Origin of the sequence: Mycobacteroides sp. H001 (assembly GCF_001440005.1) — a bacterium.
GTDB lineage: Bacteria > Actinomycetota > Actinomycetes > Mycobacteriales > Mycobacteriaceae > Mycobacterium > Mycobacterium gwanakae.
On the sequence record NZ_LJYH01000033.1, the window covers coordinates 222843 to 269173 of the forward strand.

The 46331-nt window shown below is 64.6% G+C and carries 40 protein-coding genes (1 of these 40 only partly in view); 18 read left to right on the top strand and 22 right to left on the bottom strand.

What is annotated here, in order from left to right; all coding sequences use genetic code 11:
- Nucleotides 1-193, top strand: partial view of a DUF3159 domain-containing protein gene (locus AOT83_RS16330; RefSeq protein WP_057966082.1) — the end only. Its footprint begins 545 nt before the window's first position; the window shows 193 of its 738 coding nt (coding positions 546-738); its start codon lies off the left edge, out of view; the stop codon is at nt 191-193.
- Here the strand turns inward: AOT83_RS16330 and AOT83_RS16335 are convergent.
- The gene (locus tag AOT83_RS16335; protein ID WP_030093772.1) at nt 190-846 is read right to left on the bottom strand and encodes a TrkA family potassium uptake protein; all 657 of its coding nucleotides are present in this window, start codon (nt 844-846) and stop codon (nt 190-192) included. The genes AOT83_RS16330 and AOT83_RS16335 overlap by 4 nt on opposite strands.
- A complete protein-coding gene (locus tag AOT83_RS16340; protein WP_030093771.1) occupies nt 843-1532 on the bottom strand; it encodes a TrkA family potassium uptake protein in 690 nt (229 codons plus the stop codon). Before AOT83_RS16340 ends, AOT83_RS16335 begins: the two co-directional genes overlap by 4 nt.
- Nucleotides 1533-1663: 131 nt before the next feature.
- Between AOT83_RS16340 and AOT83_RS16345 the strand changes: the two genes are divergently transcribed.
- The 4 genes from AOT83_RS16345 (at nt 1664) to dxs (ending at nt 8172) form a co-directional block, all read left to right on the top strand.
- Nucleotides 1664-3658, top strand: a complete 1995-nt coding sequence (locus tag AOT83_RS16345) for an APC family permease (RefSeq protein ID WP_234797663.1) — start codon at nt 1664-1666, stop codon at nt 3656-3658.
- Nucleotides 3659-4825, top strand: coding sequence for a TRAM domain-containing protein (locus AOT83_RS16350; RefSeq protein WP_057966080.1), 1167 nt, complete (start codon nt 3659-3661; stop codon nt 4823-4825).
- Nucleotides 4826-4926: 101 nt separating this feature from the next.
- The gene (gene nhaA / locus AOT83_RS16355) at nt 4927-6225 is read left to right on the top strand and encodes a Na+/H+ antiporter NhaA (protein WP_057966079.1); all 1299 of its coding nucleotides are present in this window, start codon (nt 4927-4929) and stop codon (nt 6223-6225) included.
- A gap of 21 nt (nt 6226-6246) precedes the next feature.
- Entirely contained in the window at nt 6247-8172 is a 1926-nt protein-coding gene (gene dxs, locus AOT83_RS16360; RefSeq protein ID WP_030093767.1) for a 1-deoxy-D-xylulose-5-phosphate synthase, read from the top strand.
- A gap of 25 nt (nt 8173-8197) precedes the next feature.
- Here dxs and AOT83_RS16365 read toward each other — a convergent pair whose 3' ends face one another.
- Both AOT83_RS16365 and AOT83_RS16370 read right to left on the bottom strand, forming a co-directional pair.
- Nucleotides 8198-9400, bottom strand: coding sequence for a ribonuclease D (locus AOT83_RS16365; protein WP_057966078.1), 1203 nt, complete (start codon nt 9398-9400; stop codon nt 8198-8200).
- Between the two features lie 22 nt (nt 9401-9422).
- Nucleotides 9423-9959, bottom strand: a complete 537-nt coding sequence (locus AOT83_RS16370; RefSeq protein WP_030093765.1) for a DUF3000 domain-containing protein — start codon at nt 9957-9959, stop codon at nt 9423-9425.
- 106 nt (nt 9960-10065) lie between these two features.
- Between AOT83_RS16370 and hemE the strand changes: the two genes are divergently transcribed.
- Genes hemE through hemQ form a run of 3 tightly spaced genes read left to right on the top strand, consistent with a single transcriptional unit; the run spans nt 10066 to nt 13227 of the window.
- A complete protein-coding gene (gene hemE / locus AOT83_RS16375; protein ID WP_165592885.1) occupies nt 10066-11166 on the top strand; it encodes a uroporphyrinogen decarboxylase in 1101 nt (366 codons plus the stop codon).
- Nucleotides 11163-12539, top strand: a complete 1377-nt coding sequence (locus AOT83_RS16380; RefSeq protein WP_057966077.1) for a protoporphyrinogen oxidase — start codon at nt 11163-11165, stop codon at nt 12537-12539. The genes hemE and AOT83_RS16380 overlap by 4 nt, the downstream gene beginning before the upstream one ends.
- Nucleotides 12532-13227, top strand: a complete 696-nt coding sequence (gene hemQ, locus AOT83_RS16385) for a hydrogen peroxide-dependent heme synthase (RefSeq protein WP_030093762.1) — start codon at nt 12532-12534, stop codon at nt 13225-13227. The genes AOT83_RS16380 and hemQ overlap by 8 nt, the downstream gene beginning before the upstream one ends.
- A 57-nt stretch (nt 13228-13284) precedes the next feature.
- Here the strand turns inward: hemQ and msrB are convergent, their stop codons facing one another.
- Genes msrB through AOT83_RS16405 form a run of 4 tightly spaced genes read right to left on the bottom strand, consistent with a single transcriptional unit; the run spans nt 13285 to nt 17400 of the window.
- Nucleotides 13285-13680 carry a peptide-methionine (R)-S-oxide reductase MsrB gene (gene msrB / locus AOT83_RS16390; protein ID WP_081343753.1) on the bottom strand — a complete coding sequence of 132 codons (396 nt, stop codon included), beginning with the start codon at nt 13678-13680 and terminating at the stop codon, nt 13285-13287.
- Complete coding sequence (locus AOT83_RS16395) at nt 13637-15001, bottom strand: glycosyltransferase family 87 protein (RefSeq protein ID WP_030093760.1); 1365 nt, start codon at nt 14999-15001, stop codon at nt 13637-13639. Before AOT83_RS16395 ends, msrB begins: the two co-directional genes overlap by 44 nt.
- 46 nt (nt 15002-15047) lie before the next feature.
- Nucleotides 15048-16589, bottom strand: coding sequence for an alpha/beta hydrolase (locus AOT83_RS16400; RefSeq protein ID WP_057966075.1), 1542 nt, complete (start codon nt 16587-16589; stop codon nt 15048-15050).
- A gap of 28 nt (nt 16590-16617) precedes the next feature.
- The gene (locus AOT83_RS16405; RefSeq protein ID WP_057966074.1) at nt 16618-17400 is read right to left on the bottom strand and encodes a pyrimidine reductase family protein; all 783 of its coding nucleotides are present in this window, start codon (nt 17398-17400) and stop codon (nt 16618-16620) included.
- Between the two features lie 33 nt (nt 17401-17433).
- On the opposite strand from AOT83_RS16405, the gene zapE reads away from it, so the two are divergent.
- Nucleotides 17434-18480 (top strand): cell division protein ZapE, encoded by a 1047-nt coding sequence (gene zapE / locus AOT83_RS16410; protein WP_030093757.1) that lies wholly within the window; start codon nt 17434-17436, stop codon nt 18478-18480.
- On the opposite strand, the gene AOT83_RS16415 is transcribed toward zapE, so the two are convergent.
- Nucleotides 18449-18997, bottom strand: a complete 549-nt coding sequence (locus AOT83_RS16415; RefSeq protein WP_057966073.1) for a GNAT family N-acetyltransferase — start codon at nt 18995-18997, stop codon at nt 18449-18451. The two genes, zapE and AOT83_RS16415, sit on opposite strands and share 32 nt — an antisense overlap.
- A 76-nt stretch (nt 18998-19073) precedes the next feature.
- Here AOT83_RS16415 and AOT83_RS16420 point away from each other — a divergent pair, with 76 nt between their 5' ends.
- Nucleotides 19074-19829, top strand: a complete 756-nt coding sequence (locus AOT83_RS16420) for an FkbM family methyltransferase (protein WP_030093755.1) — start codon at nt 19074-19076, stop codon at nt 19827-19829.
- A 17-nt stretch (nt 19830-19846) separates the two neighbouring features.
- Here the strand turns inward: AOT83_RS16420 and AOT83_RS16425 are convergent, their stop codons facing one another.
- The gene (locus tag AOT83_RS16425; RefSeq protein WP_030093754.1) at nt 19847-20341 is read right to left on the bottom strand and encodes a DUF1942 domain-containing protein; all 495 of its coding nucleotides are present in this window, start codon (nt 20339-20341) and stop codon (nt 19847-19849) included.
- Nucleotides 20342-20472: 131 nt separating this feature from the next.
- Between AOT83_RS16425 and AOT83_RS16430 the strand changes: the two genes are divergently transcribed.
- Together AOT83_RS16430 and AOT83_RS16435 are read left to right on the top strand one after the other, a co-directional pair.
- The gene (locus AOT83_RS16430; RefSeq protein ID WP_057966072.1) at nt 20473-21495 is read left to right on the top strand and encodes an SDR family NAD(P)-dependent oxidoreductase; all 1023 of its coding nucleotides are present in this window, start codon (nt 20473-20475) and stop codon (nt 21493-21495) included.
- Nucleotides 21477-21908, top strand: a complete 432-nt coding sequence (locus tag AOT83_RS16435; RefSeq protein ID WP_057966071.1) for an Immediate-early protein 2 — start codon at nt 21477-21479, stop codon at nt 21906-21908. Before AOT83_RS16430 ends, AOT83_RS16435 begins: the two co-directional genes overlap by 19 nt.
- Here the strand turns inward: AOT83_RS16435 and AOT83_RS16440 are convergent.
- Complete coding sequence (locus AOT83_RS16440; protein WP_057966070.1) at nt 21905-23275, bottom strand: AarF/ABC1/UbiB kinase family protein; 1371 nt, start codon at nt 23273-23275, stop codon at nt 21905-21907. The two genes, AOT83_RS16435 and AOT83_RS16440, sit on opposite strands and share 4 nt — an antisense overlap.
- Nucleotides 23272-24000 carry a TetR/AcrR family transcriptional regulator gene (locus AOT83_RS16445; RefSeq protein ID WP_057966069.1) on the bottom strand — a complete coding sequence of 243 codons (729 nt, stop codon included), beginning with the start codon at nt 23998-24000 and terminating at the stop codon, nt 23272-23274. Before AOT83_RS16445 ends, AOT83_RS16440 begins: the two co-directional genes overlap by 4 nt.
- Before the next feature lie 180 nt (nt 24001-24180).
- On the opposite strand from AOT83_RS16445, the gene AOT83_RS16450 reads away from it, so the two are divergent.
- The 3 genes from AOT83_RS16450 (at nt 24181) to AOT83_RS16460 (ending at nt 27254) form a co-directional block, all read left to right on the top strand.
- On the top strand, nt 24181-25089 hold the full coding sequence (locus tag AOT83_RS16450; RefSeq protein WP_030093747.1) for a metal-dependent hydrolase: 909 nt from the start codon (nt 24181-24183) through the stop codon (nt 25087-25089).
- Entirely contained in the window at nt 25086-25406 is a 321-nt protein-coding gene (locus tag AOT83_RS16455; RefSeq protein ID WP_057966068.1) for a 2Fe-2S iron-sulfur cluster binding domain-containing protein, read from the top strand. Before AOT83_RS16450 ends, AOT83_RS16455 begins: the two co-directional genes overlap by 4 nt.
- A 105-nt stretch (nt 25407-25511) precedes the next feature.
- Nucleotides 25512-27254 carry an amidohydrolase family protein gene (locus AOT83_RS16460; protein WP_057966067.1) on the top strand — a complete coding sequence of 581 codons (1743 nt, stop codon included), beginning with the start codon at nt 25512-25514 and terminating at the stop codon, nt 27252-27254.
- On the opposite strand, the gene AOT83_RS16465 is transcribed toward AOT83_RS16460, so the two are convergent.
- From AOT83_RS16465 to AOT83_RS16495, 7 genes are all read right to left on the bottom strand, one after another.
- Complete coding sequence (locus AOT83_RS16465) at nt 27251-27751, bottom strand: nuclear transport factor 2 family protein (protein ID WP_057966066.1); 501 nt, start codon at nt 27749-27751, stop codon at nt 27251-27253. The genes AOT83_RS16460 and AOT83_RS16465 overlap by 4 nt on opposite strands.
- A 90-nt stretch (nt 27752-27841) precedes the next feature.
- A complete protein-coding gene (car, locus tag AOT83_RS16470; protein ID WP_057966065.1) occupies nt 27842-31399 on the bottom strand; it encodes a carboxylic acid reductase in 3558 nt (1185 codons plus the stop codon).
- Nucleotides 31400-31452: 53 nt separating this feature from the next.
- Nucleotides 31453-35016, bottom strand: coding sequence for a carboxylic acid reductase (gene car / locus AOT83_RS16475; protein ID WP_057966064.1), 3564 nt, complete (start codon nt 35014-35016; stop codon nt 31453-31455).
- A gap of 247 nt (nt 35017-35263) precedes the next feature.
- Entirely contained in the window at nt 35264-35851 is a 588-nt protein-coding gene (locus tag AOT83_RS16480) for a class I SAM-dependent methyltransferase (protein ID WP_057966063.1), read from the bottom strand.
- Between the two features lie 56 nt (nt 35852-35907).
- On the bottom strand, nt 35908-37998 hold the full coding sequence (locus AOT83_RS16485) for a hypothetical protein (RefSeq protein ID WP_057966062.1): 2091 nt from the start codon (nt 37996-37998) through the stop codon (nt 35908-35910).
- A 160-nt stretch (nt 37999-38158) separates the two neighbouring features.
- Nucleotides 38159-38728 (bottom strand): GNAT family N-acetyltransferase, encoded by a 570-nt coding sequence (locus tag AOT83_RS16490; RefSeq protein WP_030093739.1) that lies wholly within the window; start codon nt 38726-38728, stop codon nt 38159-38161.
- A gap of 37 nt (nt 38729-38765) precedes the next feature.
- Nucleotides 38766-40268 carry an MFS transporter gene (locus tag AOT83_RS16495; protein ID WP_057966061.1) on the bottom strand — a complete coding sequence of 501 codons (1503 nt, stop codon included), beginning with the start codon at nt 40266-40268 and terminating at the stop codon, nt 38766-38768.
- A 107-nt stretch (nt 40269-40375) separates the two neighbouring features.
- Here AOT83_RS16495 and AOT83_RS16500 point away from each other — a divergent pair, with 107 nt between their 5' ends.
- Nucleotides 40376-41059: a TetR/AcrR family transcriptional regulator gene (locus AOT83_RS16500; protein WP_030093737.1), complete on the top strand. Its 684-nt coding sequence runs from the start codon at nt 40376-40378 to the stop codon at nt 41057-41059.
- Here the strand turns inward: AOT83_RS16500 and AOT83_RS16505 are convergent.
- The 3 genes from AOT83_RS16505 to AOT83_RS16515 all read right to left on the bottom strand — a co-directional run bounded on the left by AOT83_RS16505 (nt 41040) and on the right by AOT83_RS16515 (nt 43254).
- Nucleotides 41040-41408 carry a hypothetical protein gene (locus AOT83_RS16505; protein WP_057966060.1) on the bottom strand — a complete coding sequence of 123 codons (369 nt, stop codon included), beginning with the start codon at nt 41406-41408 and terminating at the stop codon, nt 41040-41042. The two genes, AOT83_RS16500 and AOT83_RS16505, sit on opposite strands and share 20 nt — an antisense overlap.
- Before the next feature lie 83 nt (nt 41409-41491).
- On the bottom strand, nt 41492-42571 hold the full coding sequence (locus tag AOT83_RS16510) for a M48 family metallopeptidase (RefSeq protein ID WP_057966059.1): 1080 nt from the start codon (nt 42569-42571) through the stop codon (nt 41492-41494).
- Nucleotides 42572-42744: 173 nt separating this feature from the next.
- Nucleotides 42745-43254, bottom strand: a complete 510-nt coding sequence (locus AOT83_RS16515; RefSeq protein ID WP_196325570.1) for an SMI1/KNR4 family protein — start codon at nt 43252-43254, stop codon at nt 42745-42747.
- Between the two features lie 284 nt (nt 43255-43538).
- Here AOT83_RS16515 and AOT83_RS16520 point away from each other — a divergent pair, with 284 nt between their 5' ends.
- Nucleotides 43539-44453, top strand: coding sequence for an SDR family NAD(P)-dependent oxidoreductase (locus AOT83_RS16520; RefSeq protein ID WP_057966184.1), 915 nt, complete (start codon nt 43539-43541; stop codon nt 44451-44453).
- A 29-nt stretch (nt 44454-44482) separates the two neighbouring features.
- Nucleotides 44483-46063: a DHA2 family efflux MFS transporter permease subunit gene (locus AOT83_RS16525; protein WP_057966057.1), complete on the top strand. Its 1581-nt coding sequence runs from the start codon at nt 44483-44485 to the stop codon at nt 46061-46063.
- Nucleotides 46064-46331 lie beyond the last annotated feature (268 nt).

Consider the following 46331-nt stretch of genomic DNA (forward strand, 5'->3'; position numbering starts at 1 on the left):
CGTGTTGTTCGCCACCCGATTTGTGGTGCAGCAGTGGCTGTACCTGGCGGGTAACACGGCCTGGCTGGGCGGCACCAAGATCGCGATGGGCTGGCCACTGACGGCCGTCGGCGCATTGATCACGCTGCTGGTGATCCGTTATGTGCGCCGTCACACCGACAACGCGCTCGAGGAATCCCCGAGCAGCCCCTAACCGAGTACGACGCGGTGGAGCTCGTCCTCGATATCCGCGGTGGCGACCAGGATCAGCTCATCGCCGCCTTCGAGGGGCTCGTCGGGCTGTACCGGAATGACCCGTGATCCGCGCAGAATCGCCACCAGCACCGCGTCGCGGGGGAGTTCCAGTTTTCGCACCGGCTTACCGGCCCACGGGGTGTCATCGGGGAGGGTGATCTCCACCAGATTGGCCTGTCCGCGCCGGAACTCCATGAGGCGCACCACGTCGCCCACGGCGACGGCCTCCTCGACGAGGGAGGCCAGCATGCGCGGGGTGGATACCGCGACATCGACGCCCCAGGCATCGTCGAAGAGCCACTCGTTGCGTGGATCGTTCACGCGGGCGACGACGCGCGGTACCGCGAACTCGGTCTTGGCGAGCAGGCTCAGCACCAGGTTGGCCTTGTCGTCACCGGTCGCGGCGATCACCACATCAAAGGTGTGCAGCTCTTCGGCTTCCAGCAGACTGATCTCGCAGGCGTCACCGAGCCGCCAATGGGCCTCGGGTACCGCCTCGGGGTCGATGTGCTCGGGGTTACGTTCCAGCAGGGTGACCTCGTGCCGGCTCTCGATGAGCTCGCGCGCGATGGAGCGACCGACGGCCCCTGCGCCTCCGATAGCGACCTTCATCGGGCACCCCCGTGGTCGTCGTCGGCATCCTCGCCGGGTGGCTGCGCCGCGATCGCCATCGCCTCGGCAGCACGTCCCGACACCGCGGAGACGTACACCTCGTCGCTGTCCTGGATGACCGTCTTGGCGTCGGGAAGCAGGCCCGTGCCAAACCGGATGATGAAGGCCGCGCGCGCACCGGTGGCAGTCTCCAGTGCCGTGATGCGCTTACCGATCCATTCTTCGTGCAGAGCCAGTTCGGTGACCACGACCGAACCGGACGGATCACGCCACTTGGTGGTGTCGCTTTCCCTGGTGAGGGCGTGCAGCAGACGATCGGTCGTCCACGGCACGGTGGCGACGGTGGGGATACCCAGCCGCTCGTAGACGGCGGCACGCTTGGCGTCGTAGATACGGGCCACCACACGCTCGACACCGAAGGTCTCACGGGCCGCCCGGGCCGAGATGATGTTCGAGTTGTCACCGGAGGAGACCGCGGCGAAGGCCTGTGCCCGCTCGATCCCTGCCCGTAATAGAACGTCGCGATCAAAACCCATGCCGACGATGCGTTCGCCGGTGAATTCGGGGCTGAGCCGGTTGAAGGCGGAGGCTTCCTTGTCGATGATCGCCACCTCGTGGCCGATTCTGGCCAGGCCTCCGGCCAGCGCGGCGCCTACGCGCCCGCAGCCCATCACCACTACTCGCACCGGAAGACCTTTCTGGGTAGGCGTTCGTCTTAGTACCAGTCGCAATACTGAACGCCGCGTCACGGCACCCGACACAGCGATGTCAAGTGAGACCGTACCGCGATTGCTCGCGTGGCCTAATGTTGGCGTTCGTGTCTACGCTTTCCAAGCTGTCGACGGCGGCTCGGCGCCTGGTAATCGGCCGACCGTTTCGTAGCGACAGCCTTGGCCATACCCTGCTGCCGAAGCGCATCGCGCTGCCGGTTTTCGCCTCCGACGCGCTGTCCTCGGTGGCGTACGCGCCCGAGGAAATCTTCTTGGTGCTGTCGGTCGCGGGGATGTCCGCCTATGCGATGACGCCGTGGATCGGGCTCGCGGTCGCCGCCGTCATGATGGTGGTGGTGGCGAGTTACCGGCAGAACGTGCACGCCTACCCGTCCGGTGGTGGTGACTATGAGGTGGTCACCACCAATCTCGGGCCTACCGCGGGCCTGACAGTCGGCAGCGCCCTGCTGGTGGATTACGTGTTGACCGTTGCCGTTTCCATGTCCTCGGCGATGTCGAACATCGGATCGGCCATTCCGCTTGTCGCGCAGCACAAGGTCACTTTCGCGGTGGTCGCCATCGTGATCCTGATGTCGATGAATCTGCGCGGAGTCCGCGAATCAGGGGCCGCGTTCGCAATTCCCACGTACGCGTTCATGATCGGCATGTATCTCATGCTCGGCTGGGGCCTTTTCCAGATCTATGTGCTAGGCACCCCGCTGAGAGCGGAGTCGGCCTCGTTCGAGATGCACGGCGAAGGCAGCGGCATCCTGGGCTTCGCGCTGGTGTTCCTTGTCGCACGGGCCTTCTCATCCGGCTGTGCGGCATTGACAGGTGTGGAGGCGATCAGCAATGGCGTGCCCGCCTTCCGGAAACCCAAGTCACGCAACGCGGCCACGACGCTGTTGCTCCTCGGCGGCATCGCCATCACCCTGTTTATGGGCATCATCCTGCTGGCCGAGCGCACCGGAGCCAAGATCGCCGAGGACCCCGCCACGCAATTAGTAGGTGCGCCCGCCAACTACCACCAGAAGACCCTAGTTGCCCAGCTGGCCGAGGCGGTGTTCGGCGACTTCCGGATCGGTTTCCTGTTCATCACCGTGGTGACGGCGCTCATCTTGGTGCTGGCCGCCAACACCGCATTCAATGGTTTCCCGGTGCTCGGATCGATTCTGGCGCAGGACCGTTACCTGCCGCGCCAGCTGCACACGCGCGGTGACCGGCTGGCGTTCTCCAACGGCATCATCTTCTTGTCGGCCGTCGCCATCCTGTTCGTGGTGGCGTTCAAGGCCGAGGTGACCGCCCTCATTCAGCTCTACATCGTCGGTGTCTTCGTGTCCTTCACGCTCAGCCAAATTGGCATGGTGCGGCACTGGACCCGATTGCTCAAGACCGAGACCGACCCGGCGGTGCGCGGCAAGATGATCCGCTCGCGCATCATCAACACCATCGGTTTCATCATGACCGGGGCGGTGCTGCTGGTTGTCCTGGTCACCAAATTCCTTGCCGGAGCATGGATCGCCATCCTGGCGATGGGTCTGCTGTTCGTGCTCATGAAGATGATCCACAAGCACTACAACACGGTGGCGCGCGAGCTGGACAATCACGAGGGTGAGGTGGTGCTGCCCAGCCGCACCCATGCCGTCGTCCTCGTCTCCAAGGTGCATCAGCCGACGCTGCGCGCCCTGGCCTACGCGCGGGCCACTCGTCCCGACGCACTGGAAGCGGTCACCGTCAGCGTCGATGACCGGGACACCCGGGAGCTTGTCAGGGATTGGGAGACAAGCGATATCAGCACCCCGCTGAAAGTGATCGCGTCCCCGTACCGCGAAATCACCCGGCCGATCCTGGACTACGTCAAGCGCATCAGCAAGGAAGCGCCGCGCACGGTTGTCTGCATCTTCATCCCCGAGTATGTGGTGGGGCACTGGTGGGAGCAGGTGCTGCATAACCAAAGTGCGCTGCGACTCAAGGGCCGCTTGCTGTTCGTCCCCAATGTCATGGTGACATCCGTTCCGTGGCAGCTTGACTCGTCCGAACGTCGCCGCGAACTCGACAGGCAGTCCGCACCCGGCGACTCGCGGCGAGGGTTCGACTCCTAGATGGCAATCGGCGAAATTCTCGAAGTCCAGACCGGCGGGCCTGCTAACGGGGGCAGCGTGGTGGCCCGGCACGACGGGCGCGTCATCTTCGTCAGATACGCGTTACCGGGCGAGCGGGTACGTGTCCAGATCACCGATGATCGGCAAGCCAGCTTCTGGCATGGCGCCGCCATTGAGGTCCTCGACCCGTCACCGCACCGCATCGGCCCGATATGTCCCATCGCGCACGGCAGTGGCGAATCTGGTTGCTGTGACCTGTCTTTCGTCGACCCGGCCTATCTGCGTGAACTCAAGGGCGATGTGGTGAGCCAGCAGCTGGCGCGCCTGGGCAAGTACGAGTGGCAAGGCGTGGCCGAACAGCTGGGAGATGGAGATTCCACCGGGTGGCGGACTCGGGTGCGTTTGGATGTGAATGCCCTGGGCCAGCCCGGTTTTCACCGGTATCACAGCGACGAGCTGGTGACCGACCTGCGCTGTGCCCAGGTTGTGCCGGGGTTGCTCGATGGGCTCGATGAACCGGCTCTCGGCGCGGAGGGGCCGCTGCATGCGGTGATGGACGATCAGGGGCGCCGGCATGTTCTGCGTGCGCGTTCGGTGGTCGAGGGTGAAGACGTCGCGGTTCAGAAGGTGGGGGACCGGCACTGGTTGGTGCCGGTGACGGCTTTCTGGCAGGCGCACCGCGACGCGGCGAACACCTACAGCCAGCTGGTCTCGGAATGGGCCGAGCTTGAACCGGGCATGAGCGCTTGGGATTTGTACGGTGGTGTCGGGGTTTTCGCCGCAGCACTGGGAGAAGCAGTGGGAACCAAGGGGCGTGTGGTCAGCGTCGACACCTCCCGGCCGGCATTCCGCAGCGCCAAGAACGCTTTGGGAGATCTGCGACAGGTCAGCATGATCTGCGGATCGGTACGCCACGCCCTGCGTGACCTGGGTAAGGCCGATGTCGCGGTGCTGGACCCGCCCCGGGCGGGCGCCGGTCGTGACGTCATCGGGCGAATCGCCGAGACGGGCGTACCCAGGGTTATCCATATCGGTTGTGAGGCAGCGGCATTCGCCCGCGATGTGGGCTTGTACCTGGAGCGTGGATATCAGGTGCGTGAGTTGCGGCTGTTCGATGCGTTCCCGCTGACGCACCACATCGAAAGCTTTGCGCTGCTCACCCGATGAGACAGCGGCAGGTGTAAAGATCTTATAAAGTAGGTCGCTAGGTGTGCCGGGAAGTCTGGTCGGCGGAACTTTGCCCTGCCACAAGGAACGGACACCGAGCCATGCGCCTGCGCCAACGCGTCTTCACCCGCGGATCGTGGGCGGAGTCCTCTCGGGCCGCAGAGATCCTGCGCAAGGAAACCGTCGGCGGTGTGCTGCTGGTGGTGGCCGCGGTGACCGCACTGCTGTGGGCCAACTCGCCGTGGAGCTCCTGGTACTACCGGCTGGGGGCCATCACGGTCGGGCCGGAGCGCTTGCACCTGAATCTCACCCTGGCGGGCTGGGCGACCGACGGGCTGTTGGCCATTTTCTTCTTCGTTGTGGGGGTCGAACTCAAACGCGAGTTCGTGGCGGGCGATCTGCGCGACCCGGGACGAGCGGCCTTGCCGATCGTCGCGGCGGTCGGCGGCATGCTCGTTCCGGCCGCCATCTACCTGGCGGTCAACGCACCGGGCGGTGGAGAGGCCATACGTGGCTGGGCGATACCGACCGCCACCGATATCGCCTTCGCGCTCGCTGTGCTCGCCGTGATTTCTACCCATCTGCCCTCGGCGCTGCGCACCTTCTTGCTCACCCTGGCGGTGGTTGACGACCTGCTGGCCGTCATCGTGATCGCGGTGTTCTACACCGATGAGCTGCATTGGGCGCCGCTGGGCTTGGCGCTCATCCCGCTCGCGCTGTTCGCGGTGGCGGTGCAGCGCCGCCGCCGGGAATGGTGGCTGCTGGTACCGCTGGCGCTGGCGACCTGGGCGCTGGTACACGCCTCGGGGGTGCACGCGACGGTGGCGGGTGTGCTCTTGGGATTCACCGTTCCTGTCCTCAGGCGGGATGGCCGTACCGATGTACATGGGATGGCCGAGCGATTCGAGCATCGGATGCGACCGGTGTCCGCGGGTGTGGCGGTGCCGGTGTTCGCATTCTTTGCCGCGGGTGTCACGCTGGGCGGCTTCGCCGGGCTGTGGCAGGCGGTGCGGGATCCGGTGGCGCTGGGCGTGGTGCTGGGCCTGGTGGTGGGTAAACCTATTGGCATCTTCCTCACCACCTACCTGCTGGCGCGGTTCACGCGCGCGAGTCTCGACGACGACCTCAGCTGGCTCGACATCGCCGGCGTGGCGCTGCTCGCGGGCATCGGATTCACGGTGTCCCTGCTCATCGGCGAACTGGCGTTCGGCACCGGTTCGGCTGCCGAGCACGTCAAGGTCGGTGTATTAGCCGGATCGTTGACCTCGGCGGCAGTCGCCTCCGTGGTGCTGCGGCTGCGTAACCGCGCGTATCGGCGGATCGAGGTCAAGGAGACCCTTGACGCAGATCACGATGGAGTACCCGATGTTTTTGGCTCCGCTCCAAGCGACCGAATCTGAATCGCTGCGTAGACTGACCTGATGCTTGACGACATCAGAGGACCGGGTGACCTGCAGGGTCTCTCGAAGCGAGAGCTGGACTTACTCGCCGACGAGATCCGTGAGTTCCTGATCCATAAGGTCGCCGCGACCGGCGGCCACCTTGGACCCAACCTGGGCGTCGTCGAGCTGACTCTGGCCCTGCATCGTGTCTTCGAGTCCCCGTATGACCCGATTGTCTTCGACACCGGTCATCAGGCGTACGTGCACAAGATCCTCACCGGGCGTTCTGGCGACTTCGACACGCTGCGGCAGAAGGACGGCTTGTCCGGATATCCATCGCGTGCCGAAAGCGAGCACGACTGGGTGGAATCCAGCCATGCCTCGACCGCGCTGTCATACGCCGATGGACTCGCGAAGGCATTCGAACTGACCGGCCAACGCCGCCGACATGTGGTCGCTGTGGTCGGCGACGGCGCGCTCACCGGCGGCATGTGCTGGGAGGCCCTGAACAACATTGCCGCCGCCGCGCATCGGCGCATCATCATCGTCGTCAACGACAACGGGCGCAGCTATGCGCCGACCATCGGTGGGCTCGCTTCGCACCTGGCGGGGCTGCGGCTCACCCCCTCGTACGAGAAGGTGCTCGACGAGAGCAAGAAGCTGCTGCGCGGCATGCCGGTGGTCGGACCGCTGGCGTATGCGTTGATGCACAGCCTCAAGGTCGGGGTCAAGGACGCGGTGTCACCGCAGGTGATGTTCACCGATCTGGGCATCAAATACGTTGGGCCCGTTGATGGCCACGACGAGCAGGCGGTGGAGGACGCGCTGCGCCGCGCCCGTGGATACGGTGGCCCGGTCATCGTGCACGTGATCACCCGCAAGGGGATGGGGTATGCGCCGGCCGAGGACGACGAGGCCGAGCAGATGCACTCCACCGGCATCATCGACCCGAAAACCGGCCGCTCCATCAAGGCGTCGGCGCCAGGCTGGACATCGGTGTTCTCCGACTCACTCATCGAGGTGGCGAGCGAACACCGCAACATCGTGGCGATCACCGCGGCCATGCCGGGCCCGACGGGGCTCAGCAAGTTCGGTGAGCGTTTTCCCGATCGGCTGTTCGACGTCGGTATCGCCGAGCAGCACGCCGTCACCTCCGCGGCCGGGCTCGCGATGGGTGGCCTGCACCCCGTGGTCGCGATCTACTCCACCTTCCTGAACCGTGCGTTCGATCAGGTGATGATGGACGTTGCGCTGCACAAGCTTCCGGTGACGTTCGTACTGGACCGGGCCGGTATCACGGGAAGCGACGGGGCCAGCCACAACGGCATGTGGGACCTGTCGATCCTGAACGTGGTGCCCGGCATGCGGGTCGCGGCGCCGCGTGATGCGTCGCGGCTGCGTGAGGAGCTGACCGAGGCGCTGGCGGTCGATGACGGACCGACCGCACTGCGGTTCCCGAAAGGCGAAGTCGGGGAGGATATCCCGGCGGTCGAGCGGCGCGATGGTGTCGACATATTGGCGCGGCCGCTCAGCGGATTGCACGCCGATGTGCTGTTGGTGGCGGTCGGCTCGTTCGCCTCGACAGCGTTGGCGACGGCCGAGAGGCTCGGCAAGCAGGGAATCGGCGTGACCGTCGTCGATCCGCGCTGGGTGCTTCCGGTGCCCGGCCATGTGATCGAGCTGGCTCGCCAGCACCGGTTGGTGGTGACGCTGGAAGACAGTGGCGTGCACGGCGGAGCGGGTAGCGCGGTGACCGCGGCGATGCAGGATGCCGATGTGGATATTCCGGCCCGCAATATTGGTGTGCCGCAACAGTTCCTGGATCACGCATCGCGCGGGCAGGTCCTTGAGCAACTCGGCTTGACCGATCAGCATATCGCCCGCAAGATCACCGGTTGGGTGGCCGCGATGAGCCGCGAGATCGGGGAGAGCACCGTGAACCCGGCCACGCAGCAGGTCGACTAACTCTGAGTCCCGCCTTTCGGCGCGTTCAGCCGGTCAGCGCTTCGGTCAGTATCGGCACGGTCAGTGCCCGCTGCCATGGGCGGGCGCCGTGGCCGGCGAGTAGTTCCTCGACGTCTCCGTTGCCTTCCCAATCCCAGCAGAGCCGCCGCACGATTTCCGGGGTGACGATGTTCTCCACGGGTACCGAGATCTGCTCGGAGAGCGCCGACAGGGCCGTGCGCGCGGCTTCCAGGCGGGCGTAGGCCTCGGGCTTGCGTCGCGACCACCGCGATACCGGCGGTGGCCCGGTGGTGGGTTCATTGACCGGCGGCGGGGCGTCTGCGTTGCGAGCCTTCGCCAGTGCTGCGAGCCATCGGTCGGCCTGCTGTTTCTGCCGGGGGCCGCCGAAGACCGGGAGAGCGATCAGTTCGTTGCGTGTCTTCGGATCTGCCATGGCCGCTTCCACGATTGCCGAATCGGGCAGTGTACGTCCGGGGGCCACATCGCGTGCCCGGGCCAGTTCGTCACGGCTGAGCCATAATTCGCGTACCGCCGCCAACTGTCCGGGCTTGCGAACCTTGTGGATTCCGGAGGTGCGACGCCAGTTGTCCCGTCGGGTCGCCGAGGCCGGTGTGTGCGCCAGGTACTCGAATTCCTGCCGGGCCCACTCGGTCTTGTCTTGTTCGGCCAGAACTTCGGCGATCTTCTCGCGTAGCTCGACGAGCACCTCGACGTCCAGCGCCGCGTAGTTGAGCCAATCGTCCGGTAGCGGACGCTTCGACCAGTCGGCGGCGCCATGGCCCTTGGCCAGACCCAGTCCCAGCAGTCGATGGACCATCGCGGCCAGGTTCACCTTCTCGAAACCGGCCAGCCGCCCGGCTAATTCGGTGTCATAGAGCGACGGCGGTCTCATTTCCAGTTCGGCCAGGCAGGGCAGATCCTGGTCGGCGGCGTGCAAGATCCACTCGTCGGCACCCAGCACGTCGACGATTGGCCCGAGTGCGTCTGGAACGTTGGTCGGATCCAGCAGCACGGTTCCGGCTCCGCGGCGGCGAATCTGGATCAGGTAGGCCCGGTTGGAGTACCGGAATCCCGAGGCCCGCTCCGCATCGACCGCAAATGCGCCCGTCCCGGATGCTAAACGTTTAGCCGCCATACGGATCTCATCCGTTGACGCGGTGATTGGCGGCACCCCTTCGGCGGGGCGAAGCAGTGGTGTCGGTTCGGGAAGCTCGGAGTCGTTGTCCATATCTGAGTCAGCAGCGTAGGCGCTAAGCGCGGTGGCGCGACCCCAGGTCAGTCACACCTACCGGTGGCAGGCCCGCCGCATGCTCCAGCACCTCGCAGAATGCCTCAACGTGGGTTTCGATATCGGTACCGGTGGCGGTCCAGGACGCCCGCAGCTCCAACTGGTGAGCGCGCCCCGGGCCGGCGATATCGCCGTAACGGACCGAGGTGGTTGCGGTCACGGTTCCGCCCAACGCCGTCAGATCCGTGGTGCGGGTGTTCAGGGCATCCACGAGCCAGCTCCACGCAACTTCCGGTAGCAACGGGTCCACGGCCTCGGTGGCGTCCAGATCGGCCTGGATGTAGGCGACCAGCCGCATCGTGCCGTTCCACGCCTCATCACCCTCCGGGTCGTGCAGCAGGATTAGCCTGCCAAACGCATCACCTTCGGATTGTTCGGGCACGTTATCGGTGTCGAGGTGCTTGATTTCCGCGCCGAGCGCATAGCTGAACGGAGCCAATCGTTGCGGGGGACGAATAGTGCCCAGCTCGATCTCCGGACGCACGGTCACGGAGTTCATCGCGTCGACCGCCGCGCGGAACGGGGCTGGTTCGGCAGACGTCACAGCAATGGACGGTAGCGCGCTGGGCCGACATGCTCCCGCAGGCGCGCCGTGCAAGGTTGCCATGGCAGCATGGGCAGTGATGACCGGATTGAATGAAGATCGCGCGACGGAGGCAAAAACCCGTCGTGAGCTGCCGCTTTCTCCCTATCTGGCGGCTGCCGCCGGAAGAGCCCCCAGCCGCCCCCCGGTGTGGTTCATGCGGCAGGCCGGGCGTTCGCTGCCCGAGTACCGCGCGGTGCGCGCCGACCACGCCATGCTGGACGCTTGTTTTAATCCTGAACTGGTTTGCGAGATCACGCTCCAGCCGATCCGCCGGCACCAGGTTGATGCCGCCATCTTGTTCTCCGACATCGTGGTCCCGCTCAAGGCGGCCGGTATCGATCTGGACATCGTTCCGGATGTGGGGCCCGTGATCGCCAACCCGGTGCGCACCTCCGCCGATGTGGCGAAGCTGCCGCGCCTGGAGCCCGGACAGGTCGAGGCCGTCAGTGATGCCGTGCGACTGCTGGTCGCCGAACTGGGCGCGACGCCACTGATCGGTTTTGCCGGTGCCCCCTTCACGCTGGCCTCCTACCTGGTTGAGGGCGGCCCGAGTCGTCACCATCAGCGCACCAAGGCGCTGCTGCAGGGCGACCCGCAGACCTGGCATGCGCTGATGACCGCGTTGACCGATGTCACCATCGCCTTCCTGCGTGCACAGCTCGACGCCGGTGTGGACGCGCTGCAACTGTTCGACTCGTGGGCCGGTGCGTTATCGCTGGCCGACTACCGTTCAGCTGTGTTGCCGCACAGCACAAGGATTTTCGATGAATTCGCGCATGAGGGCGTACCCATGACGCACTTCGGAGTGGGCACCGCCGAGCTATTGGGCGCCATGGGAGAGGCGGGCGCTACCGTGGTCGGTGTGGACTGGCGCACCCCGCTGGATGTGGCGGCGGGTCGGGTCGGCGCTGGAAAAGCCTTGCAGGGCAACCTTGATCCAGCGGTACTGCTGGCCGGGTGGCCCGTGGTGGAGCGCGAGGTGCGCCGGATTGTCGCCGAGGGCCGCCAGGCAGTGGCTGACGGTGCCGCGGGACATATCTTCAATCTGGGACACGGCGTGCTGCCGGATACCGATCCGGTAGTCCTCACCGATGCGGTGGCGCTGGTGCATTCGTTGTGACCTCAGCGGCACGGTCGTCCTCACCCTCCATTGCCGTTGTGGGGGGCGGTATTTCGGGGTTGACGGCGGCATATCGGCTGCGGTGCGAACTCGGCGATGGTCCGCGCATCACCGTGTACGACCCCGCCGAGCAGCTGGGTGGAATTCTTCGCACCATCACCCTGGGTGAGCATCGGGTCGACATCGGCGCCGAGGCATTTATCACCCGGCGCCCCGAGGTACTGGATCTCCTGGATGAACTGGGACTGGCCGACCGCCGGATCGACACCACCGGTGCGCGACCGCTCATCTACGCCGGCGGCAGTCTGCACCCGCTGCCCGCGCGAACGGTGAACGGCATCCCGGCCTCGGGGTCTTCGGTGGTGGGCCTCGTCGACGAGGAGACCGTGGCGCGCATCGACAGCGAGCCTGAGCGCGAGATGCACTGGACCGTGGGCGCCGATCCCACCGTTGCCGACCTGGTCTCGCTGCGATTCGGGCCGCAGGTGGTCGCGCGGCTCGTCGACCCCCTGCTCGGTGGGGTGTACGCGGGTTCGGCCGCGACGACCGGCCTGCGGACCGCCGCGCCCGGGATAGCCCGGGCCCTCGACGAGGGGGCCGGCAGCCTGCTGGTCGCCGCCCGGCAAGCATTGCCGCCGATATCGGCCACCGGCATCTTCGGTGCCATCGACGGCGGCTACGCGGTGCTGGTGGAAGAACTCTGGCGCCGCGCCCGCGCCGAACACCGGCGGCTCGCGGTGACCGGCATCGCGCGTGACGGTGAGAGTTGGGCGGTCACCGGCGACGGCGCATCTGAGCACGCGGACGTGGTCGTTGTCGCGGTCCCCGCGCCTCGCGCCGCGGACATCCTCGATGCGGTGGCACCCGAATCGGCGGAGGCTGCGCGCGCCGTCCCGGTGGCGTCCTCGGTGGTCGTGGCACTGACGTTGCCCGGCGACGCCCCCATTCCGGCCAACTCCGGCGTGCTCGTCGCATCCGGAGAAGCCTTACACACCAAGGCCTTGACGTTCTCGACCGGCAAGTGGGGGATGCGCGGACGAAGCACCCAGGTGGTGCGTTTGTCCTACGGGCGTTTCGGCGACACCGTGGCGCGAGCCACCACCGACGAGCAGCTGCTGCACTGGGCCGCCGCCGACCTCGAAACCGTGCTGGGCGCGTCGGTGACGCCCATCGATACGGCGCTGGCCCGCTGGATCGACGCCATGCCGCAGTACGGACCCGGCCACGCCGACGTCGCCGACGCCATCCGCGGCGGGTTGCCGCCGGGCATCGCCGTGGCTGGCTCGTACCTGGACGGCATTGGAGTACCGGCTTGTGTGTCCTCCGCCTCTCGAGCGGCACAGGACAGCGTGGCACGATGGGGGCATGGCTAGCCTCGATTTCGACACCCTCAACTCGACCATTCGCTACCTGATGTTCTCGGTGTTCCAGGTGCGCGAAGGAGGGTTGGGCGAGGACCGCGACGGTGCCGCCGACGAGGTGGCCACCCTGATCAAACGGCATGAGGACGATGGTGTCGTGGTTCGCGGCATCTACGACGTGGCAGGCCTGCGCGCCGACGCCGACTTCATGATCTGGTCGCACGCCGAGTCCATCGAGAAGCTGCAGGCGCTGTACAGCGATTTCCGTCGCACCACCGCCCTGGGCCGGGCCAGCACCCCGGTATGGAGCAATGCGGCCCTGCACCGGCCGGCCGAGTTCAACAAGAGCCACATCCCGGCGTTTCTCGCGGGGGAGGAGCCCGGCGCCTACATCTGCGTGTATCCCTTTGTGCGGTCCTACGATTGGTACCTGCTGCCCGATGAGGAGCGGCGCAAGATGCTCGCCGATCACGGTATCGCCGCGCGTGCCTACAAGGATGTGCGTGCCAATACCGTGCCCGCCTTCGCGCTCGGCGACTACGAATGGCTGCTGGCCTTCGAGGCACCCGAGCTGTATCGCATCGTCGACCTGATGCGCGATTTGCGTGCCACCGAGGCCCGGTTGCACGTGCGCGAGGAGACGCCGTTCTTCACCGGCCCGCGGGTCTCCGCCGAGGAACTTGTCGCCCGGCTTCCCTAGGCCATGTCGCCGAGACCGAGGTTATGGCGAATTTGTGCGAGACGAAACCGCCATAACCTACGTTTCGGCGGTCTGCAGGCGCAGGGAGATCGAGTTAATGCAGTAGCGCTGATCGGTAGGCGTGGGATAGCCCTCGCCCTCGAACACGTGCCCTAGGTGGCTGTGGCAGTTGGCGCACAGCACCTCGACCCGGCGCATGCCCAGCGACTTGTCCGGCTTCAGGATCACCGCATCCGAGTTGGCCGGGTCGAAGAACGACGGCCAGCCGCAATGGGATTCGAACTTGTCGGTGCTGCGGAACAGTTCGGCCCCGCATGCTCGGCAGGCGTACACGCCCTCGGTCTTGGTGTCGGTGTACTCACCGACGAAAGGGCGTTCGGTGCCGGCGCGGCGCAGCACCGCGAACTCGTCAGGAGTCAGCCGCTCCCGCCACTGCTCGTCGGTCAGATTCACCTTCGGGTCGTTCGATGTCGTCATCGTCCGCTGACTCCTTAGTGCCTATCGCCGCGCTCATCCAGTCTGGATCCAGCCCACTATCCAGTGTGCCAGCGGCCTTGGCATCCCGGTACCGAAGCACCAGCACCATCATCACGACGATCAGCAGCAGGCACCATCCGTAGGTGATCTTCAGATACTCCAGGGCGCGGCCCGTGGTGGGCCAATGCACCAGCAGCCAGCGGTCCATGGAGAAGAACCCGTAGATCGCCAGCCAGGCCGGCCAGTTCCGCAACACCGAGTTGGGCAGCACGATCGTCATCACGAACGGGAACAGCGCCATCGAGTAGTAGCCCTGCCCCAGCCCCAGCAGCAGGAACGAGGCCGTCAGCACCACACCACCGGTGGTCAGCGCCCAGAACCGGGGGTCGCGGCGGCGGTAGTACTTGTACAGCAACCACACACTCACCAGGGCGATCAGTAGGAACGCGATGCGCAGCACGGCGGTCAATGGTGCGGGAAGGCCGTAGTACACGGCGTTTCCGGCGATGGAGCTGTTGAAGTAATCGCGGGTTTCGCCCAGGTATTTCACGGTGCGCCGCAAGTAGTCCCAGCCGTCGACGATCCTGACCTTGTGCGGGCCGAACATGGCGACCGCGTTGAAGAACGCCGGGATGCCGAAAGCTGCCACGAACACCCGCCATTGCCGGTTGAGTAGCGGCAACAACAACAGCGGTAACAGCAGCGGCTTGATCACCAGTGTCAGCCCGATCGCGACACCGGCCAACCAATCGGACTTCGCGTTCCCGTTCAGCAGCCAGCGGAAGAACAGCACCTCGAGCAGCAGCATCACACCGTTGATGTTGGTGAAAACCAGTGTGTTGGTGACACTCTCGGTGCAGAACATGGCCAGTAGCAGCGCGGGCGCGGCCACCGAGGCCAGTGTGAAGTTGAACAGCCGCAGCAGGAAGTAGGCCGCGATCACGATGGCGACGGCGTTGATGCTGATGAACCAGTACCGCGACGCGTCAACGGGCAGATACCCGAACGGGGAGAGCAGCAGCGTGCCGCCGGGCGGGTAGATGTAATGCGGATCGACGTAGCTGAAGTTCTCGTTGTACACCGGCTGGTGCCGTTTGAAGGCGATGACGGCCCGGTACACCGGCCCGAAGTCGTCGGTGATGTAGCCGTTGGTGCCCAGCACGTAGGCGCGGTGAATGATCGACATGATCGCGACGGGCCACAGCACCGACCGCAGGATCGTCGCGACCGATGGCGGTGCGGTCGGAGGTTTCAACGAGTTCTTGAAGCCCGAAATGAACGTATCGACTGACACCACGCAGGCACCGTACCTTGAGCGCCCAGTGCAGTTCCGGCAAGTACGACTAGGCCGGGCAGAACGTGTCGGTCTCGGGAAGCTTTCCGTCGTTGAGATATGCCAGGGCGGGCGGCTGCGCGCATCCGGTGTAGACAATCGCGCCGTGGCCGATGCCCTGCCACATGACGCGCTTGCTGGCCGCCTTGGCGTTGATGATCACCGCGGCGGTCGCCGAGACGCCCTCGCTACCGGAGATCGGGTCGTGTTGCCCGCCCAGGATGAGCACGTTGATCTTCAAGTCCTGCGGAGGGTTCGGCTTGGATCCGCTGGGCCATTGCAGGCAGTTCACCAGTTCGAGGGCGGACGTGCGCCCGAACAGCGGGTACTGCTTACCCCAGGCCACCACCAGCTCGCGTACCCGGTCGGGGGTGGGCCGTGCCAGCGAGTCACTGCACGAGTTCACGAACTGCCCGTCGGAATCGCGCAGCGCGTTGGCCCGGTCCACCAGCGGGGTGAGCGCGCCGCTATCGGGGCCGCGCGCTGCGTTCAGCGCATTCGCGAGGTTCTGCACGACGGCGGTGCCGTCGCCGACCGGATATGCCAGCGCGGTGGTGATCGCCCTGACAACCGTCGCCCGCGACCACGGCAGTCCGCCGTTCTGAGCGCGGTTCAGCAGGTCGCCGACGGCACCCGCGGGATCGGGTCCCAGTGGGCAGTTGTTCGCCACACACTGGGCCGCGAATGCGTCGAATGCGGATTGCTGGCCCTTGAGTCGCTGCTCGGCGGCGGCCTCGGCGGTGATGTCGGCGGCCACCGGCGAGTCGAGCATCAGCCGGGCGACCTTGTTGGGATGGGATCCCGCGTACGCCAGTGCGACTCGGGCACCGCTGCCGATGCCGAGGAGCGCCAGGTTGGGCACATCCCATTGGGCGCGGAGCGCCTCCAGGTCTTCTGCGGCGTGCGCGTCGTTGTAGGCGGAGTCGCCGGGGGAGATGGTGTCGGTGCAGTTGGTGGTCGCGGTCTCGACGATCTTGCCCAGACTCGCTACCGGATCGTCTCCGCCACGGTTTTGCGCCAGGTCCCGCATATCCCGCAGATCCCAGGTGTCACGGCACGTGATGGAGTCGGATCGTCCGATACCGCGGCGATCGACCGCGACGACGGGACGTTGCTTGAGCACCTGTGCGCCGGGCCCGTTGAGCCATGTCGCCAGCTGCACCGAGGAGGGGAGATCCGAGCCGGTGGTGAACACCAGCGGGCCCGCGTCGGCAGGTGTCTGCGAGGTCTTGGCACGCACCGCGCCCAGGGTCACGCTGCCCGGTGCGCCGTTGATCGGATCCAGTGGGGCCTTGTACTCGGCGCATTCGAGCGTGAATGTCGGCGACGTGGTGATGTTGGCGCTGCCGAGCACCTCACGGGTGCAGTCCTGCCAGGACAGGTCGACCTTCGGTTTGTCGATGGACGGCGGGCCGTCCGGCGGTGCTGTGGTGGCGGGGCCGACATTTCCGTGGCCCTCGTCCATGGCGAAATGCGGTCCCGCCGAGGGGCCGGGAGCACACCCAGCCAGTATCACGGCAACCGCCATCGCCCCCGTCAGCCGTGCACGCATGCCGACCACAGTATCGGGTGAATGTTCCTCAAGCCCGGACGTGCCGCGTGAAGAGGTAGCCGTCCGCATCCGCGAGCAGCAACACCCGCCGCCATGACGTGAGTACTTCGGTGGGGCTGGACACGATCCGGGCCCCGCCGCCGCCGACCGTCGTGGGCGCCACCGTCAGGCACAGCTCGTCGACGAGATCGGCCGCGAGCAGGGTGCCGAGCAATGACGGGCCGCCCTCACACAGCACCCTGGACAGACCGCGACGATGCAGCTCTGCCAACGCGGCGCGCAGATCGACCTTCCCGGCATGCTCGGCGACGAGGACCTGTGCATCGGACACGCGGGAGGCGACGTTCGCTGCCCCGGACGCTGTGGTCACCACGATGGGCGCGACCTCCGACTCGGTGAACAGGGGAGTGCTTGGGTCCACCGTTCCCGACCCCGTGACCACGGCAATCACCGGAACCTCACTCTGTCCACGGGCCTGGCGGCGCTGGCGCAGTCCGACCGGCAGATGCGCGCCGTGATAGCGCTCGGCCCGCACGGTGCCCGCCCCGACGAGAATCACATCGGCGTTGGCGCGCATGGCCGCGAACACCGCGCGATCGCCGTCGCCGCCAAGTCCGCCGGACAATCCGGTCACCGTCGCCGCGCCGTCCAGGCTGCCAATCATGTTGGCGCGCAAGCAAAGTGCATTGCCGTCGGGGTAGTCGTACAGGTCGGCCAGCTCGCTGGGATCCGCGGGTGTACCGGTGGTCAGCTGTGTGAGCTGTATCCCAGCCGGGCCCCGAATCGCCTCTTCACCGTCACTGTCGGCCACAAAGAGATCTCAACACGCCGTTACGCTGCCCGTGTGACTGATCCGCAATCCGGTGCCGCATTGACCCTCCAGCACCTTGCTGACCGGCACCCCACCGTCTCCAACGAGCGGCTGATTGCCCAGCTGGTGCCGCCTCCGACGTTCACTTCGGTGAGTTTCGACTCGTACCGGCCCGACCCCAACGAGCCGACGCAGGCCGCGGCGGTGGAATCGTGCCGCGCTTTCGCTCAGGAGGCGACGACCCGCCGTGCGGGAAAGAAGAAGCTGTTCGGCAAGCGCGAGGTACTGCCCGGGGTCGGGATCTATCTCGACGGCGGGTTCGGTGTCGGTAAGACGCACCTCTTGGCGTCGATCTATCACACCGTTCCCGGCCCCAAGGCGTTCGCGAGCTTCGGAGAATTGACGCAGGTAGCAGGAGTTTTCGGCTTCCTGGAGTGCATCGAGCTGCTGTCGGACTACACGGTGGTGTGCATCGACGAGTTCGAGCTGGATGACCCGGGCAACACCACGCTGGTGTCGCGGCTGCTCTCGGAGCTGGTGGCGCGCGGAGTGTCGATTGCCGCGACGTCCAACACGCTGCCGGAGCAGCTCGGTGAGGGTCGCTTCGCGGCACAGGACTTCCTGCGTGAGATCAACACACTGTCGGCGATCTTCAACACCGTGCGGGTCGAGGGGCCCGATTACCGGCACCGCGACCTACCTCCGGCTCCCGAGCCGCACACCGATGACGAGCTTCGTGGGCTGGCGGCATCCATCGATGGCGCTACCTTCGACCAGTTCGACGATCTATGCCGGCACTTGGCGAGCATGCATCCGTCGCGGTATCTGACGCTGATCGAAGGGGTGACAGCGGTGTTCATCGCGGGCGTGGAGCAGGTGCACGATCAGGCGGTGGCGCTGCGGATCGTCGCCCTGACGGATCGCCTGTACGACGCGGGCATTCCGGTCGAGGCCTCGGGGGCGAAGCTGGACACGATCTTCGATGACGAGATGGTGGCCGGCGGTTTCCGCAAGAAATATTTGCGCGCCACCTCACGGCTGCTGGCGCTCAGCGCGGCGCCGCTACCGAGTTCTCTATGACCCGCAGCATCACGTAGTCGTTCTCCAGACGCTCGCCCACCTGGAATGTTTTGGTACCGCTGCGGTTGAAGCCGTGCTTGGCGTAAAAGCGCTGTGCGCGTTCATTTTCCTGGTTGACGCCCAGCCAGACTCCCGTCGCGCCGCGCGCGGCAGCTTCGGCAAGGGCCGCGTCCATCAGCGCGCCCGCCACCCCGGCCTGATGGAATTCGGGCAGCACATACATCTTGGAGAGCTGCATCGCGGGCCGCAGGGTGACGGCCCGCTGCACGTCGGGATCCTCGGCGACGCCGTCCACGAGCATCGCGTACCCGACGATGACGCCGTTCTCACGTGCTGCGAGTACCCGGTGCTCTCGGATGTACTCGTCGAAGTTGCTCGTGCTGAGGTTGGCCGCGATGAATGCCGCGATGTCCTCCGGCGTCGAGGAGGGCGGACATGCGAGTGGGAAGGTGCGGGCGGCGACGGCCGCGACTTCTGCGCTCTCGGCAGCAGTCGCGGTGCTGACCTGAATCGGCATGACCGGCACGCTACCTATACTTGGCGCGGTTCCGAGACTGCGACCCATGTTGATGACCAACCCTGAGGAGCACCATATGACGCGGCGCGTGACGGCCTTCGGCGAGATTCGTGACGCCGTGGTGGGGCAGGGCCTGCGCACACTCGCCCGCACCACACCCTGGGTGGAAACCGAGCTGGTGGGTATCGCACAGGTGGTCAAGCCCGGGGATGTGTGCCTGGACGTGGGTGCGGCTGCCGGTTTCTATACGGCGGAGCTGGCGCGCCTGGTGGGTGCCGACGGTCTGGTGTACAGCCTGGAGCCGCTGCGGTTCGCCCACGCCACCTCATCGGCGGCCCTGGGTCTGCGCAGTGCGCAGAACGTGCGCCGGCACGCCGTGGCGCTGGGTACCAATCCTGGTGAACAGGTCATGAGCGTTCCGCTGCGCAACGGCAAGCCCATTACTGGCCGGTCCTTCGTCGACGCCGGGGCCGACGGGCTGGGCTCAAACGCCGAGTTCGATGAGCACATCCGGGTGGTTGTCGACACCGAGACGTTCGACGGGTTCTGTGACCGGCTGAGCATCAAGCGGATCGATTTCGTGAAGATTGATGTCGAGGGCGCCGAGCTCGACGTTCTGGTCAGCGGCGAGAAGACCCTTGAGCGCACCCGACCGGCAATGATGCTGGAGGTCGAGGATCGCCACATGGAGCGGTTCGGGCGCACCGCCGAGGACATTGTCGCGTGGTTCACGGCGCGGGATTACCGGATGTCGGTGTGGAGCGCCGACTCCTGGCGGCCCGTGGACAAGGTCACCGAGACCTTCCGGAATTACCTGTTCCAGCCTCGCTGAGCAGCTCGCGCGCTGTCTCAGAGGTCCCACTGGGCCAGGTGAACCTGGGTTTGAGCCGACCGCAGCACGATGTGGCGCACCGGCCCGCGGTAGACATCCCAGTACACCGCTCCGCTCACGGTCGAACCCTGCGGGGCGTTGCGCAGCGCGTAGTTCAGATCGTCAGGCTCATCGGTGCGCTGCGGCTCGTAGGCATCGCCGGTCTCCGGTGAGATGCCGCCTAGCTTGAGTGCCATCAGCAATGCGTACGCGTTGGGTACCTTGGTCGGCCGGATGGTGACGTACGCCTTCCAGATGATGCCGCGCGGGGGAGCCATTCCGGCAGGAATGCCGGTGGGTTCGATGTTGTGCACAGTGACATCGGCGCCGATGGTGCCGTAATCGAAATGCAGCGTCTCGCCGATGTGCCCGATGGGCGCCACGCGCTCGGGTTGCGCAGTCGCGGTCGGTGCCCAGGCCATGGCGATGGCGGCGAGGACGGCGAGGAGCTGAAGGGCGGGGCGTAGACGCACCCAGCGATCTTGGCACACGCCGTACCGGGGACGGTGCCACATGGCTCTTCCGTATTCGCCCGGTAAGAGCTCGCCGACGACCTACCATGTCCTGATTGGAGCGGTCCGCCAAGCCATGAGGGGACGTGAGGATGCGCGTATTGGTCACGGGCGGTACCGGATTCGTGGGCGGATGGACGGCGAAGGCTATTGCAGATGCCGGGCATCAGGTCCGTTTTCTGGTGCGTAAGGAAGCCCGGTTGCACACCACGGTGGCGACGCTGGGGGTCGACGTATCCGACTACACCGTCGGCGATATCACCGACCGGGAGTCGGTCGAGACCGCGCTCGACGGGTGCGATGCGGTGCTGCACAGCGCGGCCATGGTCAGCACCGATCCCACCGAGGCCGATCGGATGATGGCCATCAATCTCGAGGGCACCCAGAACGTTCTCGGCGCAGCTGTTGATCGTGGTCTGGACCCGATAGTGCATGTTTCGAGCATCACCGCGCTGTTCCGGCCCGGTCTGCGGACGTTCGAGGCCGACTTGCCCGCGGCGGGAGGCAGCGACGGATACGGGCAGTCCAAGGCGCGGGTCGAGCTGTACGTGCGCGAGCTGCAGGCCGCTGGTGCACCGGTGACCATCACCTACCCGGGCATGGTGCTCGGACCTCCCGCCGGGGATCAGTTCGGGGAGGCGGCCGAGGGCGTGCGCTGGGCCCTGTTGATGAGGTCCGTCCCGGGACGCAGTGCGGCATGGTTGGTGGTCGACGTCCGAGACCTGGCCGCGTTGCACGCCGCTCTGTTGGAGACCGGGCACGGCCCGCGGCGCTACACCGCGGGGGGCCATCGGCTGGAGGTGGATGAGCTGGTGAATCTGTTGACCGAGGCGGCAGGCAGCACGGTGCTGGCCGTTCCGGTGCCTGATTCCGTGCTGCGTGTGGCGGGAACGGTGATGGATCAGCTCGGCCGGTATGTGCCGCTGGGTACCCCGATGACCGAGGCAGGCATGCAGTACTACACACGGATGCCCGCGTCTGACGACTCGCCCAGCGAGCGTGAACTCGGGATAACCTACCGCGATCCGGGAGAAACTTTGGCGGACACCATTATTGCCTTGCGCGGACAGAAGGCCACCTCGAAGTTGTTCGGCTTATGGCCCTTCTCCGAATAGAGCGCACCAGCGCGCTGTCCGTCGCCGAAGCGTTCGCGCGTATCACCGACTGGCCGCGGCATAGCGAGCACATCCCGCTGACAACGGTGTCGGTGACGAGCGATCCGCCGGCGCGGGTCGGCACCACACTTGTGGGGCGAACAGGGTTAGGGGCCATAGGTTTTGACGACCCGATGACGGTTACCCGGTGGGAGCCGCCGCGCTCGGGGAGTCCCGGCCGTTGCCGATTGGAGAAGACGGGGAGTCTTATCCTGGGGTGGGCCGAGATCGAGGTACATGCCCAGGGCAGTGGTGCACGCGTGATCTGGACCGAGGACGTGAACATTCGAGGTCTGCCCCGGGTCTTCGACCGATTGGCGAAGATGGGCGGGCAGTGGATGTTCGGCCGCGCGATCGATGGATTGCTGCGCTAACGCTCGGCGCGCCACTTGGCGATGGCAGTTCCGATCTCCGTGGCGGGTGGCTCGCCGTAGATCCATTCGCGGGCGATGCGATGCCAGTTGCCGGTGACATTGAGCTGTCCGAGTACGCCGAAGGTGTAGAAATCCGCACGGCGCGAGAAGATGTGCTCGGGAGGCAGGTTTTGGCGGCGCATTCCGGAGAACTCGCCGGAACGCGGGTCGACGGCGAGAATCATTGCGCTGGAGGCAATTTCCGGGGTAATGGTCATCTCCTCGTCGACGAGGTTCCACCCCGAAGCCGCGTGGCAGTACTCCAGACAGTCCTGAGGGCTGACGTCTGCATGCGGGTCGATGATCCCGCGCGCCACCATCGCCTGATACATGTCCTCGGCGCGGCCCTCGGTGGCGGCGCGCATGATGTGTCGTTCGAAGTCAACGTGTTCGGGGTTCATCCGGTTGTACAAGCCGAAGTCTACAAATCCCAGGGTGCCGTTGGCCGCCCGCAGGATGTTCCCCGGGTGCGGGTCGCCACAGAAGTCGTTGTCCTGGAACAGCGATCCGATATAGAACCGGAAAATCAGCTCACCGATCCGGTTGCGCTCGTCGTCGGGGAGCGTCTGCATGACAGGGAACGACTGGCCGTCCAGGAACTCCGTCACGAGAACCTGTGATGTGCACATTTCGGAGACACAGTCGGGGATCACGATGAAGGGGTGTCCGCGATAGCGTTCGGCGATCTCGTGCTGTGTGCGTGCCTCTCGCAGGTAATCCAGTTCGCTTTCCAAGTTCATGGAGATCTCTTCCATGAAGGCCGAATTCGACAGTGTCGGTACCGCTTTGCGCCAGAACTTGGTAAAGAGTGCGAGATTTTGCATGTCTGCGCGTACCGCGTCGTCCACGCCGGGGTACTTGACCTTGACCGCGACCTCGCGGCCGTCGTGCAGCACTGCCCGGTATACCTGGCCGATGGACGCCGCGGCGACCGGAGTCTCGTCGAAATCGCGGAAGCTCTTGCCGAGCTTGCCCAGATTGGACTCGATGATCGGCAACATCACCGTGAACGGTTCACGCGGAGCCTGATCGCGCAGCCGGGCCAGCTTCTGCCGGAAGCGTTCCCGATGGGCCTCCGGCACCATGTCCACTTCGAGCATCGAAAGCAGCTGGCCGAGTTTCATCGCCGAACCTTTGAGGCTGCCGAGCACGGTTACGAGCTGATCGGCTGCCTGCAGGGTGGATCGTTCCGCGAGCAGCGCGCGCGCCTCTTCGGATCGCCCGATCATGGAGATGCGATTGCTTGCGGTACGCACCGCCTGCCCGGCCGCCAGCTTGCCCAGTGCCCGGCCCCGGGTGATGCGTGCCAGGGGTACCCCGTCGGTCATGTGGTGCCCCCGCGTGTGCTGGTGAATGCCAGGTGTAGTGGCTGGTCCGGATCAAGCGTCAGGCCGTTGAACTCGGCGATGGAGGCGGCCAGTCCGGACAGCACGGTGGTCAGGTACTCCACGAACCTCTCGATGGGCATTGGTTCGGCACGTTGCTGATTGGGGCCCAGGAACCATTCGGTGGCGGTGCCGATGGCGCCCGCGGCAGAGGTGACCGCCAGGTCGGCATCATCGATGTCCACCGTCTCGTCGTCGATCGCGTTCGACAATATCTCCGCGATGTCGTGCGTCATCTGCTGCGCGGTCTCCACCAGACGCTCGGTGCCGTCACTGGAATTGACGAAGTGGCCATGCACGATGAAGCGCAACACATTCGGGTGATCGGAGATCATTCGGGCGTACTCGTTGGCGCCATGCTCAACCAACTCGCGAGCCGAGTCGGTCATCAGATTGATCCGGTCCATGGCCGCGTTCCACACCATGTCCTGCACACGTTCCAGTACGGCGCTGTGCAGATCGGCCTTGTCCTCGAAGTACCGATACAGCTTGGGCTTGGCGACACCGGCCTCGCGGGCGATATCGTCCATGCTGACGGTGGAGCCGGTCGCGTCGATGGCACGAAACGCGGCGTCTAACAACTCTTCTCGGGCAACCTTGCGGCGGTCGCCACGCCGCGCGGCGCCGGGGCCGACTTCCGACGCGATGGCTGTACTCACACTCTCCACGCCTCTCATCACCAGTGATGGTACGTGTGCCAGGCCCGTGGTTCGCCGGTTCGGACGACACACGTCTGCTGCCTATTGTGCTCACGCGGTGCGATATGGATACTACCAGTAGTACTCAGAGTACGATTGTGAATCGCCAGGTCAGACGTCAATGGAGACGTCTCAGGAAGGAGTTCCGTCATGGCTGTTGTCGAGCAGGGCCGGCGAGGTGTCGCGGCACGCGAGCTGCCCAAGGTGCGCCGGATGAACTTCCGGTTCGGTGAGCCGGTTCCCATGAAGAAGCACTATGTCGAGGGCGACATCGTCTTCAGTCACTTGGTTTCGCTGCTTTCCGGTGCGTTTCCTCCCGGCGAGGAATCCTTCATCAGGTCCGTGCGCAACTACGCCGATCAGATCACCGACCCGGTGTTGAAGAAGCGAGTCGCGGGCTTCATCGGGCAGGAGGCCATGCACGGCCGTGAACATCGCAAGCTCAACGAGAAGATCATCGATATGGGCTACCCCTTGGTCCGGATCATGAATTTCGAGGAGGGCAGCCGGCGCGAGAAGTTCCTCATCGCGCTGGAGAAACGCGCACCCAAAATCGCGCACCTGGCCATGACGGCGGCCGCCGAGCACTACACGGCGGTATTGGCTCAGCGCGTGCTTTCCAGTGCTGAGCTACAAGAGATTCCGATGTCCGAAGAGATTCACCACCTGCTGAACTGGCACGCCATGGAGGAGATGGAGCATAAGTCGGTCGCCTTCGACGTGTATCGCTCGGTGGGTGGCCCGGAGTCGGTACGCATCGGTGTGATGTCACTGATCTGGGCGGGCACGCTGCCCTTGATGACGCTGGCCGTGCTGGCATCGATCCTCACCGATCCGAGTGGATGGAAGCCGTTGGCGGTGCTGCGGCAGACCATCGATGTGTACCGCGGCCCGCTGGTCAAGGGCTTGATGCGGGATATTGCCGAATACATGCGGCCTGGATTCCATCCGGACGATGTGGATACCGAGGAGCTGCTCGAAAAGTGGCAGGGAATCCTTTTCGGTTCCGAGGGTGAGCTGAATGATCGACTGCCGGGCCGTCGCGCGGTGGGCCAGTGACGGCCGAAGCCATCCGAGTCGCCAGTAGCGATGTCGCCGGGAGCACCGTCCTGGAGGTCGAAATCTACGGCAGTACATACGTTCTGGACTGGCCGCCGGGTAAGAAGCTGCTCGACGTGTTGCTGGATGCAGGCATCGACGCGCCGTACGTGTGTCGCGAATCCGCCTGCGCCACCTGCATGTGCTCGGTGCGATCGGGCAAGACGAGGATGCTGATGAACGAGTCTCTCATCGACAGCGAGGTGGCCGAGGGGTTCACGCTCGCGTGCCAGACGCTCCCGGAATCCGATCGGGTGCACATCTTCTTCGATGCGTGAGCAAGGGCCTGGCGCACCCGCGAAGGCGCAGCCGGGCCTTCACGGGTGGGCATGAATCAGCAGGGATAAGCTGAGGATCTGCTGATCGGATGAGGTGGATCGACTATGGCGACATTTGACCTGCTGGTGCGCGGGGGCCTGGTGTTCGACGGGACGGGTGCGCCTGGCCAAGTGCTGGACGTCGGGGTGCGCGGCGGCAAAGTGGTGGCCATGGCACCGGATCTTTCGAGTGCCGAGGCCGGCGAGGTCATCGATGCCAACGGTAAGTGGGTCATTCCCGGCATGGTCGACGTGCACACCCACTACGACGCCGAGGTGCTGGTCAGTCCGGGACTGGGCGAGTCGGTGCGGCACGGTGTCACCTCTGTCATCTACGGCAACTGCTCCATGTCCGCGGTGTACGCCGATCCCGAGGATGTCGCAGATCTATTCGCCCGGGTGGAGGCCCTGCCGTGGGACGCGGTTCACTCGGCGCTCAAGGAGCACAAGGATTGGGACGGGCCACGCGGCTACCGCACGTTCATCGAGTCACTTCCGTTGGGCGCCAATGTCGCAACGCTGATCGGGCACTCTGATATCCGTGCCGCGGTGATGGGACTTGCGCGGGCAACCGATTACGACGAGCGTCCCACATCCGAGGAACTGGCGCGGATGCGCACGATGGTGACCGATGCGCTCGACGCGGGTTTCGTCGGCCTGTCCACCGACCGGCTGCGCTTCTCCAAGCTGGAGGGCACCCGGTTCGCCGGTCGGCAATTGCCGTCTACCTACGCGACCTGGCGCGAGTACGGCGCACTGTATGACGTGGTGCGCCGGCGTGGCGCCGTGGTGCAGTCGAATCTCGACGTGGAGAAGCGCCCCGAGACCGTCATGCACTTCCTGCTCAGCGGTGCCCGCCCGTGGCGTCGTTCGCTCAAGACCACGCTGCTAGCGGCCTTCGATCTGAAGAGCAATAGGTCGGTGATCAAGCTTCTCAAGGCGGCCACCGGTGGCCTCAACCCGCTGCTGCGCTCCCAGGTGAACTTCCAGCTCTTGGCGGTGCCTTTCCATCTGTATTCCGACGGTATGGATTTGGTGATCTTTGAGGAGTTCGCCTCGGGCACGGCGGCATTGGATATTCGTGATCAGCTCCAGCGGGTCGACCTGATCAAGGATGAGGGATATCGTCGCCGGTTCCGCAAGGAGATGGCCCAGAAATACGGGGTGGTGGCCTGGAACCGCGACATGTACGACACCGAGATCGTTGGGTGCCCCGATGAATCTGTGGTGGGCAAGTCGTTCGGTCAGGTGGCCGATGCGCGCGGGGTGCAGCCGGTCGACGCCTTCCTGGACCTGGTGTCTGAGTACCCCGGAAAGGTGCGCTGGCACACCACGATCGCCAATGACCGAACCGATGTGCTCAACGAGGCCATCAAATACCGCTATTTCCAGCTGGGTAACAACGACTCCGGGGCGCACCTGCGCAACATGTCCTTTTACAACGCGGGGCTGCGGTTACTCAAGCGTGTCAAAGAGGCCCGAGAGGCGGGCGCTCCGTTCATGCCGCTGGAAGCCGCGGTGCATCGGCTTACCGGCGAACTCGGTGAATGGTATGGATTAGACGCTGGGCGCCTGCGTATCGGCGACACCGCCGATATCGCGGTGATTGATCCTGCGGGCCTTGATGATTCGCTGGAGGATTACCACGAACAGTACATGGAGGAGTTCGGAGTGTCCCGGCAGGTGTGCCGCAACGACAAGGCGATTGCGGCCACGGTTGTCGGTGGCCAGCGGGTGTACTCCTACGGCACGTTCGTAGACGGCTTCGGCAGCACGGTCAAGGCAGGCAGGTTCCTGGCCACGAGCTAGCCGAGCCAGCCCATGTTCTTCCCGAAGGTCTGGGCGGCGGGGGACAACGAACCCAGCTCGCTGCTGCGCTGCACGTAACCCTGGATCGCTGTCATGAACTGCATCGGGTTGTAGACATCTTCCTCGTTGGCCCACTGGTTGTCGCCGGCATAGCGAAAGATGCTGATATTTGTTGCTTCCCAGATACTTCCGTCGCCGGGGTCTCTCATCCGGTTGACCAGCTCGCAGATGACCCAGCCGTGTTCCTCGTCGACGACATGCCAGTTGGAGAAGTAGTGCGGCATCTCAGCCCCGGGGAACTCCGACATGGTCTTGACCATGGACTCGCGGATGGCTTCCCGGCCCTCGAAGGTGCCATAGGTCGGTTCGATGTAACTGGCGTCCTCGGCGAAAAGATCCGCGTACTTGGCCCACTCGCCCTTGGGGCCGATCTCATCGACCACCTGAAGGTGATGGTCGAACATGCTCTGCAGCTCGTCGCGTGACCACTGTCCCATGGCGGGACCCTAACACCGCGGTTCATTCTGGATCCGGGCTTTCGGCGGTATCGAACCGGAATTGAAAGCAGCGCACAGAAATTCGTGCGTCTACAGCAGTCCGAGCTGCCGCAGATCCGTGGCGTACTTGACGATGAGATCCCGGGTGAGGTGGGGAATGTCGGTGTTCTGGGTGGCCTGAACACCCTCGCGGAATCTAATGGCGGGGAGGAATGCACCGTTGTGTGCGTGCTGCGGATACCGGTACGCGTGCAGTAGTGGCAGCAGGGAGTGCTGCTTTTGCTTTTCGGGCAGGCCGCGGATGGCGTTGTCGAAGCGGTCGAACCAGTCGCCGTAGTTGTCGATGCGCTGGATGGGATATCCGGCGTCGATGAGCCAGTCGACGAAGTTGTCCAGCGAGATACCGTCGGAGTGTGGATTCACCGAGTCGTACGTGTGGAAGCTTTCCGACGCGGCGACCGCGATGCCGAGGAAGGTAATCGCCGATGCCGTGAAGTCACCCGGTAGCCCGTCATAGTGGGCGCGTGGGCGTTCGCCCGTTGCCTGTGCTTGGTAGAACGAGCCGGGTGCGATGCCGGTGGCGATCAGGCTCAGGATCAGTCGGGTGAATTGGTCGGGGACGTTGAGCTGGCCGGTGTAGTGGCTGTGGGCCAGGATCATGTCGGAGCGGAATACCGCGACCGGCAGGCCGCACAGGTCGTGTGCCTCCCGGAGCAGTACCTCGCCGGCCCACTTGGCATTGCCGTATCCGTTGGCGTATCCGTCGTCGAGGGGCCTGATCGCACTGATGGTGCGGATGTCGGAGTCCTCGTCGAACACCTTGGGGTCCACCGAGATCGCCACGGCGACGGTGGACAGGTAGGTGACGGGTTTGATCTTGGTGGTCAGTGCCAGTTTGATGATTTCCGCGGTACCAACGACATTGGGGCCGAACAGCTGGTTGTAAGGCAGCACGTGGTTCACCAGAGCCGCGGGGTGCACGATGACATCGACTGTGTCGGCCAGACGTTGCCAGGTGTCGGCATCCAGTCCCAGGTTCGGGTCACCGATATCGCCGGCGAGCACCTCCAGGTGCTTGTCGGCCAGTGCGCGGAAATGCGTCAGCAGTCCGGCGTCGCCACTATCGAACGCCTCCTCCAGGCGCTGGTAGGCGGCCTGGGCATCTTTGCCGCGGATGACAGCGATGAGCTTGCCGCCGGTTTCGCCTAGGCGCTCAAGCCATTCCAGGGCCAGGAACCGTCCTAGGTAGCCATTGGCTCCGGTCAGTAACACGGTCTGCGGGGTCCCGGTCGACCTCGGGAGTGCGGGGGCGGCACGCAGGGTGGCCTCGTCGATGAACTTGTCCAGGGTCAGGTCGGCGGCACGGATCTCGGTGTGCCCGGCGCCGTGCACGGACTCGGCGGTGGGCCGGAGTGATCCCGAGTCGCGGTGCTTTTCGATGATGTTCGCGATGGCCGCCACATCGTTGGCGGCACTGACGATGACGCCGACGGGAATCTCGACACCGAAGATGTCCCGCAGTAGATCTGAGAAGGACAGCGCCGAAAGGGAATCGCCGCCGAGGTCGATGAAGTGCGAGTCCGGGCCCACCTCGGCTACGGATAGGCCCAGCAATGCTGTGACCGCACGTTGCACGGTCTCAAGGACCGGCTTGCCCTCGTGTCCGGCGGCGTGAAGGGCTTGTAGTTCGAGCGCCTGGGCACTCGCGATATCGGAATACAGCTGTTCCAGACGGGCGCCGTACTTCTCGTGCAACTTCGGCCGGGCCAGCTTGGCGATACCGGTCAATAGGCCGTTGGCGGCGGTGAACGGTTCGGTCTCCACCAGGAAGTCGCGCGGCACCTCGTACGGTTGCAGCTCGGCTTCGCGGGCGACCTGCTGTAGCGACTCGGCAATCAGGCGTTTGAGTAGTTCGTCATCTCCATGACTTTGCTCGAAAGCCTCGGCGGTAGGTACCACGACGGCCAGCAGGTAGGATCGCTCGCTGCTTCCGTAGACACAAATCTGTTGCACCAGTGGACTGTTGGCATACTCGGCTTCGAGGTTGGCGATCGCGACGAACTCGCCTTGGGAAAGCTTGATCACGTTGTTGCGCCGGTCGACGATCTGGATCTTGTCGGGTTCCAGCTCGGCGACAATATCCCCGGTCTTGTAGTAACCGTCCGGGTCGAACACATCGGCGGTGACGTCGGGGCGCTTGAAATAGCCGCCGAACACGGACTCGGCCTTCACCAGCAGCTCACCTCGCGGGTGCGGCTTGTCGGTGGAGAAGTAGCCCAGCTCGGGCACGTCGACGAGCTTGTAGTCGATGACGGGGGGACGTTGGATGCGTCCGTTCCGGACGATGACTCCGGCCTCGGTGGAGCCGTAGCCGTCGGTGATGCGGGCGTCCAGGCAGGATTCGATGAATGCCGCCAGTTCTTCGGATAGTGGTGCCGATCCGCAGACGATTGTCAAAACGCGTCCGCCGAAAAGGTTTTCACGGATATCGTTCTTGACTTCGGCATCGAGGGTGGCCAGGTCGGTTGCGGAGTCCAGCCCCGCACGGCGTTCGACTTCGTTGCGGTAGCGCTGAAAGAGCATGTCGCACACGCGGGGAACGAGCGTCACCACCGTGGGCCGGGTGAGGGTGATGTCTTCGAACAGGGTGGACATATCGCTGGATGCCGCGAAGTACGCCAGACCACCACAGGCCAGGGCCGTGACCAGGCTGCCGCGTCCCATCACATGGCTCATCGGCATGAAGTTGAGGTTGATCAACGGAATCTCGGCCTTGGAGCTCAGGGTGTCGGCCCTTAGCCACGGTTTGGCGACCATCTTCTCGGTGTACGTCGCGCCCTTGGGGGTGCCCGTGCTTCCAGAGGTATAGATCACCAGCGCCAACGGGTCGGTGCCGTCCTCGGCGGTGAACAACGGCGCCTCGGGAAGGGCACGACCGTGCCCGATCACCGCGGACATCACCTCGACCGAGATCGGTAGGCCGGCCTCGGCTATCCGGTGTTGCGCCGACTCGACACTGTCGCGCTGCGCATCGACACCGGGGTGGTAATCGAAGACCGTGATATGCCGCAGCGACGGCGTGACGAGCGCTGATTCTATTGCCGCATCCAATAACTCGGCGCTCACCGCCAGTACCGAAGGCTCTGATTCGGCGAGGATTGCGGTCCAGTTCGATGCGGCCGCGCTGGTCTGCAGCGGTACCGCCACCGCGCCAAGATGGATGCACGCGAGATCGACTGCGGTGTAGTCGACGCTCGTGAAGCCGAGCATCGCGACGAAGTCGCCCGCGCGCACCGGAGTGCTCGGGTCGTGATGCCACGCCGAAGCCAGTGCGCGGGCCATGCCCCACAGTTCCCCGTAGGTGATGGTCTCGAACTCAGGTAGGGGACGAAGTGCCGACCGACCTGTCTCATTGGTGATGAGTTCCTGCACCCGGTGCCCGAGGGCCGGCCGATCGGCGTATCCATCCATGATGGTGGCGACTACCTGGGCGAGCCGCAGACCGGGCGCGGCGACCGCGGCGTCTACCGCAGTATCGGGTTTGGCGGCCCGGAACTGTGGATCCTCGGTGAAGAGCCGCCTGACACGGTCAACCAACCGCTGACGACGTGCTTCCTTGGTATTGGCAGCGGTGGCTTCGATCGTCATATCGGGCAGCTTACGAAACCCTGGATTCTGTAAGTGCGCGGGCTCACCTGGACCTACAGGAGCCCGAGTTGTTCCAGGTCCGTGGCGTACTTGACGATCAACTGCTGCGACAGATGCGGAATGTCCGTGGTGCCGTCTTGCCCGACCGGACCGATTCCGGCGGCTTGCACCGCGTGCTGGAAACGCTTGGCCGGAACCACGCCGTGGTCTTCGGCACCGGAGGGCTGCTCGAACGCGTGCAGTAGTGGCAGCAGGGAGTGCTGCTTTTGCTTTTCGGGCAGGCCGCGGATGGCGGTGTCGAAGCGGTCGAACCAGTCGCCGTAGTTGTCGATGCGCTGGATGGGGTATCCGGCGTCGATGAGCCAGTCGACGAAGTTGTCCAGCGAGATACCGTCAGAATGCGGATTGACGCAGTCGTAGGTCACATACGCCTCCGGGCCCTCCGGCACCTGAGTGCCCAGCGTGGTGATCGCCTCGGCAGTGAAGTCACCCGGTAGCCCGTCATAGTGGGCGCGTGGGCGTTCGCCCGTTGCCTGTGCTTGGTAGAACGAGCCGGGTGCGATGCCGGTGGCGATCAGGCTCAGGATCAGTCGGGTGAATTGGTCGGGGACGTTGAGCTGGCCGGTGTAGTGGCTGTGGGCCAGGATCATGTCGGAGCGGAATACCGCGACCGGCAGGCCGCACAGGTCGTGTGCCTCCCGGAGCAGTACCTCACCGGCCCACTTGCTGTTGCCGTATCCGTTCGCATACAGCTCGTCCACGGGGCGCACCGCGCTGATGAGCCGGATGTCGGACTCTTCATCGAAGGTGCTCGGATCGACGTACGCCGCGACCGCCACCGTCGACAGGTAGGTGACGGGTTTGATCTTGGTGGTCAGTGCCAGTTTGATGATTTCCGCGGTACCAACGACATTGGGGCCGAACAGCTGCCGGTAGGGCAGCACGTGGTTCACCAGAGCCGCGGGGTGCACGATGACATCGACTGTGTCGGCCAGACGTTGCCAGGTGTCGGCATCGAGTCCCAGGTTCGGGTCACCGATGTCGCCGGAGAGCACCTCCAGGTGCTTGTCGGCCAGTGCGCGGAAATGCGTCAGCAGTCCGGCGTCGCCGGTGTCGAACGCTTCTTCCAGGCGGCGGTACGCGGCGTCGGAATCCTTTCCGCGAACGATGACGATCAGCTTGCCGTCTATTTTGTCCAGGCGCTCAAGCCATTCCAGGGCCAGATAGTGGCCCAGGTAACCGTTCGAGCCGGTGAGCAGCACGGTCTGTGGGGTTCCCGTCGCCCTGGGGAATGCGGGGGCGGCACGCAGGGTGGCCTCGTCGATGAACTTGTCCAGGGTCAGGTCGGCGGCGCGGATTTCAGTGTGTCCGGCACCGTGCACCGTGTCGGCGGTGGGACGTGTACCGCCTGAATGACGTTGTTCGTCAATGAATTGCGCGACACTGCCGAGGTCGTTGGCGGCACTGACGATGACGCCGACGGGAACCTCGACACCGAAGATGTCCCGCAGTAGATCTGAGAAGGACAGCGCCGAAAGAGAATCGCCACCCAGATCGGTGAAATGTGCGTCCGCGGCCAGCTCGGCCGACGAGACGCCGAGCAAGGCCTGCGCGGCCTTGAGTACTGTTTCCAGCGCAGGCTTGTCGGGATCGACGCTGTGCAGGTCGCGCAGCTCGGCGGCCTGCTGTTCGGCGATGTCGGCGTACATCTGTTCCAGACGATCGCCGTAGTGTGCCTTGAGGTTCGGGCGAGCCAGCTTCGCGATACCGGTCAGCAGTCCGTTGCCCTGGGTGAACGGCTGCGGCTCGATGATGAAGTCGCGCGGGATCTCGTAGGACTGCAACTGCAGCTCTCTGGCGATGTCCTGCAGGGATTCGGCGATGGTCGCCTTGAGTGCCGTCTCGTCACCCTTGGCGGCGGCGACGGCCTGAGGTGTCGGTACGACGACCGCCAGCAGGTAGGACCGCTCGCTGCTGCCGTACACGTAGATCTGGTGCACCACTGGACTGTTGGCGTACTCGGCTTCCAGGGTCGCGACCGCGACGAACTCGCCCTGGGACAGCTTGAGAACGTTGTTGCGGCGATCGACAATCCGGATGTTGTCATGCGCGAGCTCGGTGACGATATCGCCGGTCATGTAGAAACCGTTCTCGTCGAAGACGCCAGCGGTGACCTCGGGGCGCTTGTAGTACCCGAGGAACATGCCGTCCGTCTTCAGCAGCAGCTCGCCCCGTGGGTGCGGCTGGTCGGTGGAGAAGTAGCCCAGCTCGGGCACATCGACGAGCTTGTACTCGATCACCGGGGGCCGCTGCACAATTCCATCGCGGAACACCATGCCGGCTTCGGTGGATCCATAACCGTCGGTCAGATGAAGTTCGAAGCAGGACTCGATGAACTCGCCCAGCTCATCGGACAGTGGCGCCGAGCCCACCATGACCGCCAGCACGCGCCCACCAAAGAGGCCGTTGCGGATCTCGGCCTTGACCTCTGCGGCCACTGCATCCGCGTCGGCGGTGCGATCACCGGCCAGGCGACGGTCCACCTCTGTCTGGAACCGCTGGAAGACCATGTCGCAGACCCGGGGGACCAGGGCAAGAGCGGTGGGACGAATCAGCTCCATGTCTTCGAAAAGTGTTGACATGTCGCTGGATGCCGCGAAGTACCCGAGGCCACCGGTGGACAGGGTGGAGGTAAGTGTTCCGCGGCCCATGATGTGACTCATCGGCATGAAGTTCAGGCCGATCATGGGCAGGTTTTCGGTGCCAGCCATGACGTCTTCGCGAATCCACCAGCGGCGCACGATGTTTTCACTGTGCATGGCGCCCTTCGGGGCCCCGGTGCTTCCGGAGGTGTAAATGAGCAGTGCCAGCGGATCGTCGCCGGGGGATGGCGCGTAGAGCGGGGCCGCGGGAAGGTCGGAGCCGCGGGCGATCACCTCATCGAGTGTTTCGATGGCGATACCGGTTCCAGCAAGCCGTGCCCCGGCGGCCTCGTAGGCCTCGCGTTGCGCATCGATTTCAGGGGTGTAGTCGAACACCACGACCTGTTTGATCGAGGGGGTCGCGAGTACAGATTCCAGTGCCACGCCGATCAATTCGACGCTGACGGCGAGGGTGTTGGGTTCAGCCTCGGCAAGGATGGTGGTCCACTGTGAAGCCGGCGCGCTGGTCTGCAGTGGCACTGCCACTCCGCCGAGAATCATGATCGCCAGATCCAGCACGGTGTAGTCGATGCTGGTGAATCCGAGGGTCGCCACCAGATCGCCACCCTTGACCGGGTGGGCTGGGTCATGGTGCCACGAAGCGGCGACAGATGTTGTCCGGGACCATAATTCACCGTATGTGGTGGTTTCGAATCGGGGGAGCAGACGCTGGATGGTCCGGCCGTCATGGTCGGTGACCAATTCACGTGCCCGCTCGCCCAGTGCGGGGCGCGCGGCATATCCGGTCATCAAGGTTGCGATGGCCTCGGAGAGGTGTAGGCCTGGGCGCAACACCTGCTGGGCGACCGCGGGGTCGGGCAGGGTGTCGCGGAACTGGGGATCGCTCTCGCGCAGATTCTCGATACGACGGGTCAGCTGCTCCAGCTGCGGGTCGGTGTCGTTGTTCACGGTCATGGGCAGCCTCACATCAACAGAGTGTTCTTAGGAAGTCTAAAAAGTAGATTACCTAAACTAACGATATATCCAGATATGGTATTCCTCACAATCGTCCGCCATCGTCGGGGGCGCAAACTCGTCAGATGAGTTGACCGTGAGGCGGTTGCGCAGGAATTGTGCGATGCGTGCCATGACCGTGCGCTAACTGCCAGGGAAGGTGGCGCGGATGGTGGTTGCTGCCAGGGAAGCGTGCGGCGGCGACTGCCTAGCGCGCGGTACGGGTGAATTCCACGATGTCGCGCCACCGGCTTCCGGTAGCCGAGGCGAAGTCAAAGCCCTCTGGTTCGGTGAGGGCCCGCAGCTCGGAGATGCCGAGGCGATCGGGGTCGAGGAAGATTTCTTGGAAGATCAGCCGCCCGCCGGGTTTGAGTGCCTTGTGCAGTGAGCGGATGCACGCCGTCTTGTCGGGGACTTCGCCGATCACGCTGGCGAGGAACGCAACGTCAAAAGACTTGTCCGGGAAAGGAAGTCCATTGCTGGCATCGCCCGAGTGAAATTCCGCGTTCCGGTATCCGGCCCGGTCGAGTTTGTGTTTGACCTTGTCGAGCATCTCGGGCTGTACGTCGAACAGGTCGAGGTGGCCGGCGGGGAGTCGCGGGGCGATCTGCACACTGAAGATCCCCGGACCGGGGCCGATCTCCAGCACCCGTTCGTCGCCCCGTAGTGCCAGCCGCTCGGCCACGGCTGCCGGATTAACGAACTTGCGATGAATCGGATTGTCGAGAATGAATGCCGCCTGGTGCGGAAACGGAAAGTCGCCAACCCGGCGCACCTGGCGTACCACGGTGTCCATCCATGTCGTAGGCATGAACTAAGGGTACCCTTACTTGGGTCGCGATGGGGCTCTCGCTAGTGATGGCCACCACCACTACCGCTGCCATTACTACTGCCACCGCCGTATCCACCACCGCTGCCGCCACCCGCACTGGGTGCTTGTGTCGGAGTGCTGTAGGTCGGTGCCTCCCGTGTGGGCGCTTCGCGGGTGGGTGCCACAGTTTCTGGGGCCGATGCGCGCGACGGCTGCGTTTCGCGCTCGACGGGTGTCTGCTTCGCCGGTGCCTCGGCGGTTGGCTGCGGGGCGGGCTCTGTCGTCCGCGGGGCAGGTGCCTCGGACGATGGAGCTTCATACGTCGGCGTGCTGCGTTGCTTGGTGGGCTCAGGCGCGGCGGACGGTTCGGCCGTCGCCGACGGTTGCGGTGTCGAGACGGTTTGGCGTGGCGTAGAAGTCGCCGTTGTCTCGTGGGTCGGAGTGGCTGGCGTGCTCGCCGGTGCGGAGGTCTCGTCCTTCGGGGTGGTGGGCGCCGGAGCCACAGATGTGGTGGAGAGGGCCGGTGCACTGGTCGTGGCGCCGCCCGGAGGCCCCGATGTCGGCGTCGGTTCGTGTGACGGTTCGGTCGAGGGTGCCGGGCTCGTCGTACCGGAGGTCGCACGCGGCTCCGAGGAGGGTGCAGGAGTCAGGGGCGGGACCGTAGGCAGCGACGGGGGAGTGAAGTCCTCGGGCACCAGCTTGGGTGGTGCGGTAGGTGCGGGCACCGTCAGTACCGGTGGAGCGGAAGGCTTTACGTCGACGGGTGATGTCGATGTCGGTGACTTCTCGGGAGCCGGAGCCGGAGCCGGGGCTGCGAGCTCCTTACTGAAGTTTCGGACCGACTTGGTCGAGAGGTCCTTGATGAGATCTTGCGACGGGCGGGCGGACTTATCCTCGGTCAGGAATTGCGCCAGGGACGCATCGAGGTTCACCACGGGCTCGGCCAGGGCCGGGCGATCGGTGATGCGGGCAACGGGCGACCAGTCACGCTCCAAGGGGTTGTCCCAGCCGCGATTGAGATTCCAATCGCGGTACTCAGCGGGGTTGATTCCATGGGACTGGTCCCAGAGATTGCGGCTGTACACCGGGTTGGTGTTCTGGAATTTCCAGTCGTAGTACTGCCGATACGGGTGGTACCTGTCGTACCAAGCCTGGTCACGGGGGTCGTCGTCGCGGAACTGGCCCCACTCGTTGCGCCCGTCACGATCGCGACCGTCACGGTTGTAGCCCGACCAGTTGTAGCCATCCCAGTTGTAGCCCGCTCGGTCATACCCCCACCGGTCATAGCCCCACCGGTCATAACCCCAACGGTCGAACCCCATGAAGTCGTATCCGTATCGGTTGAAGCCGGATAGCCCCCAGTTGAACCAGTCCAGGACGTTGTATCCGTACAGCAGCGACCACGACGGGTCGTAGCCGCCTAGATCGAGCAGGTTGGGAGTCAGGGGCGGGGCGACGGGAGCCGGCCAGTCGGCGATGGGATCGACCGGAATCCCGGGAGGTGGCGGAGTGGAGTAAGACTGCGGCGCATTGGGAACGGGTGCGCTCGCTGCGGCCGCATATCCCCAACTCGGCGGCGATGATGCCGGTGCGGCGGGTCCCACGTTGGCGGCCAGATTCGCGTCGGTGTTTACCTCCGGAGGCGCGGGCAGCGCGGGAAGCTGCTGGGCCTGTTCGGGGGTGTACTGGCGTAGCTGCTGCGTCAGTTGCAGATAGAGGTTCTGCAGAGTGGTGCGCTCATTGGAGGCGGAGATGAATTCCATTCCCTGTTTGGCCTCGTTGAGCGAGGTTCGGGCCTCGGTGAGTTGATCGGGCGAGGGTTGCTTGCCGGTGCTCAGGATGTCCTGAGCGTTCTTGAGTGGGGCGACCACGGCACGTATCGCGACGTCTTGGGAGTGGCCGGTGAAGACGGTTTTGTTCAACGCCCACAGTGAATCGCCGGGCTCGGCGCCGTAGGCCGCGCCCATAAGCACCGCGACCAGCAGGCCGATCAGTGTCCCGAAGGCTGCCGCGCGCAGCTGTGGTTCGCCGGGCACGTACTTGCCCCACCGGTCGTCCGGTTCGGGCTGTTCCTCGGGGTTCTCCCAAGCCCGCATCGCCGTGTCCTCGACGGGAGGCGGAACAATCGTCATGTCAACCCTCTGCACTACCGGCGTCCCTGTCACGTCGGGCAGGGACAACTATCAGCACTAATAGATACCGAACTCTAGGTATTCCATCGCCAGGGTAGTCATGGTCGTTACCGATTCTCAGTAGTACTGCATGTCTGCCGTCAGCGGTATTGGGACGCAATCAGTCTCGGTACATCGCCCACAGGGTGGGGCCGTCGGACACCGGTTTGATCTCATCGACGACCTTGAATCCGAAGCGTTCGTAGAGCGGGTTGTTGCGGATGTTCGAGCTCTCCAGATACGCGGGCCCCTCGAGCTGGTCGATCTGGTGTTTGAGGAGTTCGGACCCAATGCCTTTGCCGGGGATGGCGGCGCCGATGGTCGCCAGATACCAGTGCGGGTGTGTGGGACGGACGGCGGCAGCGGCGCGCGCGAGGGCAACACCACGCACCACGCCCAGCCGGATCGCTCCGAGTAGCAGCGGGATGGCCCGCATCCGCTGTGCGGCGGGCGGCTCCCAGCTCGGAGGATCCCAATGGGCAGCTCCGACCGCCACGCCGTCTTCGTAGAGCAGGTACTCGCCCTGACCGGACCCGTGCAGCGCCAGTGAGATGCCACGGAATATGGCCACGTCTCGTCGGGGGTCGGAGTTCACCCATCGGACCACGGGATCCTCTGCGAATGCCGTGGCGATCACGCGGTGGGCAACGGCTTCATTGGTGGAGTCGATGTCTCGGATCTCGCGGGTCATATGTGTTCTACGAGCCCGGGGCGCCGAAGGTTCCCGATCAGGTGTCGGTGTGACGCATCACGAGGGCGGCCGCGAGCGCGGTGGCGACCAGGAGCAGCGTCGACACCCCGGCGACCGCATGGATTCCGTCCGTCCATCCGGTTCTGGCGAGTTCGGCCGCGGTGGCACCGGCCTCGCCGCCGAGATCCTTGGCGCGCGCCATGGCCTGCCCGAGTGTCTCGTGCATGTGGGTGCGTGCGGCGAATATCGCCGAGGCGAGGGCGCCGAACAGCGCGAGCCCGAAGGCGGTCCCGAGTTCAAAGCTCATCTCCGAGATGCCCGTGGCCTGCCCGGCGCGCTCGGTAGGGGCGGCATTCAGCGCCACCGCCGAAACGAAGGTGAACATGACGCCGGCTCCGGCGCCGACGATCACCGTTGCCGCGATGTAGACGCCGACCGGCCCATGGGGGCCCAGCGCGAGCAGTACCGCGTTGCCCATGGCCATGGCCAGCAGAGACGTCACGAATGTCCAACGCTCACCGAGTAGCCGCTCGATGCGTGCGGCGTCCATCGAGAAGTAGGCGACGGTCAGCGCCATCGGCAGTCCCAGGAACGCAGCGGCCAGTACATCGAAGCCGAGCACCGACTGCAGGTAGAGCCCGGTGAGGTAGGTGGTCGCACCGAAGGTGGCCATCGCGGCGATGGTGCCGACGATTGCCACGGTGAAGGTCCGATTGCGGAATAAGTCGAGTGCCAACAGCGGATGAGGATTCCGCATCTGCTGGCGGACGAATGCCGCGAGCGTCAGCACGCCGATAGCTCCGGTGATCGCCACCGCAGGCGAAAAGCCATGTGTGGCCATGGCTTTCACGGCGTAGACAAAGGTCATGATGCCGACCATGGACAATGCGACGCCGGCGAGGTCGAACGGCTCCAGTACCGGGTTCCGGTATTCGGGGATGAGTGCGTTCGCGGTGAGCAGCAGCACGATCAGCACCGGGACGTTGATGAGGAACACCGAGCCCCACCAGTAGTGATGCAACAGCAGGCCACCGATGACGGGGCCGACCGCCGCACCGAAAGAGAAAGCTGCGGCCCAGATGCCGACCGCGAGCGCCTTCTGGCGCGCATTGGGGAACATGACACCGATGAGCGCCAGGCTGGCAGGCAGCAGGGTGGCTCCGCCGATACCCATCAGGGCGCGGGCCGCGATCAGGGTCAGCGGTGTGGGTGCGAACGCCGCGATCACCGATGCGAGACCAAAAAGTGTCGCCCCCCACAGCATGAGGCGCCGCCGGCCCCACCGGTCACCCAGATTGCCCATGGTGATCAGCAGACCTGCGAGCAGGAATCCGTACACGTCCAGGATCCAGAGCTGCTCGGCCGCGGTCGGGTTGAGTGACTCGGACAGCCGTGGCATCGCCAGGAACAGCACCGAGACATCCATGGAGACCAGGAAGACCGGCAGTAGCAGGGTCGCGAGCCCGAACCAGGTACGGCGTCCAGCGCGGGCGCCTTCAGGCGTCGCGTTTTCGGTCGCTGTGCTCTTGCAGCTGGTCATGGGGTATCGCTCCGGATGATATTTGTGTGCGTACGGCGTACGCAGTAGACTGGGTACACTGTACGCAAATTGGCGAAGGTGGTCAATCGAGTTATGACAGGAGTTCCGTGACCGATCCGCGTCTAACGCTGGAATCGATTGTTGCCCAGGCTATTACGATCGCCGACTCGGATGGCTTGGCCGGTGTCTCCATGCGCAAGATCGCCGATGCCCTCGGGGTGGGGGCGATGTCGCTGTACCGTCACGTGGCCGACAAGGATGCGCTGCTGGTCGAGATGACCGCTGAGGTCACTCGGCGATTCGCCTATCCCCAAGAGATGATGGGCGACCCGGACTGGCGTACACGGGTACGCGTCGCCGTCGAGTACGACTTCAATCTGTACAGCACTCACCCCTGGGTGCTGTTGGCGTACGCGGTGCCGCGCAACGGCATGCAACCCGAAACTCTGGTGTGTTTCGATTGGTTGCTGGAGACCTTCAGCCACCTCGGGGTCCCCGTGCCCGAGGCGGCGGAATTGGCGTTTCAGGTGTGGAGCTATTCGCAGGGTGTCGGCCTGGGCGCGGTTGGCGGGCAGCTTGTCTCCCCGGGTGCCCGTACGGACTTTTCGGGTTTGTCGGAGCTGATCGATGGCAACGTCGGTGTGCCGGAGTCCCCGCGACTGGCCGCGCTGGTGGGGGTGGGTGACCTGCCGCAGGTGACCAATCCGCGTGAGGTGATCGTCAAGGGTGTCGAGATCCTGTGCGACGGCATTGCCAGGCGCTACGCATCGGCTACAGATAGCCGGCGATAACGGCGGCTTCCTCACGCAGCTGCTCTGCTGCCCCGGCCTGGCCGAGCATCTCGTAGCGTGCGGCTTCGGTGGCCCGGTCTTCGATCTGTGCGTGCAGAATCGCGCGAACATCCGCGGGGGAGAGCACCCTACGGGCCGCCTCCGCTGATCCGAGACCGCTTGCCGCGCCGGCGATATGAGTGTTGTTCTGCACTGTCTGTGTGGCACCGTCCACCGACTCGGCGTTGTCGATCGCGGCGATCGCCGTCCGTAGTGCGCTGACGGCCAGGCTGTCGCGGGTCTTCATCGCTACAGAGAGATCTGCGCGCATTGTCGCGCGCAGCACGTAGGGGTCGTGGGTCGATGTCATGAGGTCTGGAGCCTATGGGGTGGCGAACGGTATCGGCCACCGAATAACCGACGGCGTCACTCGTTCACGGTTGATGCCCGAGGTCAGGCGTCGCCATCGCGTGGCTCCTCGTCGGAGTTGTTGCGCCACTCCGAAAATCGGCGGCGCACGTCGCTGGCGACATCGGTGACCCCTTGTCCGACGACATTCACGACGCCGTCAAGGGTGGACCCGAAGTTGCGCAGTGCGGAGATCAGCGGATCGGTCGAGGAATCGAAATTGTCTTTGTATGACCTTGCCGCGGAACGGAAATCAGAACCCAAATCGGACTGTGCGTCGTCTTCGCGCTGCGGGTAGTTTCCGCCGAGTATCGCGCCGTATTCGCCGCGGTCGATCCACTTGCTCAGTTCGGCGGCCCGCAGCACCGAGAAGGGGTGCGATTGCAATTCCAGGTTCAGCAATTTGAGCACGCCGTCACGCATGTCCCCGGTGCGCTCGTACTCGGCGGCCTGCGCCAGGAAGCGTTGCGTATCCATCTCGTCGAGGCGTGACCCGCCGGCCAGCTTCATCTCGACGCGGATGCCGGTATCCACGTCCTGCCCGCAGAGCATTCCGGCGCGGTCGCCGGAGAGTTCGGACTTGCGCTGCCATTCCATGAGCGCGGCGACGACGGCGCGCAGCGCCCACCCGCCGATCGGCATCCAGCCGAGATTCCCGGCCAGCCGCATCAGGTGCAGCAGCATCGTGCGATACACGGCATGCCCGGACAGTGCGTGCCCGAGTTCGTGGCCGACGACGAAGCGCAGCTCCTGTTCATTCATCAGGTCCAATAGGCCGGAGGTGAGCACGATGAACGGCCGGTCCATCCCGATGGTGAACGCGTTGGCGTACGGCCCTTGAATGACGTACAGCTCGGGGATTTCGGGGGCGTCGAGGATGCGGGCGCAATCATTGAGGGTGTCGTTGAGCGAGCTGAACTGACGGTCGTCGACGCGGATGGCGGTGGCCAGGTACATCAGCCGATGCTGGCGTTCGCGCAACAGTGCGGCCAGCGCCTTGAGGACGGTATCGAAGCCCTTGAGACTGCGCAATGTTTGCAGAGCGGCCCGATCCGCAGGGTGCTCCCAGGCACGGGTGCTAATTCCGGGAAACTCGATATAGGTACGAGTGGGCAGATCGGACATGACATTCAACCTATCTGGTTACTTTTTTGAGCGCGCGGAACCGGCGAGATCAGGATAAGCGGCAGCTGTTAGCGGATGCCGCGCAGGCAACGCCGGTGCCGATGTCATGTGTCCCCCAGGATGTGCTTCTTGTTAGGTCAGACGATTGCGCATTCGTTTTGGTTCCCGCCGTCCTATTCGTTCATGCTCCGCAGCTCTTTCTGGTACCACTCCGACTTACTTCTCACTGCGTCCATCAACGTCGGGTACTGGCCGATCCCGTTGGGGCCGTCACCGCCAAGTTCGAAGACGGTGCCGGGTTCGTCGCTGAAGTATGAGTGGGCAACGGCGATGGTCATGACGTAATCGTCCTCAGTGCCGAGGACGGGAATCAGTTGGTTGAAGGAGTGGGCACCGAAGTATTCGGGAGTCAGCGACGCGCCCTCGATGTACGCCTTCATGCCCTCCCAGTTCTTCGAGCCGGGCATCGAGTCCGCGAATGAGAACAAGTCATCGAAGCCGCAGAAGAAGCGCAGGCCGTCGGAAATCTGGAGCAGTTCCCGGTGATCGGCGTCGAGATACAGGCCCCGCTGGCGTTCCTGCGCGCGGATGTCCTTGCGTGTTGCCGGCTGGAGCGGGCCAGGAAGGCCGTATAGAGGGTCCTTCTCGTGCAGGGCCTTCTGCTGTTCGGCGAGCATCGCCACGAGTGAGGACCATTGGTCGTGCCGGGCTGAGCTACTGGGGGACACGCAGGCGCACAGGAGTGCTGCGAGGAGAAAGACTGTCGCGCTGAATCGCATACGACCCCTAGGGCTGGCACCTATCAGAAAAGATAGCAAACAATACGACGGCGGGATGGCGAAACTGGCCAGGCGGAGGCAATCTTGACAACGGACGATGTCAACATGATCATTGCCCTGGGCCGAAACGCCGCGGTCTCTTGACGTAACGCGAAACAGTCAGCAGCACACGAGTTATGGGAGACCCGATGCGGGCGGTCAGGCACGTGATCAATGTTCTTACTAAGCCGGTCAGGGTCAGCTACCCGTGGACTCCCTCGCTGACCGAGCGTGTGAGCGGCCGGACGGTGTTGATCACCGGCGCCTCCAGCGGGATCGGGCGGCGACTGGCGGAAAGGGTCGCAGATGCCGGGGGGGTTGCGATTGTCACCGCACGCCGGGCCGACGAGCTCGACGCCGTCGTGCGGGGAATCACCGCACGAGGCGGGGCCGCCTACGCCGTATCCGGCGATTTGTCGACGGGCGAGGGCGCGGGAGCGGTGGCCACCGAGGTGCTGGAACGCTTTGGGGCGCCGGATATCTTGGTGCTGAATGCCGGGCGGTCGATCATGCGGTCGCTCGCGGAGTCCGAACACCGGCTGCACGACTACGAGCGGACGGTGGCGATCAACTACCTCGGCGGTGTGGGCCTGGTGCTGCGCCTGATGCCGGGCATGCGCGCCCGTGGCTCAGGGCACATCGTGCACAGCTCGTCGATCGGCGTGCTGGGTAACCTCCCCGAATTCTCCGCTTATGTCGGATCGAAGGCGGCCATGGACGCGGTGCTGCGCATCGCGGGCATCGAAAGCCGGGCCGACGGAGTGCGGGTCACCAACATCCACCTACCGCTTGTCACGACGGACATGATCGCTCCGACCGACTGGAGTCAATACGCGTCGCTGACTTTGGACGAGGGCGTCGACATGGTCGTCGATGCGATCCGGCGGCGGAGCCGCGAGGTGAACAACCCGCTGGGCGTCTTGTACCGGGATTCGTACCGAATTCTGCCCGGGATCGTCAGCCGGGTGCAGAGCGATTACTACCGTTGGTATTCCGGTGGTGGCAGGAGTGCGGATACCCCGGCAGAAGCGGTATCGGGCGCGCTGGCGGTAGATCCCAACTGAGTCCTCCGCGTCGATATACTCGCCGACTTATGGACAGCGTGCCTACGACCCTCGGTGCGCCGAGCGGGCCTGCCGAGCGGCCAGATGTAGACGCGCCCGCCCATCCCGACAAGCTGGACGCCTCGCTGCTCCGGATCGCCGGCATATGCGGTCTGGCCAGTGTGATGGCCTTCTTGGACAGCACGGCCGTCACCGTCGCCCAACGCACGTTCGTCACCCAATTCGGGGCCAGTCAGGCCATGGTCTCCTGGACCATCGCCGGCTACATGCTTGCCTTCGCGACAGTGATCCCGATGAGTGGCTGGGCAGCCGACAGATACGGCACCAAGCGGCTGTTCCTGGGCGCGGTCCTGGTGTTCACTGTTGGCTCGCTGCTGTGCGCAGTAGCGCCGAATATATTGCTGCTCATCATCTTCCGTGTAATCCAGGGAGTTGGCGGCGGCATGTTGATGCCGTTGAGCTTCATGATCCTGACCCGAGAAGCGGGCCCGAAACGTCTTGGACGCGTTATCGCGATAGGGGCTGTTCCCTTCTTGCTCGGCCCAATCGGTGGGCCGATCCTGGGGGGATGGCTGATCGGCACCTATGGCTGGGAATGGATCTTCTTGATCAATTTGCCGATCGGATTGAGCGCTTTTCTGTTGGCGGCGCTCATGTTCCCGAAAGACCGTCCCGAGCCTTCCGAGAAACTCGACGTCGTCGGCGCGTTGTTGCTCTCACCTGGCGTGGCCACGTTGCTTGCCGGCATGTTGGCGATACCCGGACGCGACAGCCTCGCCGACCCACATGTCCTGCTACCTATAGCTATCGGCGCCGCATTGATTTTCGCCTTCGTGGTGCACACCAGAAACCGTGCGTCCCACCCGCTCATCGACCTGGGGCTGTTCGAAAACCCGGTGGTGCGGTGGGCCAACATCACCCAGTTCGCCTTCGCCGCCACATTTGTGGGGGCCGGGTTGCTTGTGCCGAGCTACTTTCAGGTGGCTCTGCATCAGACGCCGATGCAGTCGGGGATGTCCATGGTGGCCATGGGAATCGGTCTCGTACTGACCGTGCCCCTGGCAGGGGTGTTCATGGACAAGCGCGGTCCGGGCACGATCGTCTTGATCGGGCTGCCCCTGATCGCGGTGGGCCTGGGGGTATTCACGTACGGAGTCGCGCGGCCCGAGGCTCATTCGGCGATATTGCTGATCGGATTACTGATCATGGGCATGGGTGTTGGCTGCACATCGACGCCGCTTTCAGCGGCGTGCGTCCAGTCGCTGGCACCTGCGCGGGTGGCGCGGGGTACCACGCTGTTGAGTGTCAACGACCAGGTAGGGGGTTCGGTTGGGGCCGCGTTGATGGCAATGTTGTTGACCACTCAGTTCAACCGTGTCGGGGGCGGAATTGAGCCGGATCCGACGGCGGTATCGGGTGGCGAAACCGGTGCCGCCGGAATGGCGGGTGGCTCGCCGATGAACTCGTATTCAGATTTTGCGGGTGATGCATCTCAATTGCTGTCACATGCGTACACAACGGTATTTCTTGTCGCCGTCGCATTAGCGGTAGTTACCGTTATCCCCGCGATTTTTCTACCGCGGGCAGTGGTGGTAAATATCAACCACTGAGGTGTGCGGCGCTTCTTGTTCACCCGCGGGCAATTGGGCGGCCAGCGACGGGATGCTAGGGTCCTTGCGCGGCTTAGGGAAGGCTTGCATAACCTGAGAAAACCCTTAAGCTGATCTGCCAGTGGTGTTCAATTGTGGGCTCAAGCCCCTGACCAGCGCTTAAAAGCTAAGGGGTCGTGTAGTGCGTGTCGTGTCGTTTGGGTATCAGGTCTGGGGTTACCGGACTTTGCAGGCGTTGATCGATCTGGGGCATGAGGTGGTGCTGGCG

Coding starts and splice junctions, on each gene's coding strand:
- AOT83_RS16505 (WP_057966060.1), bottom strand. CDS start 41,408: ATGACATCGACCCACGACCCCTACGTGCTGCGCGCGACAATGCGCGCA.
- car (WP_057966064.1), bottom strand. CDS start 35,016: ATGACCGTGAACAACGACACCGACCCGCAGCTGGAGCAGCTGACCCGT.
- AOT83_RS16430 (WP_057966072.1), top strand. CDS start 20,473: ATGCGCGTATTGGTCACGGGCGGTACCGGATTCGTGGGCGGATGGACG.
- hemE (WP_165592885.1), top strand. CDS start 10,066: ATGGCAGCATGGGCAGTGATGACCGGATTGAATGAAGATCGCGCGACG.
- nhaA (WP_057966079.1), top strand. CDS start 4,927: ATGCGCCTGCGCCAACGCGTCTTCACCCGCGGATCGTGGGCGGAGTCC.
- AOT83_RS16465 (WP_057966066.1), bottom strand. CDS start 27,751: ATGGGACAGTGGTCACGCGACGAGCTGCAGAGCATGTTCGACCATCAC.
- AOT83_RS16435 (WP_057966071.1), top strand. CDS start 21,477: ATGGCCCTTCTCCGAATAGAGCGCACCAGCGCGCTGTCCGTCGCCGAA.
- AOT83_RS16450 (WP_030093747.1), top strand. CDS start 24,181: ATGGCTGTTGTCGAGCAGGGCCGGCGAGGTGTCGCGGCACGCGAGCTG.
- AOT83_RS16350 (WP_057966080.1), top strand. CDS start 3,659: ATGGCAATCGGCGAAATTCTCGAAGTCCAGACCGGCGGGCCTGCTAAC.
- AOT83_RS16365 (WP_057966078.1), bottom strand. CDS start 9,400: ATGGACAACGACTCCGAGCTTCCCGAACCGACACCACTGCTTCGCCCC.
- AOT83_RS16400 (WP_057966075.1), bottom strand. CDS start 16,589: ATGCGTGCACGGCTGACGGGGGCGATGGCGGTTGCCGTGATACTGGCT.
- AOT83_RS16480 (WP_057966063.1), bottom strand. CDS start 35,851: ATGGACACCGTGGTACGCCAGGTGCGCCGGGTTGGCGACTTTCCGTTT.
- AOT83_RS16335 (WP_030093772.1), bottom strand. CDS start 846: ATGAAGGTCGCTATCGGAGGCGCAGGGGCCGTCGGTCGCTCCATCGCG.
- dxs (WP_030093767.1), top strand. CDS start 6,247: ATGCTTGACGACATCAGAGGACCGGGTGACCTGCAGGGTCTCTCGAAG.
- AOT83_RS16495 (WP_057966061.1), bottom strand. CDS start 40,268: ATGACCAGCTGCAAGAGCACAGCGACCGAAAACGCGACGCCTGAAGGC.
- hemQ (WP_030093762.1), top strand. CDS start 12,532: ATGGCTAGCCTCGATTTCGACACCCTCAACTCGACCATTCGCTACCTG.
- AOT83_RS16485 (WP_057966062.1), bottom strand. CDS start 37,998: ATGACGATTGTTCCGCCTCCCGTCGAGGACACGGCGATGCGGGCTTGG.
- AOT83_RS16520 (WP_057966184.1), top strand. CDS start 43,539: ATGCGGGCGGTCAGGCACGTGATCAATGTTCTTACTAAGCCGGTCAGG.
- AOT83_RS16525 (WP_057966057.1), top strand. CDS start 44,483: ATGGACAGCGTGCCTACGACCCTCGGTGCGCCGAGCGGGCCTGCCGAG.
- AOT83_RS16420 (WP_030093755.1), top strand. CDS start 19,074: ATGACGCGGCGCGTGACGGCCTTCGGCGAGATTCGTGACGCCGTGGTG.
- AOT83_RS16490 (WP_030093739.1), bottom strand. CDS start 38,728: ATGACCCGCGAGATCCGAGACATCGACTCCACCAATGAAGCCGTTGCC.
- AOT83_RS16510 (WP_057966059.1), bottom strand. CDS start 42,571: ATGTCCGATCTGCCCACTCGTACCTATATCGAGTTTCCCGGAATTAGC.
- car (WP_057966065.1), bottom strand. CDS start 31,399: ATGACGATCGAAGCCACCGCTGCCAATACCAAGGAAGCACGTCGTCAG.
- AOT83_RS16440 (WP_057966070.1), bottom strand. CDS start 23,275: ATGACCGACGGGGTACCCCTGGCACGCATCACCCGGGGCCGGGCACTG.
- AOT83_RS16415 (WP_057966073.1), bottom strand. CDS start 18,997: ATGCCGATTCAGGTCAGCACCGCGACTGCTGCCGAGAGCGCAGAAGTC.
- AOT83_RS16370 (WP_030093765.1), bottom strand. CDS start 9,959: ATGAACTCCGTGACCGTGCGTCCGGAGATCGAGCTGGGCACTATTCGT.
- AOT83_RS16460 (WP_057966067.1), top strand. CDS start 25,512: ATGGCGACATTTGACCTGCTGGTGCGCGGGGGCCTGGTGTTCGACGGG.